Annotated in this window: 54 protein-coding genes and 2 pseudogenes (1 of these 56 running past the window's edge); 53 read left to right on the forward strand and 3 right to left on the reverse strand. The window is 40.9% G+C overall.

All coding sequences use genetic code 11. The features are described from left to right. Window positions 1-379 precede the first annotated feature (379 nt). From ACQCN2_RS03535 to ACQCN2_RS03625, 19 genes and pseudogenes are all read left to right on the forward strand, one after another. Window positions 380-1234 carry a hypothetical protein gene (locus tag ACQCN2_RS03535; RefSeq protein ID WP_426927522.1) on the forward strand — a complete coding sequence of 285 codons (855 nt, stop codon included), beginning with the start codon at window positions 380-382 and terminating at the stop codon, window positions 1232-1234. A gap of 55 nt (window positions 1235-1289) precedes the next feature. Next, complete coding sequence (locus ACQCN2_RS03540; protein WP_426927523.1) at window positions 1290-1481, forward strand: hypothetical protein; 192 nt, start codon at window positions 1290-1292, stop codon at window positions 1479-1481. A gap of 38 nt (window positions 1482-1519) precedes the next feature. Beyond that, window positions 1520-2968 (forward strand): TOTE conflict system archaeo-eukaryotic primase domain-containing protein, encoded by a 1449-nt coding sequence (locus ACQCN2_RS03545; protein WP_426927524.1) that lies wholly within the window; start codon window positions 1520-1522, stop codon window positions 2966-2968. A gap of 208 nt (window positions 2969-3176) precedes the next feature. Next, a complete protein-coding gene (locus ACQCN2_RS03550) occupies window positions 3177-3419 on the forward strand; it encodes a hypothetical protein (RefSeq protein ID WP_426927525.1) in 243 nt (80 codons plus the stop codon). 225 nt (window positions 3420-3644) lie between these two features. Beyond that, window positions 3645-4487, forward strand: a complete 843-nt coding sequence (locus ACQCN2_RS03555; RefSeq protein ID WP_426927526.1) for a hypothetical protein — start codon at window positions 3645-3647, stop codon at window positions 4485-4487. A 570-nt stretch (window positions 4488-5057) separates the two neighbouring features. Then, window positions 5058-5606 (forward strand): hypothetical protein, encoded by a 549-nt coding sequence (locus tag ACQCN2_RS03560; RefSeq protein WP_426927527.1) that lies wholly within the window; start codon window positions 5058-5060, stop codon window positions 5604-5606. A 306-nt stretch (window positions 5607-5912) separates the two neighbouring features. Then, the gene (locus ACQCN2_RS03565) at window positions 5913-6236 is read left to right on the forward strand and encodes a hypothetical protein (protein WP_426927528.1); all 324 of its coding nucleotides are present in this window, start codon (window positions 5913-5915) and stop codon (window positions 6234-6236) included. 44 nt (window positions 6237-6280) lie between these two features. Next, window positions 6281-7054, forward strand: coding sequence for a CPBP family intramembrane glutamic endopeptidase (locus ACQCN2_RS03570; protein ID WP_426927529.1), 774 nt, complete (start codon window positions 6281-6283; stop codon window positions 7052-7054). Between the two features lie 24 nt (window positions 7055-7078). After that, complete coding sequence (locus ACQCN2_RS03575) at window positions 7079-7660, forward strand: hypothetical protein (protein ID WP_426927530.1); 582 nt, start codon at window positions 7079-7081, stop codon at window positions 7658-7660. 976 nt (window positions 7661-8636) lie between these two features. Then, entirely contained in the window at window positions 8637-9266 is a 630-nt protein-coding gene (locus tag ACQCN2_RS03580) for a recombinase family protein (protein WP_426927531.1), read from the forward strand. Window positions 9267-9513: 247 nt separating this feature from the next. Next, a complete protein-coding gene (locus ACQCN2_RS03585; RefSeq protein ID WP_426927532.1) occupies window positions 9514-10245 on the forward strand; it encodes a zinc-ribbon domain-containing protein in 732 nt (243 codons plus the stop codon). Between the two features lie 139 nt (window positions 10246-10384). Beyond that, the gene (locus ACQCN2_RS03590) at window positions 10385-11209 is read left to right on the forward strand and encodes a hypothetical protein (RefSeq protein WP_426927533.1); all 825 of its coding nucleotides are present in this window, start codon (window positions 10385-10387) and stop codon (window positions 11207-11209) included. Window positions 11210-11277: 68 nt separating this feature from the next. Next, window positions 11278-11445 carry a hypothetical protein gene (locus ACQCN2_RS03595; protein WP_426927534.1) on the forward strand — a complete coding sequence of 56 codons (168 nt, stop codon included), beginning with the start codon at window positions 11278-11280 and terminating at the stop codon, window positions 11443-11445. Window positions 11446-12255: 810 nt separating this feature from the next. After that, a pseudogene (locus ACQCN2_RS03600) lies at window positions 12256-12357 on the forward strand (sporulation initiation factor Spo0A C-terminal domain-containing protein); the annotation flags it as partial. Between the two features lie 230 nt (window positions 12358-12587). Beyond that, window positions 12588-12881 (forward strand): hypothetical protein, encoded by a 294-nt coding sequence (locus ACQCN2_RS03605; RefSeq protein WP_426927535.1) that lies wholly within the window; start codon window positions 12588-12590, stop codon window positions 12879-12881. Window positions 12882-13327: 446 nt separating this feature from the next. Further along, on the forward strand, window positions 13328-13519 hold the full coding sequence (locus tag ACQCN2_RS03610) for a transcription initiation factor TFIIIB (protein WP_426927536.1): 192 nt from the start codon (window positions 13328-13330) through the stop codon (window positions 13517-13519). A gap of 191 nt (window positions 13520-13710) precedes the next feature. Next, on the forward strand, window positions 13711-14124 hold the full coding sequence (locus tag ACQCN2_RS03615; RefSeq protein WP_426927537.1) for a GNAT family N-acetyltransferase: 414 nt from the start codon (window positions 13711-13713) through the stop codon (window positions 14122-14124). A 452-nt stretch (window positions 14125-14576) separates the two neighbouring features. Then, a complete protein-coding gene (gene corA / locus ACQCN2_RS03620; RefSeq protein WP_426927538.1) occupies window positions 14577-15545 on the forward strand; it encodes a magnesium/cobalt transporter CorA in 969 nt (322 codons plus the stop codon). A 252-nt stretch (window positions 15546-15797) separates the two neighbouring features. After that, window positions 15798-16145 (forward strand): annotated as a pseudogene (locus ACQCN2_RS03625) (DinB family protein); the annotation flags it as partial. 242 nt (window positions 16146-16387) lie between these two features. On the opposite strand, the gene ACQCN2_RS03630 reads toward ACQCN2_RS03625, so the two are convergent. After that, on the reverse strand, window positions 16388-17341 hold the full coding sequence (locus ACQCN2_RS03630) for a LysR family transcriptional regulator (protein WP_426927539.1): 954 nt from the start codon (window positions 17339-17341) through the stop codon (window positions 16388-16390). 351 nt (window positions 17342-17692) lie between these two features. Here ACQCN2_RS03630 and ACQCN2_RS03635 point away from each other — a divergent pair, with 351 nt between their 5' ends. The 6 genes from ACQCN2_RS03635 (at window position 17693) to ACQCN2_RS03660 (ending at window position 22675) form a co-directional block, all read left to right on the forward strand. After that, a complete protein-coding gene (locus ACQCN2_RS03635; protein ID WP_426927540.1) occupies window positions 17693-18907 on the forward strand; it encodes a pyridoxal phosphate-dependent aminotransferase in 1215 nt (404 codons plus the stop codon). Beyond that, window positions 18904-19386, forward strand: coding sequence for a RidA family protein (locus tag ACQCN2_RS03640; RefSeq protein ID WP_426927541.1), 483 nt, complete (start codon window positions 18904-18906; stop codon window positions 19384-19386). Before ACQCN2_RS03635 ends, ACQCN2_RS03640 begins: the two co-directional genes overlap by 4 nt. A gap of 23 nt (window positions 19387-19409) precedes the next feature. After that, a complete protein-coding gene (locus ACQCN2_RS03645; RefSeq protein WP_426927542.1) occupies window positions 19410-20363 on the forward strand; it encodes a D-2-hydroxyacid dehydrogenase in 954 nt (317 codons plus the stop codon). Between the two features lie 44 nt (window positions 20364-20407). Next, the gene (locus tag ACQCN2_RS03650) at window positions 20408-20806 is read left to right on the forward strand and encodes a GNAT family N-acetyltransferase (RefSeq protein ID WP_426927543.1); all 399 of its coding nucleotides are present in this window, start codon (window positions 20408-20410) and stop codon (window positions 20804-20806) included. A gap of 605 nt (window positions 20807-21411) precedes the next feature. Next, complete coding sequence (locus tag ACQCN2_RS03655) at window positions 21412-21615, forward strand: hypothetical protein (RefSeq protein ID WP_426927544.1); 204 nt, start codon at window positions 21412-21414, stop codon at window positions 21613-21615. A gap of 181 nt (window positions 21616-21796) precedes the next feature. After that, window positions 21797-22675 (forward strand): PhzF family phenazine biosynthesis protein, encoded by an 879-nt coding sequence (locus ACQCN2_RS03660; protein ID WP_317957021.1) that lies wholly within the window; start codon window positions 21797-21799, stop codon window positions 22673-22675. A 680-nt stretch (window positions 22676-23355) separates the two neighbouring features. Here the strand turns inward: ACQCN2_RS03660 and ACQCN2_RS03665 are convergent. Beyond that, complete coding sequence (locus tag ACQCN2_RS03665; RefSeq protein WP_426927545.1) at window positions 23356-24432, reverse strand: DUF3829 domain-containing protein; 1077 nt, start codon at window positions 24430-24432, stop codon at window positions 23356-23358. A 168-nt stretch (window positions 24433-24600) separates the two neighbouring features. On the opposite strand from ACQCN2_RS03665, the gene ACQCN2_RS03670 reads away from it, so the two are divergent. The 18 genes from ACQCN2_RS03670 (at window position 24601) to ACQCN2_RS03755 (ending at window position 42806) form a co-directional block, all read left to right on the forward strand. Then, complete coding sequence (locus ACQCN2_RS03670; RefSeq protein ID WP_426927546.1) at window positions 24601-26301, forward strand: molecular chaperone HscC; 1701 nt, start codon at window positions 24601-24603, stop codon at window positions 26299-26301. Next, a complete protein-coding gene (locus ACQCN2_RS03675; protein ID WP_426927547.1) occupies window positions 26301-28208 on the forward strand; it encodes a J domain-containing protein in 1908 nt (635 codons plus the stop codon). Before ACQCN2_RS03670 ends, ACQCN2_RS03675 begins: the two co-directional genes overlap by 1 nt. A gap of 25 nt (window positions 28209-28233) precedes the next feature. After that, a complete protein-coding gene (locus ACQCN2_RS03680) occupies window positions 28234-28896 on the forward strand; it encodes a DUF1266 domain-containing protein (RefSeq protein ID WP_426927548.1) in 663 nt (220 codons plus the stop codon). A 256-nt stretch (window positions 28897-29152) separates the two neighbouring features. Then, window positions 29153-29893, forward strand: coding sequence for a hypothetical protein (locus tag ACQCN2_RS03685; RefSeq protein WP_426927549.1), 741 nt, complete (start codon window positions 29153-29155; stop codon window positions 29891-29893). 79 nt (window positions 29894-29972) lie between these two features. Next, window positions 29973-31268, forward strand: coding sequence for a GGDEF domain-containing protein (locus ACQCN2_RS03690; protein WP_426927550.1), 1296 nt, complete (start codon window positions 29973-29975; stop codon window positions 31266-31268). Between the two features lie 73 nt (window positions 31269-31341). Continuing rightward, a complete protein-coding gene (locus ACQCN2_RS03695; RefSeq protein WP_426927551.1) occupies window positions 31342-32334 on the forward strand; it encodes an Ig-like domain-containing domain in 993 nt (330 codons plus the stop codon). Between the two features lie 214 nt (window positions 32335-32548). Beyond that, complete coding sequence (locus ACQCN2_RS03700) at window positions 32549-34180, forward strand: formate--tetrahydrofolate ligase (RefSeq protein ID WP_426927552.1); 1632 nt, start codon at window positions 32549-32551, stop codon at window positions 34178-34180. A gap of 151 nt (window positions 34181-34331) precedes the next feature. Next, window positions 34332-35123, forward strand: coding sequence for a metallophosphoesterase (locus tag ACQCN2_RS03705; RefSeq protein ID WP_426927553.1), 792 nt, complete (start codon window positions 34332-34334; stop codon window positions 35121-35123). Further along, window positions 35120-35419 (forward strand): hypothetical protein, encoded by a 300-nt coding sequence (locus ACQCN2_RS03710; protein WP_426927554.1) that lies wholly within the window; start codon window positions 35120-35122, stop codon window positions 35417-35419. The genes ACQCN2_RS03705 and ACQCN2_RS03710 overlap by 4 nt, the downstream gene beginning before the upstream one ends. Window positions 35420-35475: 56 nt before the next feature. Next, window positions 35476-36180 carry a Type 1 glutamine amidotransferase-like domain-containing protein gene (locus ACQCN2_RS03715; RefSeq protein WP_426927555.1) on the forward strand — a complete coding sequence of 235 codons (705 nt, stop codon included), beginning with the start codon at window positions 35476-35478 and terminating at the stop codon, window positions 36178-36180. Window positions 36181-36350: 170 nt separating this feature from the next. Further along, window positions 36351-37376: an NADH:flavin oxidoreductase/NADH oxidase gene (locus ACQCN2_RS03720; protein ID WP_426927556.1), complete on the forward strand. Its 1026-nt coding sequence runs from the start codon at window positions 36351-36353 to the stop codon at window positions 37374-37376. A gap of 263 nt (window positions 37377-37639) precedes the next feature. After that, the gene (locus tag ACQCN2_RS03725) at window positions 37640-38281 is read left to right on the forward strand and encodes a CBS domain-containing protein (RefSeq protein WP_426927557.1); all 642 of its coding nucleotides are present in this window, start codon (window positions 37640-37642) and stop codon (window positions 38279-38281) included. Between the two features lie 185 nt (window positions 38282-38466). Beyond that, complete coding sequence (locus tag ACQCN2_RS03730; RefSeq protein ID WP_426927558.1) at window positions 38467-39036, forward strand: beta-class carbonic anhydrase; 570 nt, start codon at window positions 38467-38469, stop codon at window positions 39034-39036. Between the two features lie 182 nt (window positions 39037-39218). Beyond that, entirely contained in the window at window positions 39219-39389 is a 171-nt protein-coding gene (locus tag ACQCN2_RS03735) for a DUF2759 family protein (protein ID WP_426927559.1), read from the forward strand. 126 nt (window positions 39390-39515) lie between these two features. Further along, window positions 39516-40691: a putative cytokinetic ring protein SteA gene (gene steA, locus ACQCN2_RS03740; protein ID WP_426927560.1), complete on the forward strand. Its 1176-nt coding sequence runs from the start codon at window positions 39516-39518 to the stop codon at window positions 40689-40691. Between the two features lie 12 nt (window positions 40692-40703). Further along, window positions 40704-41270 (forward strand): copper transporter, encoded by a 567-nt coding sequence (locus ACQCN2_RS03745; protein ID WP_426927561.1) that lies wholly within the window; start codon window positions 40704-40706, stop codon window positions 41268-41270. Continuing rightward, a complete protein-coding gene (locus tag ACQCN2_RS03750) occupies window positions 41257-41940 on the forward strand; it encodes a glycosyltransferase family 2 protein (protein WP_426927562.1) in 684 nt (227 codons plus the stop codon). The genes ACQCN2_RS03745 and ACQCN2_RS03750 overlap by 14 nt, the downstream gene beginning before the upstream one ends. Further along, window positions 41928-42806 carry a hypothetical protein gene (locus ACQCN2_RS03755; RefSeq protein ID WP_426927563.1) on the forward strand — a complete coding sequence of 293 codons (879 nt, stop codon included), beginning with the start codon at window positions 41928-41930 and terminating at the stop codon, window positions 42804-42806. The genes ACQCN2_RS03750 and ACQCN2_RS03755 overlap by 13 nt, the downstream gene beginning before the upstream one ends. Before the next feature lie 8 nt (window positions 42807-42814). On the opposite strand, the gene ACQCN2_RS03760 is transcribed toward ACQCN2_RS03755, so the two are convergent. Continuing rightward, complete coding sequence (locus ACQCN2_RS03760) at window positions 42815-43075, reverse strand: DUF2627 domain-containing protein (RefSeq protein ID WP_426928159.1); 261 nt, start codon at window positions 43073-43075, stop codon at window positions 42815-42817. 146 nt (window positions 43076-43221) lie between these two features. Here ACQCN2_RS03760 and ACQCN2_RS03765 point away from each other — a divergent pair, with 146 nt between their 5' ends. The 10 genes from ACQCN2_RS03765 to ACQCN2_RS03810 form a co-directional block, all read left to right on the forward strand. Next, window positions 43222-45285, forward strand: coding sequence for a sigma 54-interacting transcriptional regulator (locus ACQCN2_RS03765; RefSeq protein WP_426927564.1), 2064 nt, complete (start codon window positions 43222-43224; stop codon window positions 45283-45285). Window positions 45286-45538: 253 nt separating this feature from the next. Continuing rightward, window positions 45539-46630 carry a Glu/Leu/Phe/Val family dehydrogenase gene (locus ACQCN2_RS03770; RefSeq protein ID WP_426927565.1) on the forward strand — a complete coding sequence of 364 codons (1092 nt, stop codon included), beginning with the start codon at window positions 45539-45541 and terminating at the stop codon, window positions 46628-46630. A 189-nt stretch (window positions 46631-46819) separates the two neighbouring features. Next, window positions 46820-48241: a dihydrolipoyl dehydrogenase gene (gene lpdA / locus ACQCN2_RS03775; protein ID WP_426927566.1), complete on the forward strand. Its 1422-nt coding sequence runs from the start codon at window positions 46820-46822 to the stop codon at window positions 48239-48241. A gap of 73 nt (window positions 48242-48314) precedes the next feature. Continuing rightward, window positions 48315-49313: a thiamine pyrophosphate-dependent dehydrogenase E1 component subunit alpha gene (locus tag ACQCN2_RS03780; protein WP_426927567.1), complete on the forward strand. Its 999-nt coding sequence runs from the start codon at window positions 48315-48317 to the stop codon at window positions 49311-49313. A gap of 12 nt (window positions 49314-49325) precedes the next feature. Beyond that, window positions 49326-50309 (forward strand): alpha-ketoacid dehydrogenase subunit beta, encoded by a 984-nt coding sequence (locus ACQCN2_RS03785; RefSeq protein WP_426927568.1) that lies wholly within the window; start codon window positions 49326-49328, stop codon window positions 50307-50309. A 19-nt stretch (window positions 50310-50328) separates the two neighbouring features. Next, window positions 50329-51696 carry a dihydrolipoamide acetyltransferase family protein gene (locus tag ACQCN2_RS03790; protein ID WP_426927569.1) on the forward strand — a complete coding sequence of 456 codons (1368 nt, stop codon included), beginning with the start codon at window positions 50329-50331 and terminating at the stop codon, window positions 51694-51696. Between the two features lie 298 nt (window positions 51697-51994). Then, complete coding sequence (locus ACQCN2_RS03795; RefSeq protein ID WP_426927570.1) at window positions 51995-54142, forward strand: stalk domain-containing protein; 2148 nt, start codon at window positions 51995-51997, stop codon at window positions 54140-54142. Between the two features lie 353 nt (window positions 54143-54495). After that, on the forward strand, window positions 54496-56148 hold the full coding sequence (locus ACQCN2_RS03800; RefSeq protein WP_426927571.1) for an acyl-CoA mutase large subunit family protein: 1653 nt from the start codon (window positions 54496-54498) through the stop codon (window positions 56146-56148). A gap of 20 nt (window positions 56149-56168) precedes the next feature. Continuing rightward, complete coding sequence (gene mce, locus ACQCN2_RS03805) at window positions 56169-56996, forward strand: methylmalonyl-CoA epimerase (protein ID WP_426927572.1); 828 nt, start codon at window positions 56169-56171, stop codon at window positions 56994-56996. A 4-nt stretch (window positions 56997-57000) separates the two neighbouring features. Further along, window positions 57001-57671, forward strand: partial view of an acyl-CoA carboxylase subunit beta gene (locus ACQCN2_RS03810; RefSeq protein WP_426927573.1) — the 5' end (the start) only. Its footprint extends 886 nt past the window's final position; only the first 671 of its 1557 coding nucleotides appear in the window; it begins with the start codon at window positions 57001-57003; its stop codon lies off the right edge, out of view.

A 57671-nucleotide genomic window follows, 5' to 3' on the forward strand; every position in this document is an offset into this window, starting at 1 on the left:
CGGGTGACCTTGAACATACCCATCCAAGCGGAACAAAATATATATTTGGCAAAGAGTTTACAATTATTAACGCTGACGGTTCTCGCTATACATTAGGTAAAAATTTCGTTGCAGCGCCATCGGGAAATGCAAAAATTACTGGTCAGCGAATCGACCTGAATTAGAAAAGTAAACAAAAACAAATGGAGGTGTAAGGTGTGAGAGGTAAAACGTGATAATTGCCTAGTGTGTACTTATTAACAGGACATGCTAGGCGTATTTGGGAGGAAATGTTTTAGCGATTCGGTAGTCCAACGATTTAAAAATGTCAAAGAGCAATTTGCATAATAGATAGAGAAAAATAATCGTAGTACACATGGCAATTAGTGTCTTTCATGCCATGTTTATGAAGCAAGAATTCAAACAATTGTTTCCGCAATGGATACATTCAGTTTCAAGCAATGATAAACTCATCCTTACAAATGATATAGACTCTCTTTTCTCATGCGCTATCCTCAAAGCCCTTTTCGGCTGTGAGGTTGGGGCATTTTTTGATTTTAAAACCCTTTATAACTTTGGTACAGCATACAAGGGAGATCAATTGATTGGCGTTGATTGTGCGGTAGAATATAAAGATTTACGAACATTCTGCAACCATCAAACCCGCTTCAATGCTAACGACAGAGTTAATCCTAATTCAGCCAATCCAAACAGCGTACAGACTTATAAAAAGTATTACGCCAAATATGGAATGTCAACACTCATGCTTATTTTATCGCTTTACGATGCGTGGGATTTACTTTTGATTCCTGGTCACGAAGAACTAACGTATGAGCAAAAGGTTTTTCTCTGGGCAGTTGATTCGTCATATAAAGGATACACATCATATCCAACACATACAGACGTTTATAAGAGCCATATTTGGTATCAAGAGATGTTAGGGTTAGATCATATTGTAGATGTGCTAGTACGCCATACAGAGCCATATACAAGCGTACAGAAGACATATGGATTAAGTGATCATATTAATGTGATAGATGGCAAATTACATACAGATATTGAGATAGAGATGATACAAGCGTTGTTTCCAAGGTTGGATTTATCTTTACCAAAAGAAGAGGTTATAGAGAAGTGTAGATTTGATACATTCGGAGGCACGTTTAGCTACATGAATAAGAACAGCATAAATGATTTATTCAGTTTGGCTATCACAAGCCCGAATTATTATGTCTGCTCAAAATTAATTACAGCTTAAATTACAGGGGGATTGCCTTAGGGCAGTCTCCTTTTAATGAAGGAGAGATTTGAAAATGAAAAAATACTTTTTTTGCTATAACGGATCAGTGGCAAGTTACCTAAAGCATATTAAAGGAATCCCATTCATCACAAACGCTATCAATCCAAAGGATGGACGACATTTTTGGTTATTTCCTCAGACGGAAGAGTTGTCACAAGGTTTAAACGATTACAGAGAAATGAGAGAACAGCAAAAAAGAGCGTAGTTGAATGATTACGCTTATTTCTTTCAAGACCTAGGGAGATGATACTTATTGAAACAAAAACTTTAATTAAACAATTGAGCGATCTATATATTATCCAACGAAAAAAATACTTAATTCAATATCCAAAGCAATACATAACATGCCAAGCTGGACATGCCAGTAAAGAAGGAAAGAAAACGAAACCTTTAACCGATTGGCATTTAGAGCAGCATTTAGAGGCTAAATTTACTATAGGAACATTTGGGGGAGTAATCAAAAGTAAGTTCATTACATTTGACGTGGATTTTCATAATAAGCAAATGGCTAGATGGATCACATATAAGATTGCGAACACTCTTTCCGATTTTGGATTGAGTGATTTTTACATAAGTTATAGTGGCAACAAAGGGTATCATATAGACTTATTTTTTGATGATTTGATTTCAATAGATCACGGTCAAAAATTCTATAATTTTATTATTGATGAAGCGGATATTCGCCAATACTTTTATGATGGCAATAAGGTAGAATTTAGACCGACTGACAAGCAAGGAATAAAATTACCTTTGGGTAAACACCAGAAGTCAAAGAAGTATTGCGGATTTTGTTTAGTTGAAACTGGATTAAAAGTAATGACCAAGAAACAAAGCGGAAAATATCTAATGACCATTAAGAAAATTAATTCTTATGCTGTCTTAGATATTATTAATGAGAATAAGAGAGATAACATTGACAGAGAAACATTTGTCAAAACAGAGGACGCAATCGCACAACATAAGCCATTGCCACAATATGAACAGACCGAAGAATATAGCGCAAGTATGGCAATTGATTACTTACAAAATGGATTGAAGGGAAAAGGGAGTAGAAACAAAGCAACCTGTTTAATTGCGACTTATCTAAAAGAAACTGGCCTAGAACCTTACGAATGTAAACAAATTATGTATGTTTGGATGCAAAAACAGGACACTAAAACATATGATTCAACATTGAAGGATTGCCTCGATAATATAGATGAAGTTATCTATTATGCCTTTAAGAATGATTATAAACTTTCTTCAGTAAAAAGGGATTTGACAGTTTCATTTGCTGAAATTGACTCTATCATACATAGCTGTCCAGATAAAAATCAGAAATTACTTGCCTATACATTATTGATACATAGCAAACGCCACTCAAACGAGAAAGGCGTATTTTTTATGACCTTTGAAATGATGGAAAAAGCAACTGGATTAGTTAGAAAAACTTTACATACACAGATTGGTAAACTTGCAGAACTTGAAGTGATTGAAATTGTTGAACGTGATCGAAAAGTAAAAGGTGGTAATCATAAGCCAAATTTATACCGGATGACATTGAAAAATGAATCTGAAAATGTTGAAACTAATCAAATGTTAATGTATGAAACTTTACCATTATCAAATGTACTCAGATATTTTTATGATGATAGTCAATTGAAGAAGTTAATGCCACGTAGACAATTCAATCAATTGGTGAATGTTGGTTAAATAGGTTTAATAGTTGTATGTTTAGTATTTATTTATATATGAATGTTAAGAAGTATATAGTTAAACCTTAGCGTCTATTAACTGTCCTCTGTTTTACGAGTTAATAATAATACTTATTGTGTGTAAAAACGTACACACTGAATTAATATCTGATAGGAATACTTGGAAATGGAATTACCTAAAACTATTAAAACTGGAGGCTATACTTATGAAAAATGAATTACGGGAAGCGATCAAAAGTATTGAACAAATAAACATTGAATTGAGAGAAAACAATATCCGCCTTAGAAAATTAGGAGAGGAAATGGGCGTTGTATTTGATGAGCATAAAGAAATCAAAACAGATTTACAAATTATCATTGAAAAACTGGTTCACAATGAAGAAAGATTAGATTCCATGTTACAGCGATATGAAGAAAAAGATTTTCTGGCATTAAAGGCGGTGCAGTAATGAATATTTATGACGCTCTTGAACAAGTGAAGAACATCAGGTGCTAAAGCAGCATACGCTAATGTTCAACATGAACTAGAGGAAGAGGATGACGATTTGGAAATTTAACACTCGTTTTCTGAATCGAAGTGACATTTACTTATTGTCCTAAGAAAAATATGTCCATCTTAATAGGGGGAAATTCATAAAAATTTGTTATAATTCCTAATACATAGGAGGTGAGTTATGGACTTGCTAGGGGATTTAAAAGAAGTTTTAATTGATATTTTCAAGCAATATGAGATAAATATCCCAAGAGACCAAGAAGTAGACAATTTATTGACTTGCTATTTAAACTTAAAGTCAAAATTGGTAGTACCATTTCCTAGAAAAGTTAAAATTTCTCACGACCTTAATATTAAAAATTTACCTATACCTTTTAAGCAAGCATATGATTTCATTAAACATAAATTTGAGACTGGTCAAGAGGTTAATCCACATCTAAGTAAAGGTATCTTTAATATTGAAAAATCTGATGGTCTATTAGTAGATTGGGGTATACACCATTTACATCTAGAAACTCAAAAAGATAATGAAAAAAGTTATTTTTATAACAGATCTGACTATCTATTATTTTTCATGCTATCAGGTAGGGAAGTGTATTTTATACAAGTATTACCACATAAGCAGAAACATTTATGGGGTTATAAAGAGTTACTGAGAATAGTAAAGAGAAACTGGTCGTTTCTGCTTGAACCATATAGACTTCCTGAAGTAAAGTCGATAAGACCAATTTTGTCTGAAAAAGAAATAATTGATGCACGAAATAGTGGAAGTTTAACATTGACTGAGATTGATGGCGATGTTTACTTTCCAATAAATGGTGGACTTACTACAGCAAAAATAGGGATTCAACAAGTGCGAAAGGCAGACACATTAATAACAAACTTAAGAAACTTTGAAGAAAGATTGAGGCATCAATTTAAAGGATTAACTCCAAAAAAGCGACCAAAGATTAAGTTAATTAGAGATGAAACTCTGCTGTGTATCATTAAAGAGAGAACAGGCGAAATAATAGCCTATTTATAAGATTTAATCAAATACGCACTGTATAAAGGTGATCATTGAATTGGTCGCCTTTTTTAGTATTGTCTGAAAGGATGTGAAACGATGGCAGTATTAACTAAAAAACAAAAACTTGAAAAGATAATGGGTTCATTTGAATTGGTAACTAAGAATTTCAATCTAATTATCGATAATAGATCCTTTAGTTATGAGTAAGTAACAAATCTAGAACGTGTCGGCGAGTGAATTATTAATAAATTATGTAATACAGGCAATTAAATTGTGTTTTTATTCGGAATTTAATAAGGTGCGGTAAATTTGACGCAGGTAGTACCAAATTTCGTCTTACCTTTTTAGTTACTCAGTGGAAAACTTCGTTGAGTGTGTTTTTTTTTTTTTATGAAAAATAGAAATACTGAAAACGCATTATTTCGTTTTCAGAAGGATTGTAATGAAGCGGGATAACATTCACTTCTCATTATATTTAGAATTCTTGTCTAGGTTCTAGATAATCTAATGTATAATATTGGATAAGGTATCGTTTATAAATTTTGAAATATGTAGGTAGAATGTTTTGAGGAAAGGAGAATTTGAATGGTAGAGAATGTTTCATCGGAGATTTACTCTATAATTCACTCGATAGTTAAAGATATCTGGATAAATGACATTAGAGATGACTACAAAAAGGATAGATTAAGACTTGAAGGTTCATTTCAATGCAGCATGTATTATCATTTGAGAAGAAAAATTGGGGAGCAGTTTTTGGAAGAAAATAATCTGTCCATCTATGCGGAATATAGTTATTTAGGTAAAAAAGTTGACTTGGCAATTGTCTTTAACAACAGAGGAACCAGTGAACCAGTAGCGCTATTTGAGCTTAAATACAAAAATTCTACAATTGATACCACGTTTCAAAAAGATGTTAAAAAAGTATTCCGTTACATAGAGCAAGAACCAAAAGGTGCTAAATGGAAACATTATCTCTGCTTTATTCAAGAAGCTGAATTTGAGGAAATGACAGATGATTTCTCATGGATAAGTAAAGAACTCGTTAGTCTCACAAAGGGAAGAACTGTTGAGTTAACTGGAGGTCTTTATAAGGCATCTGAAGAAAAGGATTATTGGATTATCGTTGAACATTAAAGTTCGTTTTAGATGAAAGAAGATATTTAAGAGACTTTTAAAACTGTGAGGGAATTTTGTGAAGCAATACCATGTAGTATTTTACCTGTCAATCCATGAAACTAATGTGGCTGTTAATACAACCGTACAGATCAATGAAGATATTAGCTTACTATCTAGAGATGACTTACTAGAGAAGATCTATGAATTAGCACAAGACAATCTGCAAAAAGTCGGAATAAAAATCGATAACTACTATGTTGATGATATTTCGATAACAACTGATTTTTAGATATAAGATGGTTTTCATCAGACAGGAGTTGAATTATGAAGTATGTAATATCTGCAATTACAGGTTTGTTTGAGGAATACATTGATGCGGATGAAGCTGATTATGTAAATCCACCAAATTTAGAACTAACTCAAGAATTGTATTCTCCTGAATTAATAATGAACCACGTTAAGAATCATCTTAAAAGGGAAAATCATCTCATTAATTTCTTTTATCAATTGAGTGTACTTGATAAAGATGGTAATAGAGTGAATTTTGAGGCTCTATCTTACCACAATGATTTAACGTTACTTTCACGTACAATTCATAACCCAATTACAGAAGAGATTGTTAGTGAATACCAATATCCAATGAATTGAAGATTTAAAACAATAGAATCAATGATAATCAGAAAGGAAGTAAGATGATAAGGTTTCTTTGTGAATTAATCGCCAGATGTTTCTTGTTTTTTGTTGGTATGTGGTTATTCTCCTGGTTTGGAATGAATTTAGGTGAGTATAGTACACCAATATTTTTGATTTTAGCAAGCATGGTTATCTTTAACCTGACTGATCGGAAACATTGGTCATTAGGTTTAAAACACGATGCACTGATATTTGACTTGCTAAAAGGTATTTTTTCAGGTTCTATTTCCATAGCGTTTGTATTTACAATCGTCTATCTCATTGGTGGACATAAGATTGTAGGTATCATTTTTGATAAAGGGGCACTATATGAATGGACATTATTTTGTGTATTAGGTGCACTTGGAGAAGAAATATTTGTAAGAGGGTATCTTTATGGATTTATTAAGCACCATTTTGGGGTAGCTACTTCTTATATTGTTAGCTCTGGACTATTTGCTTCATTCCACTTTATAAGATTGGGCATCAACGTGTATTCAATATCTACATTGTTCTTAGCTGGATTTTTATATGCTTACATGAGAGAAAAAACTGGAGCAATTTGGCTATCATTCGGTTTTCATTTTGCATGGAATTTTATCTCGGGTGTATTAGGAATATGGAGAGATAAAACAATCTTGTTCAAAACGGTGTTTGCTCAAGACCCTTTGATAAATGGAGGAGTATACGGGATTGAAGGCAGCGTAATTACCGTATCATTCTTTCTGCTTCTTGTAATAGTTCTATTCATTAAAGATCAAAAGCGTAGTAACATCAGTTTTCAATTAAATTGAGTAGGTAATTTGAGGGGGTATATCATGCAATCATCAATAAAAGTTGATTGGGCTAACATATTAAAGTTATGGGAAATTTATGAAGGTATCCTTCCTACGATAGTCGAAAAAAAGGTTGATAAAAGCGTTTTTTTATTTGATGACTGTACAATTATTGATTGGTGGGAAAAGAATACAATAGATTATCGGGTAAAAGAAATCGAAAAAAAAGGGTTCAGAAGAGATGCTTTCAATGGTACTGGAATTGGGTTACTAAATACTGGTAAATTACTAATGTCTTATCCAGATGAGGAAAGCCAGATATTAATTTGGATCTATGCATCTATTTTTCAAATGATTAAAAACTTTCCAGAAGAATGGCGTGGGGAGACTTATGAATTTTTAATAAGTGTTGATTTAATGCTACGTAAAGAATTGATTAATCGTAATATTGGAAGTTTGAGCCAAAATACCAAATACACTTTGCCAATACAGATTACGACACATATCTTTACTGATGGCATTATCAAACCCCCAAAGAATGTAAATGGACTTATAAAAATTGTAGTACTGGAGTCACATGTAATTAATTCAACTTGGAATTTGGTCAACTTATTTCCTGAATAGTCATTAAACAATTTTCAAGTACATAAGAGAGTCAGAGATTTGAGCTAATTAACAACTATTCAAACATATAATTAGTGACCTCATATTATTTTAATAAATTAAAGCATTAAATCACATCTATCCAATTAATAATGTTATTTCACGATACGATTTTTGAATTATTATAGCATGTAATAATCCTTGATTTTGCTAGATTTTTAAAGAGTGTCTCTTTTCTGTCATTTTGTATTAAATGGCTGTAAGCCTTGATATATAAGGGTTTTCACGATAACTGCCACGATAACATTTTCGATACCTAAATATGGGTGTGGTTTCATACTTATGTAACTATGAAACCTTGATACCTAAGGGCTTGTACGATGTGAGAATGAAGAGTAGAATCGTTACAGCATGAAATTTAGACGATGGTGCAAGATGAACCTGTGCTGCTGCTTCTCAAGAATATACTCTGCACTTTGATAACAGATTGAAATCCACTGAACGGAATTTTCCGTTGAGTATCTAACCATAAAAGGAATACTGGTTCAATTGCTATACACTATTGATTTTTTCCTACTCACCAATTGATGCTTTTAATAACCATCTATAGATTGTTCTACAAAACCATACAATACCTTTATACGTGCCATAGATGACCATCAATATGCCCTTGAAAATTAGTTCAATAAAGATATACCCAAAGAACTCTAACAAGGACGTGATTATCCATTCAAACATCTCATCCCCCAACTTCCCATTATTAAATACTGGAGTTAAGTATAGGGTGTTTTGTAGGTATCGTCATTGGAAATTATTCCATCCAAAATGAATGACTCATAGTTTATAAAGGTATACTTTTAGGACGTATATGAATCTACCATTAAATCACGTTTATAAAAGTTAAGAAAACATATTACAAACGTTTATAAAATATCATTTACCTTTACAAACACTTTTAATATAATAGTGGTATTAAATGGTAAGGGTGAAGCGGATTATGGCTAATATCGGTTATGTACGTGTATCAAGTATCGGACAGAACATAGAACGACAGTTACATAAGATGAATGAGTTAGGCATTGACGACAGATTCATATTCATTGATAAGCAATCAGGTAAGGACTTTGACAGACCACAATACAACGCTATGAAATGCGTCATACGTGAAGGTGATTTAATCTACATTGATGCTCTTGACCGTCTTGGAAGGGATTATGACGGTATCATTAGAGAATGGAAGCATATCACAAGGGATTTAAACGCTGATATTGTAGTGTTGGAGAACGAAACGTTATTCGATAGTCGTAAGTTCAAAAGTATGGGTGACATGGGTAAATTGATGGAAGATCAATTCTTATCGTTACTCTCATATGTAGCTGACCAGGAACGCCAGAAGATTAGGCAGCGACAAGCGGAAGGTATAGCAATAGCCAAGAAAGAAGGAAAGCATTTAGGTAGACCACAGATGAACCTAGACGCATTGAGTAAAGAACAGACGAGTATATTAGAAAAATTATATCCAGCGTGGAAAAATGATGAAATTACTGCAGTTGAGTTTATGGGGAAACTTTATTTAAAGAAGAATACATTCTATAAAATTGTCAAGGAGTATGAGTCCATTGTCTAGTTCAATGGGCTTTTTGTTTGCATGAATTGAATGGAGAGGTCGGGGGATATTTACATCCCTGAGAGGAATGTACATTCTTATAGGGTGGAGAACACATCTAGGCTTCTAGGTAGGTTATTGAGAGAGACGATATAGAATGTACACACCCGTGGTAAAAACCATACTACAATTTGGGGTTTCTCCAAAATTATACAAATAGTTCTGGTGGTATGGTAAAATCGTCCTATAAAAGTATAGGAGGATTTTTATGATTTGTAGAAATTGCGGAAACAGTTTACCAGATGATAGTCAATTTTGTAATAAGTGTGGATGCCAGATTGAGACTGATAATGAAGTGAATGAAAGTCAGAATAAATTCCTAAATGATATGAGTATTAGTAACCAAAAAATCTTATCGGATGCAGAAACTGAAAAACCTAAAAGAAATATGAAAAAGTTAATTGTAATGTGTTCCATACTAATTGTAATTTTAATCTGTAGTGGTGGCGTTTGGTATTATCAATACACTCAAACACAAGAGACGCTAAAATTAGAGGAAGCTAAACAAAAGTACGCATCTGACTTAAAAGCAGTTGTTTCTCGAATTATGGATATCTCTGCTAGAGCAGAAGACGTTAATAATAAATATTCAGATGTATGGAGCGAAGTCATTGATCGAGGTGTAATTACAATAGGTGGAAATTTGGCTTTCGATTTTAATAAAGCGATACAATTACAACAGGAGGAATTTAGTAATAAAATAAAATACATTACAAGTAATAAAGAGTTAATTGCAAAGGAATTGAATAAGTTAAATCACCCACCCAATGAATATAAAATAGCTTATGATATTACTGTTGAGCTATTTGGAGTATTTACTGAATTCACATCTCTTGCAGAGTCGCCAAAAGGTTCATTAACATCATTTAATCAAACAACTGATAAATTATCCTCTGAAATATCAAAAAAATACCAGGAATTTAAGGTAAGGATACCATGACTGCCCTTTGAGGCAGTTTTTTCTTTGTTAGAGGGGAATGATCTCACGACCACATGTTACATAATTCGCTAAAATCATACAAATAGATAGAATGATATGGTAAAATTCTCCTGTAAATCAATAAAGGGGGGATATTTAAGTGATTAAAAAATTTTTATTCTTTTGTTTTTATTCTTTTGTTATAACTTCTGTGTTAGGTTGTTCAAGCCTTGATAAAAGTGGGTTGGAGAGATTTAGGTCAGCATTTATGAATAGTGACATTATTAAACCATATCTAAGTGGTGATATAGAAATTGTAGACACTGGCACTAGCAACATGAAAGAATATACATTTCATTATTTCACTGTTGTGGTAAATGCAAATAGTAAATTTGAGGAACTATCGAAAGATGATAAATATTATGCATTATTAAGTGGCATAAAAATATTAAAGAAAGAGAGTAATTCATTAGGTGGAGGTGATTTTTTCTGTGGAGAAAAACAAATATGTTCTTTTAAAGGTGTATCATTTAAAAACGGTAACAACACATATTCAATGTTAAATTTTGATTCTACAAGAACAAATGATTATGTTTATGAGATGGAAATTCCAAATGAAGAACCTTACAGACCTTCAGCGGAACAACTAAGACTAGATGAATCTGTTAAAAAAATATTAAGTGAATCGGATAGTAAAACAAAAAGTGATTCATATTCAGTTGAACCCAGTGAAGATAATAAGGCATTTGCATGGACTGCCTCTATAGAAGCGGTGAAAGATAAACTTAAAACGCCTTCAACTGCTGATTTTCCATTTAGTTATTTAAACGAGGACATTAAAGAGGTAGGAATAAATACCTTTGTTGTTAAATCTTATGTCGATGCTGAAAATTCATTTGGTGCAAAAATACGTTCTAATTTTACAGTGAAAATAAAGAAAACAGGAGACAATTCTTATACCGTTGAAGATATTTCTATTAATTAAATAAATTATCTGTTAAATCTACTCTTCATGGGGTAGGTTTTTTTTGTGAAATAAAGGAGGAATCACAAATGACCAATCAAGAACGCATACTGATTAAAATTAAGTCAATCAATCCATCACCTAATGAAGTTTCCGTTTACTCAGCGGAAAGTGGACTAAATGCCAATGATACATATAATCCATCGGAAAAAGCACAGACATGTCAGGGACAAAAGAAGGTTAGTGACCACTTGTGACCCTCCTTCAAGATGCAGGAGCGTCCAAATTTATACTGTCCTCCAAAATGTAGGAGTCTGCAATTTTGCTGAATCGTGTAATGCGGCAAAGGGAGTAACGTTTTGTTCACCCCCTTCTGACATGGACTAACAAATAGTTAGGGGGACGTGAAACACGAAGTAATCACTTAGTGGGATCGGCAAATCACCCCAAATTCAAATTTGAATCGGAGTTAGAAAATGGAAAATTATGTTCACAGGGCCGAAAGTTTAGCCGTGAAAATTCAAATATGGTGATTCGCCATGTCTGGCGAAAAACACGACACAAGGTTATAGGTCTGCTAAAAGATTAGCTTACCTTCGAATAAAGTAACGAAACGTGAGGTCATTGGACAATTGCCCATTATCTTATATAACGACAAAGGGTCGGCAAATCACCGAGTCCTTCCTGTATAGGGAGTAGGAAAAACCGATACCCATTACTCAAAAATTAGAAAAAGAACTGGAGTTGATTTTTAATGGATTATACATATCCTTTGCTCAGAGCACTTGGATTCATTTGGTGAGTTGTACTGTAAGGAGTAAGGAGTTTCGTTTTGAACGAGAAACAGAGGTTCAAGATAAACCTGAGTTTAAATGCGTATCCAAGCCTGTCGGATCGAAACCTGATGTTTTTTTTACATTTGCCCCCATTTTTATATATGGTATAATTTAGTAGTCACAACGAATTAGCCAACTAATATCCAAAAGGGAAACCGATAAATATCTTTCAGAAATCAGTTGAAGGAATAATTCTGACAATTTTATAACCCTTGATAGTACTGAATTTGTCTGTTTGGTTACACCATATCCAACTCCAAGGCGAAGCCAACGAACTCCGAGTTTATTGCGATGGTAGCGGACAAGCTTCGGATTGAGGCGAAGATTAGTTAAATGTTGTGTTATCAAGGGTTGAAGATTCATTAAAAAATCTATGCAACTGGTTTTCAAATTTATTGATTTCCTCCATTAAGGACTGAATGGGGGATTTTTTTTTGATGATATCGAAGTAACGCTGCAGCTATAAAAGAGGATGTTATATAGAGTAAAAAATGTAGTGAATTGTATTTAAAGGAAAAATTCACTTATGCCGAAAGTTTAATAAATAGGAGGGGGTGTAAATAGTGTCGGAGTATATCAATTCAGTTGCGCGAATGGTTAGTAGAATTGCCGGGTTAACTTTATTTTGTAGTTTTATTGCCGGAATAATATACGGTAATGTTGAGATACCAGCTACGTATTCTACAGTTTCAGATTCGAAATTTGTTTGGACGATTGTTTTGACATGGTGGGTAGAAGGAATTATTGCTTTTGGCTTTCTTTTAGGATTTGCTCAGATCATTGAATTGCTGGATAGGATTAATAACAAACTGAATGATGTTGAAGTAATTAAAGAGCGTTTAAACAAAGTTTCCTAAGTCACTCCATTGAGTGGCTTTTTATGTAATATCGTCAATACAAAAATCCATTCTAGATTTTAAATGAATTAATGTATAATTTTGGATGAGATTGAATATGAATTTCTCCCATATATCGATATCAAAGGGAAGAAGTATTTTAGCAAAAAAGAAATCGTTAAGTGGATTCAATATAGCATGGAGAACAAAGGTATGTATTTAGAACAAAAATTGCGATAAAATAATCGTTTTGAATTGGAAAGGGATAGTGAGAGACATTGACTTGTTATTCGGAATACTAATTATCGTTGGGATTATAACGATTTATGTCGCTATAAGAAAACTCAATCAGAACATTATCACTGAAATTGACTAAATGATAAGATTATTAACTGATTGAATGAAGAATAAGTATACCAAATTGGGATTTAATTACGATGAAAATACTATTTGAAGGTGGCATAAAGATGAATACGGAGATTCAATGTCCTAAGTGCGGTGGCAATGAGATAGGCAAGGGAAAGCAGGCTGGGGATGCAGCAGTAACACCTATAAATAAGTTCTATTTAATTGGATCACCCATCATTCATAACATTTGCTTAAATTGTGGCTATGTTGTTGGGAGTTATGTAGAAAATCCATCTAAATTTAAAAGGTAATTTAGATGTTAGTTGATGAAATGCAAATACAAGGTGCTAGCTATTTTCTCAAGTATGGCGGTCATGATCACGATCATCTAGTTATATTGACTGATAAGAATCAAGGCCTTTATAGATTTCTATGACAAGTTTTTATGGGATAAACAAGCGGTGAAAGAATAAAATGGGAATTAATTGAACAGGGGCTAATGATGAAAATAACATTCGCAGATCCATTTCTATCCGATGATGTCGCTTTCTTCTTTAAGGACAACATTCAAGAGAATAATGACGGCATTTCTAACATGGAATTTTACTGTCCTGACGGAGCAAGAGCTGCTGTCCGTAGAAGACAAGTGATTGTTGCTATAGATCATAATCAAATTGTCGGTGCATTGCGCTTTTATCCTCGAAAGTCCGATCAAACTATCTCACTATATCAGTTTGCAATTCGCCCTAGTCATCGAAAACAGCAGGTAATGGATAGGATGCTTCAGATTTTGGGGGATTATCCGATACAGGTGTCATGTCCAATTCATTCAACAATGAATGAGTATTATAAGAAAAGTGGTTGGAGATTAAGAGAGCAAAAGAAGGACATTAACATTTGGGAATGGATCCATTGATATTTTGATCGTTAAGGGGGGACGAGTATGAAACAATTTCCTTTTATCATTCTTTTAATAATGTTAATTGTCACAATACTAACAGTTAGGTTTCCGAAGTATCGCAGCTTAAGTCTTATCGGATCAGGTGCTTTACCTTGTGTTATGTAAATGTCTTCCCCTGAGCTGTGGGTGCTCGAACTATTAGCGTTTGTGGTAGCATATGCTACTGAATTCTGGAGGATTAGGAGATCTAAAACATAGCAAGGGATAAAGATGCCATTCAAAGGTAATCATCCCATAACGTTAATTCATATTTAAATGAATTGTTTTCCCTCATTCCTATGAAATGAGGTTTTTTTATGAGCACATTTTACATCACATACATATTTCCACCGCAATAATTAGATAGAATAATAAAACGTTGAAAAATGTTACTAAGTAAAGCCGAATACAGATAAGGTGGAATTAATATGATCCAAATTCTAGCTATGACCATTGATGGGGAAATCATCAACGGTCTTTCCATATCAGACGTACCTCATGAAAAGTTCAATTGGTATTGGGTTGATTTAGATAGACCGACTGATGATGAAATAAAACTTCTGTCCGAAAAGTTTTCGTTTCACAAATTAGCGGTAGAGGATTGTCAACATCACGTAACGAGACCTAAAGTTGATTTTTATGGGAAATACAACTTCTTCGTACTCCATTCGCTTAAAGGTGATAATTTGGAGCCAGAAGAAGTTGATATGTTTCTCTCAACCGAATTTATCGTTACGTTTCACAAGGAGAAAAACGAGACGATTACAAGAGCAATGAACAAGCTGGTTGATCGGCATAATACGACCACGAGTACCATGTACATTGCTTATCTGATTATCGATTCGATGGTGGATGACTTATTTCCGCCTCTCTTAAAGATTGAAGATAGACTTGGCGAGATTGAGAACATGTCCGTGAAAAATGCCTCCAGCCACATCATTGATGCAGTTTATGACATTCGTTCTGATATCCTCAAAATGAGACGTGTAGTGAATCCAATGCGTGATCTTCTGTACCGAATTGTGAATTCAGAACGCCTTGAACTGAATGACGAAAAAAAACTTCACTTCATGGTGGTCTATGATCATCTGTTAAAACTCTCCGAAAAACTTGCAGATGACCGTGACACATCAGCAGATATTCTTGAAAATGTGAATTCCATTCTGAACCAAAAAACAAACGAACTAACATTGAAAACAAATGATACCGTACTACTTCTTACCGTTATTTCAATCATTTTTATGCCATTGACCTTTATCGTCGGCGTATATGGAATGAATTTCGAATACATTCCTGAACTTCATTGGAAATATGGGTATTTTATTGCCTGGGGCGTTATGATTTTACTTGTGATCATTATGATCGGTATTTTCAAGAAAAAGGGTTTGCTAAAATAATCAAGGGGTACCGCTAGCAAACTGCTTATCGATTAATCGATTCACTAGGATGCATTTATAGAAATACCTAAAGGAAAAAATGGTTGATGCTGGAGTGAGAAGGCATGCCGTTATTCAGCTCTCAGGCAGAATAACGCAATATCATAGTCGGTTAACCAAAGAGTTTTCCACTCTACTGGAATTAATTGTATGATAAATCATAAGGAGGAGAGGAAATTATGGTCAAACAACTGATCGTTGGCGACGCAATGCATGAACTGGCAAATTGCTATTTTTCAGTACCCGGAAATCGATCTCTCGACCGTGCCGCTGTGGCGGGAGGCTTTGGAAAGACGAGCTGACGTTCTGGCGGAGTTCGACTCGAATGTCGGCAAGTTTGAAAGGTTGCTCGCTGAATGCGACGAGAAAACGCTCGGTGAGGAATGGACGCTGCGCCACGGCGACCATATCATTTTCCGCGAACCGCGTGCGATCGCACTACGTACCTTCGGATTAAGCCACATGGTCCATCACCGGGCGCAGCTCGGGGTATACTTGCGGCTTCTTGATATTCCGATGCCGGGCATCTACGGTCCCTCGGCCGATGAGGAAGCCCAATGAACTAGGTTTCTCATTCTAATATGCGCCAAAAAGTAGAATGTCTGGTATTTGAAGAAATAAAAAAGAATGGGTGACGTTACAGTGAATACTGTAGAGTCACCCATAATGATTAGTTAAGTTAAACGCGGAAAACATATGCGAAGAGCCATCCCTGTATTAAACCCCTATCCTGCAATTGACGTAGTTGGGAAAAGAGTAACGAATACAAATAGAATTTGAAAGCTTACGAGTATCCCGTAGACTTAAATAACAACGGGCTTTTTTTTATTCAAAAAATTAATAAAATCCAAACCGACTTTCGAAAGTGGGTGCGACTTTTTATAATACAGCATAATATTTCGATATGAATTTTCATCATCAATTTTGTAAAAGAACAATTTATCTGTTGCTTCTAAGTAACGAGTAACTCCAGAACGCACGAAAGTAATGCCTTTTCCATTGGAAGCAATATAATAGGCGGTCAGCAACTGATCAAGATACATGGATATTTTGGGAGTAAAGCCTGCCTTTCTGCACATTTTTAAGCCTCTCTGGTACAAATCATTTCCTTTTTTCAATAATAGAAAATTTTCATTTTCAAATTCTTTCAGATTCACCTTAGGAACCTTTTGATTCAAATATTGTCCACTACCCACATCCTCAAAAGTCAAACGAAACTTTTCTAACTTATTGTTCACTTCATAAGCTGTCGGAACCGCTAGTACAATCTCTTCTTCTGCCCACACAAAAGAATCAAAGATTTTTGCATCTCTTTTTTCAACATCCAAAATAATATCAACAATTCCAGACCGTAGACATTTCACCAAATCATCTGCATTTGCCTCAAGGATATTTACCGTATTATCTGGATACTCCGTCTTAAACTCTTGCACTATTGTTGGCAGAATATAAGCACAAAAGAAGGAAGCACCCCCAACATTTATCGTTCCCCGGTTATTTCCAAGAAAACTATTGAAATGTGTTCTCATTTCATTTTCTATTTTCATTATTTTCTCAACTGATTCAATATAGTATTCGCCTGCTGGTGTTAATTGTATTGGGTTACTACTCCTATCAAAAATAGGAAGTCCAATTTCGTCTTCTATCTTTTTTATTGCTGCACTAAGTGCTGGTTGGGAAATATATAGTTCCTCAGCCGCCTTAGAAAAACTTTTATTCAAATGAACCGCATAAACATAACCCATATTTTTTAGCATAAAAGTCGCCCCTCGTATTTGCTAGCGATTTATCATAATGTTTATATTAAATAGACTATAAATTTCTAGATAAAGGATTGTGAGAGGAAAACCAAAACCCAAAATGTTTAAGCAAATGCGTACCAATGTTGGATACTAAGTATTTTTATATACAATTCTCCATTTGCTTTCATCAGTATAAAGAAAATTATATATCATTATAAACTTTTTGATATTTGAGTTAAAGCGTAAGAAGCACTTATCATTGAGCTATGGAGAAATCATTAAATAACAAGGATTGGAATCGGAATAAAAAGAGTTGTCTATTGAATACAATTCTAATTGTCTTGGGAGAGGAAAGAGGAACTGCAAATGAATTTACTGGAAGGAAAATTTTTAAAACTTGGTTCTGAATTTGCACCTGGACAAGAAGTTCGCCAAAACACAAATGAAGTGAGTCTGCGCGGTGAGAAAATTTCGGGCACGCCGGTTGACTTTTCACACGGGGATGTTGACGCTTTTAAGCCAACTCCAGGCTCTTTAGATGTCTTCGTCGAAGGGGTTCATCTCGGAGGAAAGCAGGCCTATACCGAGTATCGTGGAAGTCAAAACATCCGGGAGGACGCCGCCCAAAAGCTTGCTAATTTCACGGGTTCAACGATTAACGCAGACCAGAATTTGATCATCTCTCCAGGAACACAAGGGGCACTTTTCCTGGCTATGGGATCTACGATTTCCAGAGGTGACAAGGTTGCCATTGTAGCGCCAGACTATTTTGCCAATCGAAAATTAGTCGAATTCTTTGAGGGCGTTGTCGTTCCAATCCAGATGGAATATTTCAACACACACATTTGCGCAGGGTTGGATTTAACTCAGCTGGAGGATGCTTTTAAAGTCGGTGTTAAAGTCTTTTTGTTCTCTAATCCCAATAATCCTACGGGCGTAATCTATTCACCTGATGAAATACGAGGGATTGCACAACTTGCCCAACAGTACGGAGTCACAGTCATCGTCGATCAACTTTACTCCCGTCAGATTTTTGAGGGACGGACTTATACGCACTTATGTGCACAGAATATTGTAGATCCCGAAAATGTAATGACCATCATGGGGCCATCAAAAACAGAGTCGCTTAGTGGGTACCGGCTAGGTGTAGCGTTTGGATCCGCAAAAATTATTGAACGTATGGAAAAGCTGCAGGCAATTGTGTCTCTCCGTGCAGGGGGATATAGCCAAGCTGTATTGAGATCCTGGTTTGCCGAACCAGAAGGATGGATGACTGAACGGATAGCGAAGCACCAAGCAATCCGTGATGATTTGCTTGCAAAGTTGCGCGCTGTTGAGGGCTTTGAAGTGCGACCTACAGAGGCAGGTAGCTATCTATTCCCAAGAATTCCTGAATTAGATGTTACATTAGAAGAATTTGTGAAAATTCTTCGCCTACAAGCCGATGTGACAGTAACACCTGGTATAGAATTTGGTACACAGTTTACTGATAGTTTTCGAATCAACTTTTCACAAGATCATGCAGCTGCAGTTGCTGCAATTGACCGTGTCACTAAAGTAGTGGAGCTGTATCGAAAATGAGCACATCAAGAGAAAAAAATAATCTTATTCCGCAGGGGAAGTATGTTCCTGCCTCACGGGTTGGAAACATGATTTATACTGCGGGAATGACACCTAGGACAAATGGCGTTCTGATTCAAAGTGGAAAAGTTAGTGCTGAAAAGCCGGTTGATACCTATAAACAAGCAAGTATTCAAGCGGTTACCAATGCACTTACTGCTGCTAGGAATTTACTTACTGAACACGAAAAGCTGGAACAGATCGTTTCGCTTACCGTTTACATTAATGCGGAAGAGACATTTGAGGCACATTCTAGCCTAGCAGATTTCGCATCTGAGTACCTATACGAAGAATTAGGTAGTGCTGGTGTAGGGAGCCGAGCCGCAATAGGTGTTGCATCATTGCCAGGCAATTCATCTGTTGAGATTCAACTTATTGCTTCCGTATCTTTTAAGGGTACGGATTATGAAGTTCTGGGATTTTCCAATAGCAGGAGTTAATATATATATAAAGGAGAAAAGCTATGACTGAGCCTAACATTCTCGTCTTTAATCCAGATTATTCAAAAGCTGAAGCTTATACTAAATCTATAAACAGTTACGGGTTTAAATCTGTACAAGCAGCTTCTACATTAGAAGAGGCAATAAAGCTTTTGCCAGGTACGGAAGTTGTTTTGGGATGGAGGTTCCCTCTGGAGCTACTCCATCAGCCTCTTGCCTCCTCTGTTCGCTGGTTTCAGTCGCAGGGAGCTGGTGTCGATGACTTGGTCTCAGACGGTTCCATCCCTCAGGACATTATCCTTACCCGAATTGTCAATCAGTTCGGAACGTATATATCTGAATATGTTTTTATGTTCCTGTTGGATATAGTGAAGAACGGATCTCGTATGAGGCAATCACAGATCAAAAGGCAATGGGACCCATTCATTTCTGAAACTCTGGCGGGTAAAACGATGGGAGTGGCTGGTCTTGGATCCATCGGGTCTGAGATTGTTCGTAAAGCTCGAGCCTTTGACATGAATGTGCATGGGCTAAGTTTTAGTGGCACAAATGCTTCGTTAGTGGATTGCCACTTTAGCTCAGATCAGTGGAATGAATTTGTGAAAGATCTCGACTATTTGGTGCTTACCCTTCCCTTGACAGATACTACGCGTCATATCATTAACAAGGAACTTCTTATAGCCATGAAACCGAATGCTTGCTTGATAAATGTGGGCCGCGGAGCATTGATTAACGAAGATGATTTAACAGATGTCATGCAATCAGGGCACCTTCAAGCGGCCGTTCTTGATGTATTTGAGAAAGAACCGCTGTCAAAGGAACACGCTTTTTGGTCGATTCCGAATGTGTATGTAACTTCTCACTTGTCGGGACCGAGTACAATTGATAGCGTAAGTCACTTTTTTGTAGAGAATCTAAAATGCTATAGTGAAGGGAAGTCATTGAATGGGGTAGTAAACCGGGAACGAGGATATTAATTTGTATAGGATTGGATAACGTAATTAACACAGGAGGTGCGCTTATGACAATAGAGTACAGAATTAATACTTCAATTCTTGCCAAAGATGTTTCGGACGTTTATAAAAGCTCTGGAATTAAACGTCCTGTGGATGATCTTGATCGCATTCAAAGAATGATTGATAATGCCGATATCAACATTTCTGCTTGGGATGATGATAAATTAATAGGCATTGCAAGAGCGATTACCGACTTTTCATACTGTTGTTATCTATCTGATTTAGCAATATGTAAGGAGTATCAAAGGGCTGGTATTGGGACAGAACTAATCAAGCGTTTGCGAGAATACTTAGGTGAAGAGGTTTCCCTACTTTTACTCTCTGCACCTACCGCGATGGAATATTACCCACGTATTGGCTTTGAGAAATCAGAAAAAGCATTCCTGATACCGAGAGTAAAGTAATGAGCGACTGAACAAACGGGTAAGGTTAGTTAAAACCTGGAACTACCTCACCTTAGAATCATTGCATCCGCTGAACCAGGGATAGCATAAAAGCCGGTTACACCTATAAAGTGGTGAAAACCGGCTATTTTTGTATTCAGAATTCCTTAACGTTGTAAATTTCCGATTATCTTAACTTCAATGTGACAATCACTGTTAAATCAATGGTTGTCACATTGTTTACATGTATTTAAAGTAGTTTTATATTTGGTCTAGTTATCTTATAAGGCTATTCGGATTTTGTGGTGGAAATGTAAAAACCTAGTGAGTTTAATTGTTCCTCTGTTAAGGTGACTGTCCAAAGATAATAATGATTTAGACTGATTAATAAAGTATTAGACTGGATAATAAAGTTCTAGACTGTGGCCACGTTAAACTAACAGGCAGAGTAGTTCTAAATATAGTTGCCTTATTTATCTTTATTAATGGTACAATTTGCTGTACCTACAGATTTTCCGGCAGGATAGATACGAATTGTGTGGAATGGGAGGGTATTCAAATTAAACGTAAGGAAACGGGATGCAAGCGAGACCGGTTCCGATTCAAAGAGCAAGAGAGTCCGGTCTGTGCGGATGTTGACGGCCGGTATAGCTGTCCGTGGTATAATGGACCCTTGGCCCATGCTGATCAACCTTGATGCGCAGCATCCGGCATTGGCAGGGCTTTCCTGGAAGGCGGATCTAATTGTCGTCCAGACCTGTGTTGCTTGCAGTTGTAACGGTACGGTGTATATGGAGACTGATAGGGCAGGGAGAGCCCGTCTGGAGTGAACATAATGCAATGTCGAAAGGAGCGGGAGAGATTGACTTAAAGAATCGTTATCATTCGTATGTTATGTAAACGGAACGATTCTAAATTGCGCGGGAGCCCCGACATCCGTTTCATGGCAGCGAGTGGGACGTGCGGTTGCGCACATCGGTTTTTCGAAGATAAGGAGAGGACGAGCGGAACATGAATGTGGAAGTGTATACGTTAAATGCGTTTGCGAAAGGGGAGCGTGGCGGTAATCCAGCAGGCGTTGTCTTGGAGGGTGGCCTTTCACTGTATGCTGCCGAAATGCAGCTTATAGCGAAGGAATTGGGCTTTTCGGAGACGGCCTTTATGGAAAAATCCCTGCTTGCGGATTACAAAATCCGCTATTTCACCCCCGCCAGCGAAGTTGATCTGTGCGGACATGCCACGATTGCTGCATTTGGACTAATGCATTCGCTGGGTTTGGCAAAGGAAGGGACCTCCTATAAGATAGAAACCAAGGCAGGGATTTTGGATGTCGATATTAGCTCTGAGGGTCTTGTTTATTTGTCACAAGCCTTACCACAATTTCTTGAAAGGATATCCTGTGAGGAAATCGCCCCATCTTTGGGGATGGATGCCGAGGATCTGGAAACCGGGTTGCCCATCCAGATTGTTTCGACGGGGCTGCGGGACATTTTGATCCCGATCCGCAGCAGGAAGCTCTTGAATGAAGTTCAGCCAAATTTTGACGCCATAACCGCCATCAGCGAAAAATATGATGTGGTTGGATATCATCTGTTCACGATGGATACTCCAGACGATGCTGCTGCGGAATGTCGGAATTTTGCGCCGCTGTACGATATTCCCGAGGAGAGCGCGACAGGAACATCCAACGGTGCCCTGCTCAGCTATTTGTACCAACATGGCCAACTATCTTTGCGGGAAGTGGAGCACGTCATGTTCAGGCAAGGGTATTCGATGGATTGTCCTTCTGAAATTAAGGTAGGATTGCGCCTGAGCGAGAGCGGTGAAATCAACCAGGTTCGGGTTGGAGGTGCAGTAGTTGGCATTGAACGAAGACATATCACGATATAAGTGAAATCAAACAGACTGCTTGTAGCTAATGTACCTTACGGGGCAACGGGCTTATTCTGCTACTGGCGAGGCTAGATAGCGGAGGATGCTTGCGTGAGCAGACGGGTTAACATTTCTTCATCCAATCTGTCGTTTCCCTTGATTTTGATCGTTTTGCGTTCCTGAGGGCCATCGAACAAGCCCTCCGGCAATTCTAGGCCGCTTGCGTTGAAGATCGCGAACGACCCGTAGTTGCATTGAACTAACGGATACGATAGTTCAATGAGTCATTCTAAAACTTTATTATTCAGTAAAGAGCCATGGATTGCTTAATTCAAATGTTGAGTCTAAAACTAATTTTCAAATACCACGTGATTTTGAAGACCGGGACTCCTTGTACTATAAGGGCTTCTGGTCTAAAACTTTATTATCACTGAACAGTGACTTCTTCATCTTTTAAGGTGGATATTTTATCTTTCGTGAAACGACCATTTAATGTTGCATAATAATCAAAATCCGAGATAGAACTGTACTATGAATACTATAAAATTAATATAGATATCTAGTATTTGATGAAATAAAAAGAATGGGCAACTCTACATTGAATACTGTAAAGTCACCCATTAAGGCTAGTTAAGTTAACTGCGTTTTGAAGGCGGTACTCCAACGAAGGGAAGGAGATTTAATATGACTACAACTCATTATTTACGAAGCAAGAGATTATAAGCAACCACAGCATCCTTTACCTTCATTTTATAATTTTCAGGCATTCCTTTTTCTTGCTTGGTAAAAAACTTACTTTCCAGAACATAGCTTTCTACTGCTTTCTTCTTATTAACTCTTTCAATAAGGGAAGCTGCTGCGATCTTAACATCCTTGGCAGTGTCAGCATAACGTTTTAACGAATACGGATCGTATCCTGCTTTCCTCGCTTCTTCTGGTTTATCCACTAGCATTAGCAAATGATCAAGGTCTTCCGCTACCTGGTCATATTTCGGTTTGAATGTGGCCATATTTAGTGCAAGCATATTTTGGGCAGTAATTCCTTGTTTGCTAAGTTCATCGGATAAGCTCTCCACATCCATCAAAAATTTTAAAGCATAGTATGGAGCATTTGAACCTGCATCTTTGAACTTTTGCAATTGGAGTGAATGAAACTCATTCTCTACTTTTTTGAATTCTTTAAAATAACTCCTTGATAATTCCTCATATACTTCAATGGATTGAATCAATTCGCTATGGTATTGCTTGCACTTGGCAAATTGATCATCTAGATAACCTTTCGTTTCATAATAGGTATGGGCTTTGTTGATGACACTTGTAAGATTATTCACAACTGGTTGCATTTGTTCGATCGTAGCGTCAACTGATTGATAGGCGGGGGTGGCATGAGCATAGGCAAACCCGACTTTCAGGTTATCGAGATCATTATCTGAAATTGAAGCGAAGGTAAAGCTAAAATGATTATCGATACGAGGTTGTCTATTCTTCCCGAATTCATCCACATATTTCTCTAGTTGAACATTCATATTGCTTAAAGCATTGCTAAACTCTACATACGCATTAAATTTGTCCAGCCTTTTAGCTTCGACGATGGCTGGAGTTGTTTCAGTAGCCATCTCTTCTTGAGGCAACGAATCCGAATATCTCGGGCTCGATACTTGCTGATTCGTGGTTGCTGTCGATTTGGTATCGCTAAAAGGTAATGCATGCCAGGATATTTTTACAATCATAGAAAAAATAACGAGTATGGGAAAGATCCAAAGTCTTTTATTCAAAAAAGACAGCCTCCTTTTTCCTTGAATCGACATGAATTCAAATGAATCGCTCATTGATTTTTGTAAAAAAATGGCTTAGTATAATTCCGACAACTTACCCAGCATATTACAAATGAACAGTGAAATAAAGGTTTTGTGGAAAAATCACACAAGGAAAGAGGCCGAATTATGACAACAATCGGCATTGATTTAGGAACGACGAATAGTTTGGTCGCTTATTGGACAGAAAATGGACCAGCTATTATTCCGAATGTTCTTGGGGAGAATCTTACCCCATCCGTTGTAAGTGTTGATGAGAGCGGTGAAATACTGGTTGGCCAAATAGCCAAGGAACGATTGATCACCCATCCGGAGGCAACCGTAGCCGCTTTTAAACGCTACATGGGCACAGAAAAGAAGTACAACCTAGGCAAGTATACATTCACACCAGAGGAGCTTTCCTCCTTCATCGTGAGGAGGTTGAAAGAAGACGCGGAAGCATTTTTCGGCTACCCGGTGACGGAAGCGGTCATCAGCGTTCCTGCTTACTTCAATGATGCACAGCGTAAGTCTACGAAACGAGGGGCCGAAATGGCCGGATTGAAAGTAGAACGCTTGATCAGCGAGCCTACCGCAGCGGCGATTTGCTATGGTCTGCATCAACAAGAGTCCGAGACGAAGTTTCTTGTCTTTGATTTAGGGGGAGGCACATTTGACGTTTCAATTTTGGAAATGTTCGAAGGTGTGCTTGAAGTGAAATCGATTGCGGGTGACAACTTCCTCGGTGGTGAAGATTTTACCGAACTGCTCGCATCCTATTTTATCGATAATCAAAAACTTCCGGTGGATGATCTCGACAGCAAGGCCCGTTCGGCTATTTTCAAGCAAGCGGAAATGTGCAAATGTAGGTTATTTAATGAGAACAGCGCGACAATGCGCCTTACATGGAAAGAGCAAACCTATGAAGTTAGCATGGATCGGATTGGATTTGAAAAGCTTGTTCATCCCCTTATTCAACGCTTGCGTCAACCAATTGAACGCGCATTAAGAGATGCGGGGCTTACTTCGGCAGATTTGGACGCGATTGTACTAATTGGTGGAGCAACCCGTATGCCCGTTATCAAATCGGTCATTAGCAAAATGTTTGGTCGACTGCCTTTTTCACACATTAATCCGGACGAGACGGTTGCTTTAGGTGCAGCGATTCAGGCCGCTTTGAAAGATCGCAATGAAGCGTTAAGCGAGGTCGTTTTGACGGACGTTTGCCCATATACCCTAGGAGTTGAAACGACGAAGAGGATGGGGAATCATTGCTTCGAGAGTGGTTATTTTTCAACAATTATCGAACGCAATACCCCAATCCCTGTAAGTAGGGTGGAAAGGTACTGTACGATTGAGGACAATCAGACTGAGATTAATGTCGTTATCTTTCAAGGGGAGAGCAGACGCACTCAGAACAATATTAAACTTGGCGAACTTCAAATTCCCGTTTCACCAGTACGAGCGGGCGATCAAGTAATTGATGTGCGATTCACCTATGACATTAACGGCATATTAGAGGTTGAAGTTACTGCGCTGCAAACTAGCATTAAGAAAAAAATGATCATCGAGCAAAGTCAGGGGACCCTTACGATGGAGGAAATCGAGAAGCGGTTTGAAGAGCTCAAAGACATTAAAGTTCATCCTCGTGATCGAACAGCCAATCGGTTGTTGCTTGCCAGAGGAGAACGTTTATACGAGGAATCACTAGGGGATAAACGCGAAGAGATCGCTTTCATTCTGCAAAGATTTGAACAAGTCCTTGCAACTCAGAATGAAATGGCAATTAACAAAGCCGCCCTTCAATTGCAAAAAGAACTTGAAAGCATGGAGAGGTGGCACAATTTTTAATGAGTATCTGGGAAATAATCGGGATTGAACCAACGGATGATGTCGCTGCTATTAAGCGGGCGTATGCCAAAAAACTAAAAGTTCATCATCCAGAAGATGATCCTGAAGGCTATCAAAGACTAAGGGAAGCGTACGATTGGGCAATCAAGCAGGCAGGCAAGAAGCGGATTCAAGAGCGGGAATCGGAAATTGTCATCACAAGCCAAAGTGAAGACAGCAACCAAAGCGATCAGGATGATTCGGATGAGATTGACGATTCCGAACTGGATATAAAGACTCCTCCTTGGATTCATTTCTTCGAGGGACATAAGGAGGACCCGATTTATCATTCGGACAAAATTTCCGAATTTATGCAGCAGGTGGAAGATTTATACGATAATTTTTTTGCTAGAATCGATCGGGAGAAATGGGAACAATTGCTTCGTTCGGATGTACTGTGGGATATCGATTTGAAGCAAACCATTAGTGAGCAGATGCTGGAGTTTCTGGAAGATCACAGGCATCTGCCGCGTGAGATTTGGCTTTTGCTCGACAACGAATTCCAATGGCGTAATCAAGAAAGACAGATCTATTACGAATACTCGGAATCCTTTGCGAACTATCTGATAGGCGCAATCAGAAATCCATGGGAACTACGGTATACATTTTTTCCAAAAGAAGCAGAAGTCGACTTTGATCGCTTCGTCGGATGGCGTGAGCATGCTTTCTTTGCTCTGATGAACAATGATATGCAACGAGCAAAGGAGTTTCTCGCCAACGCTTATGAGTTGTATCAGGACGATCCGGATTTGCTTCGATTGCAAGGGGAATACCATTTGCGGATGGGTGAACCTGATCAGGCGCTTGCAGCGTTCAACCATGCGATCTCAATTAATGGTAATGAGTGGGATTGTTATTTGTCCCGAGCCCGTGTCTTTTTTGACAAGGAACAGTTTTCAGCTGCTATCGAGGATTGCGAATATTTCCTGTCACATCATCCCGACCATCTGGATGCGCTAAGCCTGAAAGCGAAATGTCACTATCAACTGCATGAGATGGAGAAGGCGTATCAATCTTATTTGGGTATGGGACCAAACGCCAAATGGGATAGCGATCTGTATTTTAATATGCACGTTGCAAAATTCTATATAAAACCAGATGATCAAAGAAAATGGTATCAGTACCTCGCACACTATATTTTCAGCTTTTTTATTTTTATTTCAATTTTGTTAAGGAGAAGCGGCAGAACCATTGTGATTCTACTTGTACTTCAGATGGCGCTTCCTTTTCCGAGTATTACCAATCTACAAGAACAACCTTCCGTACATGCGATACAGCCTGAGGATCATATGGTTATTCACAATGTGGAGGATTTAAAAAAGGTTCATTCAGATTCTACAACGATAAAGGCAACGATCAGTAAATTAGAATTCATTGAGTTGTTCTATGTGGTTGATCCAATTCCCAAAATGATCACAGCGAATAAGCTTAATCAGTTACGTTCACCTGCAATGGATAAAAAAGCCGTGTGTCTTGGTTGGGTTGATCAAGAGCCCGTCACTATCGTGATGAATTTGAAGGATTTGAACGAAGTCTATGAAAATAATGGATTGAAGAACGGTAAAACAGTAGAAATCTATGGACGTGTTCAAGCTTTATCAACAAAGGATTGGTTGACGATCAAAGGTGGTATCGACAAGATGAAATCAGTAAGCCATGATTTAAAAATTGAAATGGCAGGAAAATATGTCGGCTACCAATTTATCGAAAGCGAAGATCGAGTTGACTCAATTGAAAAAGCATCGGTTAAAAAGAAGTCTTCCTCCAAATCTAATCAATTCATGGATGCGCTATTGAAAAACATCTTGTTGCTGTATTTCTACCTCCAACTAGCGATGGGATTGTGGAGAGCGTATCGAGCGGTTTAAAATTAACGGAAAAGGAAACTGTATAATGAATATGTTTCGAAAATGGAGATTGAACCACCTGCAGAGGCGATATATACGTGGGCTCTCATTTGTATGTATGAATGGTACGATTGCTTATTATTTCGCCTTATTTGGATTCAAAAGGATTGCAGACATCTTATACGCCAAGAGACACCTGAAACGATGGGGAATCCATAACGATTACCAATTGCACCTGAGATTGAAATGGCTGTTGGAGGAAGGGAATCGGCAAAAATATAACGAAGTCAAACATTTTCTATCGGTTCTATCAGAAACGGAGCGATCCGCGTATTTACAATCCATTTCAAATGACAAGGAAAAGTACGTTAAGGCAAGAATCGTGAACGAATATTTGAGAAGATTCCCGGAAGCGGGTGTTATTGCCTATGATTACGCAATCTATTTATATTTGTGTCAGTTAGGGATTGCCTCAAGGTATTTAGACAGGAAAGTGACGGAGAAAAATATGCTCGTGGCAGCAAGGTTAATTCAGCAAACATTCATCGGATGGGACGAGTATTTCACTGCTTACATTGCTGGGGAGAGATTCGAGGGATTAGATGATAGTTGTAAAGTCGTACAGGAAAAAAGTCATTTTTTAGCTCAAATGTACACTAAGAAGAGCAGCCCGGTCCATAGAATCCCATGGAAGCTCGACTTACAATAACCGTTCTCTTTTTTTATTGGACTGTCAAATAGGGCAGTTCTTTTTTTAGTAGATCGGTATTTATATAAAATTCCGATCTACATAAGTGCAACTAAGGCTTCGCCTGCGCCAGAGGCTTGGCGACAGCCAAGGTTTCTAATGATATTATTGACGAATCTATGAATAGGATTCTTCATTTGTGAACGGAGTGATACAATTGTCCTGGCAACATAATTTTGATTGGAAAGTCTATTTTCCTAATAAAAGAATCTACCTTATGCGACAACACAACTGGGCATTCGCGGCATGGGAAATCGAAAAAGCCATAGGCAACCTGAAGACTCAATCCATACTCGTGCATGTAGACGCCCATTTGGATGACACGCCAGATGGCGTTTTTGTTGAAGGACTCTCGGAAGCCAGCAGCGTCGAGGAGATCCTGAAGGTTGCACAGGGACACGATTTCGCGAGTGGTCAGGTATGTCCGCCAAACAAGATGCAGATCGATAATTTTATCTGGGCAGCAGTGGCAAGAGCTACGATCGGGGAGACTATCTTCGTTTCTCATCAAGCGGAGGACGTGCTTTCTCTAGAAGAGATCAGCTACCAAGCGATAGAGAAGCGCAACGAGTATTGTCAAACGATTCTTTCCAGACTGCCAATAGATTGCCGGTACACCCATCAGCGCTTTCATGATTTGGAATCGTTTTGGGCTGATTTTGACCTGCGTCGTTTACAGATGGAACAGACGAAGATTCTTGATATTGACCTTGATTATTTCAATCGCTCGGAAGATGTGTTGAATCCTCGCCTTGAACCAATCCACCAGATTCGGGAATCCTTGGAGAAGTTGAAACGTTTATGTGATTGGAACGTCATCACAGTAGCAATCTCTCCAGAGTATTGCGGAGGGAATGAAGCGGCCAAAGAGCTTGTGGATGCGTTTTTAGCCGTATTTGATCTAAGGCTTGAAGAAGCGGTCTGTTGGGACAAGCAAGAGTTCAAGGAGAGTGAATAAGGGAATAAAGGTTTACAAATAGTTAAATCGGGTATTGATATACACAACTTTCACACTACTATCAAGGGAGCTAACTCACATGTTGTACAGTAATCAATACTTGCTGTTTTCAACAATGGTACTCATCGGTTTTGGGCTTTTACATATGTTCCTGCGTTATCAAGTAAAAGGATGTAGCTTAAGCGATCAGAAAAAAATATTTCGTTATTTACCAATCGGAATACTTGGTGCAACAGTTGCTTTTTTGACCGTTGGCTATATCTTAACCGTTCATGTTGAAGAGAAAGAGCGTGAAGAGTTAACGGAGATCATCACTGGATTCGCCTCAACCTTTAGCAAGGAATTGGAGCAGGAAGGGCATTATCTTCTTACAAGCGATACACCCCAAAATAGCCTGACGTATCAAAATCTAATGAAAAAAACGAAAATGTGGACATTATTCAGTAATAAAATTCAATGTATGTATACTCTCAGAAAATCTACTGACGGTCGTAATTATTTCGTCATCTCTCCTGAGACTGATTATGATCACAACGGCATCATTCGTGGAAAAAGGGAAGCATTAAGCCCAATCGGAAAAATATACGATAACTACATTCCTGAGCTGGAGGACGCCTTCCGTGGAATCACATCTATTGAGCCTACTCCGACGAGAGATGAGTTCAGCTATTCAATTGGGGCCTTCACACCGATTTACCATGACGGGAAGATTGATGCTGTTTTAGGAATTGACTTTGACGGTGAGATCTGGGATAAAACTATGGCTCATGCCCACTTCCTAGTCAAGAGCTATACGCTTGTTCCGATCCTGTTACTCTTTATGGCGTACTGGATGATCGTGTATCAAAGACGAATCTCCGTTATTCTCACTCAGTTGGCGCATTACGATCATTTAACTTCATTACCCAACCGGCTTCTATTTGAAAAAACGATCCAGAATCTGTTATCGATCGGACAGCAGAAGAATCAACCATTTACCGTTATATTATTGGACGTCAATAGGTTTAAAAAGATTAATGATACATATGGGCATTTGGTAGGAGACCAGCTTTTGCAAAAGGTATCCGAACGATTTATTCATTGCTTTGGCAATAAAGAAAATATTTTTCGGCTGAGCGGAGATGAATTTATCATTCTACTTCCCAATCAGAATAATGCAGAGTCCCGCAACATCATTCAGAAAATCGAGGAAATCCTGTCATTCCCGATTCTATTGGATGAACAGGTACTTCAAGTTACGGCAAGTATCGGCGTAAGCGAATATCCCACAGACGGTCAAAACATGGAGGCATTAATCAGGCAGGCAGACATCCGTATGTATAAGAACAAGGCGTTGATTAAAGAAGAGCTAGAATCGATAGAGAAAGAAACTTAGTCCAAGAGAATTAAAGAGAGATTAGAAGAGTTATGGTATAATCTTCCTTGGGAGAAAGATTAGGAGGTCACTAATGAAAAAGATTACACGACTATTGCTCGTACTAACACTACTACTTGGGGTTGGACTTAACACCACTGCGGTACAAGCCGTGACATCTGAGAGTACAGACGCCAGCTTTGCTGCGAATTCTTTTGCCGTTATGTACACAAACCCAATAGTTGAAAGCACGAGTGTGCCGATTAATATTCAACCTGCAGTTACATTTCTGTATCCGATTGAGTGGGTAAACGGTTCTTCGGGAGTAACGCTGCGCAAGGTTGGTGAAAAAGATACTGTAGCAGGTACGGCATCCATCAAAAATAATACGATTACCTTCAAACCAACCAGAAATCTTTCGAGCTCATCCAACTACATCTTGGAAATCCAGGAAAAATCGGTTCAAAGAACGGAAGATGCTTCACAACAGAACACTTATTACTCATATATTTTTAAAACGGGAACCTCGGAAGGACCGATCATTACAAACGTTACCCCCTATGAAATGCAGATGGGAGTAAGCTCCAAGCAATCGATAAAAATCACCTTTGACCGGACGATTAAAGAGGGTAAAGGTTCCATATCGCTCATGGACGTAAACAACCACAAAATTACTGGTAAAACCACCATTTCTAACAGCACCATTACCTTTCAACCGAAATCACCTTTGACGAAAAAAACGATCTTCTATTTGATGGTTCCAGACGGTCTAGTTAAAGACTCCAAAGGAAAGACAAACGTTGTTTACGCTTCAATCTTTCAAACGGACAATTCGGGGCCGGATATCTCAGAACCTAACCGATATTCCGTTTTGGAAGATCAAAGCATTAAACTGTCATTAAGCGGCGGGAAGACACCGTACAAAGCGGTATCAAGCAACACGAGGATCGCAACGGTAAAAATGAACAGCAAAACCTTGGAGATTAAAGGATTAAGAGAAGGTACAGTAACCATCACGATCACGGACGGCAAGAAAAATGAAGTAAAAATTAACGTGGAAGTCAAATCGAATAAGATTGAGTTCTAGAGTGGGAACTAGAAGGCACTAGCGTAAAGCTGGTGCCTTTTTTTAAGATAGAGGTTAAATGGTAGGAAGGTTGGCTGTATTATTCTGGTCGATGTGGTTAGCGGAACAGTAAGATGAAAAATAAATGATTCACACATTTTTTGGAGGATGCTTCTTGCAAGTTGCCACATGATTTGAAAAAATAAATGTATTGAATGAATGATAGGGGGCAACCATGAAACCAATTATCGAAATAGCCAAACAACTACAGATTGCAGAAGAAGACCTGGAGCTTTACGGAAAGTATAAAGCCAAGCTTTCAAATGAACTAGTAGAGAAAGTAAAAGACAATGAGAATGGCAAACTGATTTTGGTGACAGCGATGAACCCCAACCCGGCTGGTGCAGGTAAGACCCTGACAACCATTGGGCTTTCCCAAGCAATGAATCTGATTGGCAAAAAGACGATTGCTGCGCTCCGAGAGCCTTCACTTGGACCATGCATGGGGATCAAAGGGGGAGCGACCGGAAGCGGACGAGCTCAAATCCTTCCTGCTGATGAGATTAACCTTCATTTTACTGGGGATATTCATGCCATTACTGCGGCTCATAACTTGTTGGCAGCAATGATTGACAATCACCTGTTCCATGGAAACACTAGAAGAATCAATCCTTCCAAAATCGTTTGGAAGCGCGCCATGGACATGAATGACCGAGCGCTGCGCAATATCGTGATCGGTTTGGGTGAAGGTAACGGAACAACCCGCGAGGATGGCTTCATGATTACCACAGCCTCCGAAATAATGGCGATTCTTTGTTTGAGCGAAAATATGGAAGACCTGCGGAAGCGCTTAAGCCAGATCATCATTGCCTACGATGAGAATGATCAACCAGTCACAGCATCAGAGGTACAAGCGGTAGATGCGATGTGTGTGTTGTTAAAGGATGCGATCAAACCCAATCTGGTGCAAACAATCGAAGGGACCCCAGTCGTCGTCCACGGAGGGCCATTCGCCAATATCGCGCACGGATGCAGCAGTGTGATTGGAACGAAGCTATCGCTTAAATTAGCGGACTATGTGGTAACCGAAGCGGGCTTTGGAGCTGACCTGGGAGCAGAAAAATTCTTCCATATCAAATGCAGAAAAGCCAATCTTCAACCTGCTGCGGCGGTTGTTGTGATCACGATTAGAGCTTTGAAATACAACAGCGGGGTAGGTATCCCTGACTTATCTATCGAAAATATTCCGGCGGTACAGCAAGGCTTCGCGAATGTCCAGCGTCACGTGGAAAACCTTCGCAAGTTTGGCGTTCCCGTTGTGGTTGCCATTAATCAATTTGCTTCTGACACTTCAGCAGAGATCAACGCATTGCTGGGCTTATGTCATGAGTTTGGCGTGGAAGCCGCTTTGTCTAACGTCTGGGAAGAGGGTGGACAAGGTGGTGTGGAACTAGCTCATAAGGTAGTCCGCTTGGCTGAGAATCAAGAGAATTCCTTTCAGTTTCTCTATGAAGACAGCCTAAGTATTAAAGAAAAGATTGAGACCGTGGTCAAAGAAATCTACCGAGGGGCGGCTGTCGCCTTTGCTCCAGTCGCATTGAAAACCTTACAGAAAGTAGAGGAAATGGGCTTGGCTCACCTGCCTGTCTGCATGGCCAAAACACCATACTCTTTTTCTGACCAACCTAAACTATTGGGGGCACCGACCGGATTTACCATTCAAGTCAGTGAAATAAGAATCTCAGCGGGCGCGGGATTTATTGTGGCTTTAACTGGAAGCATTATGACCATGCCAGGTTTGCCGAAGAAGCCGGCCGCAGAGAATGTCTATTTGGATGATCAAGGTTGTGTCATCGGTTTAGCGTAAGTGAACTTTTCGATCGACTGATATTTTAATTGGTATATTCAGCCCTGTTTAAGCGCAATGACATGCTATTAAACAGGGCTTTTTTTTGTAGATAGGAAAGGCTTGGATATGCCACAGGCGAAGTTTGAAAAAAGAGGTGTCAACCAATTTTATGTTCATTGCGGCAATAGGTACTTCCCTTCTTATTCTTTTCATTTTAGTAAACACGCTTTATGTAAAAAAGAGAACATACCGATTTAAAGCCAATGTCAAGCACCCTTTTCGAATCGTTCATATCTCGGATCTACATGGGCGAATACAGTATTTGAATGGATCTATCAGTTCCTTGGTGAATCATCTCAATCCTGATTTGCTCTGTATAACAGGAGATTTGACGAATAAAGCAACACAATTGCCCAAGGTGGCTCGAGAGCTTGCGAAAATTCAGAGTAGGCATGGTGTGTTTTTTGTGCCTGGCAACTATGAGCGGGAGGAAATGGTTTATTTTCGCAAGCGAGTGATACCCGAAGAACATTCCTACAAGAGAGTGGTAACATACCCAATCACGACACTGGAAAATAGCTGTAAAGAGGTCGTGATTCAAGGGACGAAAGTACTCCTATTCGGATTTGATAATTCTATATATGGCAATGAGAAATATCCTCCAGAAATAAAGGAGATTGAAAATAATTTTAAGCTTGTACTCGCCCACTCACCGAACATCATCCATTATGTGAAGGAGCATCAAGTAAGCTTCGATCTGCTATTGACGGGTCATACTCACGGGGGACAAGTGAGGCTGTTTTCTAGAACCTTTGGCAGTTACCGTCACTTTCATCTTGGGGTCATCCAGACTCTTGGCGGGTACTTTGGCATAACGAGAGGATTGGGAACGGCAAGGTTGCCGATTAGGATCAACTGTTTTCCAGAGATCTGTGTGTATGAAGTGGAGAGAAAATCATGAACAAATTTCTGTACTTCTTGTTAGAAATCGTTCGTGTCTTATTCATTCTATTCTTTGGTCTAGGGTTGCTTTTGGCTTTCGAGAATTGGGCAATCCTTTATTTTCACGTGCGGATGAAAGAAAATGTTTTCCTGCCATTCCTCGCTAATGTTCTTCTGGTGTTTGTCGCCTATCGGAATTGGCTGCAATTTCACGGTTGGTATCCTAGCCAGCAGATGAAGAGGCTGCCAAACGTAGTTACAAGTTCGTTTATCCTGACGGCCATTCTGTTATTCGTGTGCTCTATTCAATTCTAGAGTTTTGAAGTCTTCGAAATGATAAACAGGCCAAGAATCGAAAGGAAAAGATAATCATGAAACCCAGACAAATCATAGCTCTTGGAGGCGGAGGTTTCTCCAGCAATCAGGAGCGTTCTCCACTTGATCGTTATATCCTGAAGCAATCAGGAAAAGCCAATCCCAGAATCTGCTTTATCCCAACCGCAAGCGGAGATTCCGAGGATTATATCCAACGGTTTTATCGATACTACGAGAAACAGAATTGTCAGCCGTCTCATCTTTCTTTATTAAAACCCAATTTCTCGGATCTTGAAGCAATGATTATGGATCAAGATATCCTGTTCGTAGGCGGGGGAAATACAAGAAACCTCCTTGCGCTTTGGGGAGCATGGGGCCTTGACGAGATTATACGAGAGGCGTGGAAGCAAGGTATTGTGTTGGCGGGCATTAGTGCGGGATCGATTTGTTGGTTTGAACAAGGTTTAACCGATTCCGTTCCTGGGCGATTATCAGCGATCAACGCTTTGGGCTTCTTGCCTGGCAGTAACTGCCCACACTATGACAGTGAAGCCTCAAGGAGACTGACCTATCTACAAATGATTGCGCGTGGAGAGCTGCTGGGAGGATATGCGGTAGAAGATCAGGTTGCTCTTCACTTCATCGGTACTCAATTATATAAAGCAGTCACTTCCTCAGACACAGCACGGGCTTATCAAGTACGTCAACAGGGAGATCAGGTGGGAGAAGGGGTGATCATGCCAGAACGTTTAACAGAGTGAACAAACTCTTCCCATCCCTGATCGGAATTGCATTCTGGACACGTTTTTAAGCATTTTGTGGTTTAAAAAGACAAGCAAATAACAATAAATTTTATGCTTTAAAAAGAGAAGTAACAGATTTATAATCAGGATGTACATACACTGGAATTGAGACGAAAGGGAGTAGCGATATGACTAGTTTAATGACACCCTATAAAATAAAGGGATTGGAACTCAAAAATCGAATCGTGATGCCACCGATGTGTCAATATTCTGTCGATGCCAAAGATGGGATCCCGAATGATTGGCACTTTGTCCATTATGTTTCGAGAGCGGTGGGCGGTACCGGGCTCATCATTATGGAAATGACGGATGTGGAGCCGGATGGCCGAATTTCCGATTATGATCTTGGACTTTGGTCTGATGATCATATCCCCGCTTTTCAACGAATCATTCGTGAGGTTCATAAATATGGGGCCAAAATAGGCATTCAGATCGCTCATGCTGGACGTAAAGCGGAAGATGCGGAAGTTCCTGTTGGACCATCCGAGATTCCTGTTAGTAATGAATATAAAAAACCACGAGCACTTACCACAGAGGAAATCAAGGAAATGGTGCAAAAGTTTCAGGATGCTGCTGTTCGAGCGATCAAAGCCGGGGTTGATACCATTGAAATTCACGGTGCTCACGGGTATCTCATTCATCAATTCCACTCTCCATCCATCAATAACAGAGACGATCAATACGGAAAAGATTACTCCTTGTTCGGAGTGGAGGTTATCCGTGCGATCAAGAGTGTTATGCCGCCAGAGATGCCGTTGATCATGCGCATTTCGGCAGTGGAATATATGGACGGCGGTTATGACCTTGAGCACAGTATCCAAATTAGTCGCAAATACCAAGAAGCCGGTGTAGACGTGTTTCATGTGAGCTCAGGTGGAGAAGGACCGGCCGGAAAGCGCAAGCCGGGTAATCATCCTGGCTATCAAGTGCCTTTTGCCCGAGCAATTAAACAAGCCTTGCAAGTACCTGTCATCGCAGTTGGAAACCTGGATGATCCACAGTTGGCTGAAGCAACAATTGCCAACGAGGATGCCGATCTGGTGGCAGTAGGACGAGGCATGCTCAAGGACCCTTACTGGGCACTTCATGCTATCCAAGCGCTATCGGGGCAGGCCAGAGAAGTTGCTCCCAAGCAGTATGAAAGAGCGTTTTAATGTTCAGTAACCAAGACGTAAATCTTTGCTGCATCCTAACAGGGTCCCTTCCATCCAGAAGGGACTTTTATTATTTTTTTGGCAAATAATCTGTTTCGTTCACCGAAAAGTCTAGAACCTTGTTGGGACAGGCTTTTTATTTTCCGAATATCTGGCATGTAAGCCTTGTAAATGGTACAATAAAGACAGATCAAAAATATTTTTTTGGTCAACGTATTATCTATAGCAAGACTCAAACAGATCTTTTGAGAGGGGAACATTGTATGTTTATTCAGGAGTGCTTGACACCTGTAGAGAATTTAACAACCGTATTACCGAATGAAACGATTTCCCATGCTTTAAACCTGATGAGACAACAAAACCTATATAGCCTTCCCGTAGTTGATCAAAGTGGGTCTTTCTATGGCTCTATAAGCAAGAGAAGTATATTCGAACTGTTGGAAACTGGCAAATTTACTGGAGAATTCAATGAATTTATTCAAATGCCTCTAGCTGAAGGTGTGGATAAACAAATTCCGCGGCTTACATTCGAGCATATATATGAAGACTTGCTTCCTATTATTGTTCGCTATCCGTTTGTTCCGATTGTGGATGAGAATAATCATTTCCTGGGAATTATCAAACGAAAAGATATCGAATTGGTACTAGAATCAGTATTTGGAATGACGATCAAAGGCACTCGGATGGTTATTACGCATTATGAAGGCAAAGGGATTATGAAGGAAATTATGACGCTTCTGGCTGACCATCAGGCAAACGTAATTTCTTGTATTTCTTTTGATTCCAAGCATCATGGTGTCCGCCGGATTTTGACCAAATTCAAGTCGGAAGTTCCGACAGACATTATCAAAGAGGATCTGGAAAAACATGGTTATGTAGTTCCTTACGTTCTTGAAAACTCCTAGCCCAAATTCATAAACGGTTTATCTGCTCCCGATTTCTAAGGTCGGGAGTATTTTTTTTAGCGGATTGGAATATGGTATAGGCCAAGTTTTTTAAAAGTGCAGGATAAGGTTCATGTTCCTCTTGAGATTGGATATAATAAGTAAGATAGAACATTCTTAATTGCAAAAAGAAGGGAGTGGCTCGAATGAGTACCCTATTGAAAGAGATTCTAAAGTACAACGATAAGTTTGTGGAGGAACAAAAATATGTTCCCTACCTTACCTCCAAATTCCCTGAACGTAAGCTTGTATTAATCACTTGTATGGACACGCGCTTGATTGAGCTTTTGCCTGCCAGTATGAACTTAAAGAACGGTGACGTAAAAATAATAAAAACAGCGGGAGCAGTTGTTTCACATCCATTTGGCAGTGTGATGCGCAGTATTCTGGTCGCGATCTATGAGTTGAACGCTGAAGAGGTTTTTGTCGTAGGTCATTATGACTGTGGGATGGGAAGTGTGAATCCCCGCGCAATGAAAGAGAAATTCATTAAGCAAGGGATTAAAGAAGAAACAATCAATACCTTGGAGTATTCGGGTATGGATCTGGAACGTTGGCTTCAAGGCTTCGATTGTGTAGCGGATAGTGTGAAAAACAGTGTCTCCATGATCCGTCACCATCCACTCCTTCCCAATAAAGTTCCTGTTCATGGACTTGTCATGGATCCAAGTACCGGCAGGCTTGATGTCATTGATGATGGGTACACGCACATCTAACATTCCACAGCAGTTCCAAAGCAAAAGTAAACGTTCGTTGAAGGTTATTTCCCCTCTAATTGTGAAATCGTATGTCACAAATGCGGTTATGGCTTGTTTCGCCAAATGGGAGACTATATAATGGAAATTGCTATTGTATGGAATGAACGTCTATAATTGTATAATTAAGGAGCTGTGGAATCATGAACTTATTTGACATCTTAATGTTTATCATGACCCTTTTCATTGCAGCTGGTGTTTACCGTTCTGCCAAAGTAAAAAATAAATTTGCTGTCGGATTTGGCCTGGTTTCCTTAGCTATCTTCGTATTTGCTGACGCTTTGATTGTATACTTTGCTACACAGGCTCACTAATCTTACATACGACTGAAGTGAATACGAACGAAGAAGAGACTATACGATGTTATAGTCTCTTTTTTATGCTCTTTTTCTCCTTGTTTCTGCATGAAGCTAGGCAAGAATTGCCATACTACGGGGGAGGTGGGGTACTTGCTTCAGCGAAAACGAACCAACTCCCAAGTCATCGTAGCCACCGTTGTAGTGGATCAGAAGACGAAACAATTATGCATGCGAATTCAACCAGGCCAAATTGCCATTATTGCGCATGAAGATGTGGATGAGGTAGCGGCGGAAGCGTTGATTGAAGCCAATGTACGAGCAGTGATTAATACCAAAAGCTTCATGACAGGAACCTATCCATCGATCGGAGCCAAGCGGCTGCTTGAGTCCAAGATTCCACTGTTTGAAGTTGTTGGGGATAGCCCGATGGAGATTATGTCTCTTCAGGATCAGTCAACCGTCCGTATTACCACTTCACTTCTTCTGCAAGTGCTTCATCATAACGGATGGGCAACCTATGCTCAACTTGCTGTTGTCACACCTGATTCCATTTGGAAAAAGACGCAAATCGCGAATGCACAGCTTGACCGAACGCTTTCGCAATTTATTGATAACACGTTAATGTACGCAAAGTGGGAGAAAGACATCTTTTTGAAACCACTTCCCAAGCTGAGCTTACAGACGCAAATCGCGGGTCGACATGTCATTGTCGTCGTACGTGGCAAGCATTATCGGGAAGATCTGCAAATGCTATCTTCGTACATTAAAGAATGCCGCCCCGTACTAATCGCCGTAGACGGGGGAGCAGATGCTCTGTTGGAGTCAGGCTACCAACCAGACCTCATCATTGGGGATATGGACAGTATCTCCGATGATGCCTTACGATGCGGGGCTGAGATTGTGGTTCATGCCTTTGTCAATGGATACGCACCCGGTCACGAGAGGGTAGAGCGTCTCCAGTTAGTCCATCAGCTTTTGCCAGCACCAGGGACAAGTGAAGATGTGGCGATGCTTTTGGCCTATGAAGAAGATGCGGAGTTAATCGTGACGATTGGCACCCATACAAACATGATTGATTTTTTAGAAAAAGGCCGAAAAGGGATGGCAAGCACCCTTTTGGTCAGGACCAAAATCGGCCCCAAACTAATCGATGCCAAAGGAGTTAGCCAACTGTATCAGCCTCGCGTGACGGCAAATACTTGGGCCTTGTTTATGCTCGCATCGTTGGCTCCGATTATGGCTATTTTGGCGATTAATCCGGTCATACGCAATGTGTTGAATATGTTCGTTCGTCAATGGATGATGCTAACATTTTAGGAGAGCTGCGCGATGATCAATATACGCTATCACTTTATTACGATTGCCTCCATTTTTTTAGCGCTGGCTATTGGCATTTTGTTAGGTGGTACAGCCGGGCAATCCTGGTTTACCGCCAAAGAACGGGAAATCTTTGAATCCATGGAGCAAAAATATAACAAGACGCTAAAAAGCAATAATGAACTAAAGAAACAAGTCAATCAACTGATGATGCAAGTAGAGAAGAGCAACGAAGAAGTGACTCATTTGATGGTTACGAGATATGCCAATGAATTGCAGGGGCAACACGTTTTTATTTGGTATCCTGACTCTTTGAACCCAAGTCTTTACACACGAATTCTGGAATCGGTTGGACTTCATGTCGTTCATTATGATCCTCCCGTAACCTCCAGTAACCCTCAAAAAGAAGCGTTGCTGATTCTGGGCAAGGAAGTTCCCGAGTGGATTCATCGTTTGCCATCAGGGGTAAAGTGGGTTCAGGTTGATACGATGCCGAATACTCCGTCTAAAAAGTGGAAAATGCTAGAGATTGTACAAACTCTTCTAAAGGAGAAGAGGTGGGAGAATGAAAAAAGTTAGTATTGTGGTACCCGCTTACAATGAAGCTTCTCAAATCTTACGGACGCTTCGGGCAATCCGATTGTACATTCCTCATCAGGAATTGATTGTTGTGGATGATGGCAGCAGCGACAATACGATGGAAATTGCCAGTGAGCTGGCGGATTTAGTAATTCGTTTACCCATCAATCGAGGCAAAGGGATCGCGTTGCAGACTGGATGGAAGCAATCCAGAGGGGACATTGTGATGTTGCTTGATGCTGATTTGTGTGAAAGTGCTCGCTTTGGCTTTCGATTAGCAGATCCCATCCTGGAAGGACAGTGTGATATGAGCATCGCTGTGTTGCCGCAACCAATGAAGCGAGTGGGATTGGGAATGGCGAAAGGGCTGGCGCGAACTGGAATTCGTATGCTTACCGGGTTTACCCCAGTCTCGCCACTATCGGGTCAGAGAGCGATTCGCAGAGAAGTGCTTTCCTCCCTTCGCAGCCTGGATAAGGGGTTTGGTGTGGAAGTTGGTCTTACGGTAGATGTTCTTCGAGCAGGCTATCGAGTCAAAGAAATACCGGTTCAATTTACTCATCGGCAAACGAACAATGATTGGCGTGGGTATTATCACCGCGGTCGGGAATTCGTCGCCATCACAAGAACACTAGGCAGGAAAATGGGAGAAGGTCTATGGATCAGATAGCGTTGGAAAACAAACAGTATATTTTGTTGATGATTGCCATCATTACGCCTATCGGATTGTTCTCCTTATGGTATGAGAGAGGACTCGCTTATTTGCGAAAACAGGGAATGGTTCGAAAAAACTATGAAGGTCTGTTCATTCCCACCGCGGGTGGAATTCTCTTATTTGTCAATGTAACCGTTACTTGGATGATTGAGCTTTGGTTAATCCATGTGTTCGCTCTTTACCAAGGGTACATACAGGATATGAGTTTATTTCTTGTGGGTTCATTCGCTGTCCTGATCTTCGGATGGCAAGATGATACTTCCCATGACCATAAAAATAAAGGCCTTCGTGGTCATCTGAGCACTCTTTGGCGTGAACAAAGAATGACCAGTGGACTCTTGAAGGCATTTGGCATTTTGGGAACGGCACTGATTATCAGTATTCCTCTGTCTCAAGGTATCGTGGAAACAGTGGTTCATCTATTACTTTTGACGTTATCCAGCAATTTAATCAACCTGTTTGATGTGAGACCCGCTCGAGCCATTAAGGTGTTCTGGCTACTGTTTGGTATTGTATTCGCGTCGAGTCCGATCTTTTATTCCACGATTGCTTGGATCTTTTTGCTGCCGGTTTTCAGTGGTACACTTTGGTTCTTTTTTCGTGATGCGCAAGGATCGATTATGCTGGGGGATACAGGTGCCAATTATTTAGGTTTTCTATTGGGGATTGAAATGATGATTGCTTTTGCTCTGCCAGTCAAACTTGCCATTGTCTGCTTGTTACTCCTGATTCATGGGCTTGCGGAGCAGAAATCCTTTTCTAAGGTGATCCAATCAAGAGGGTGGCTCAACTGGCTAGATTCGCTGGGACGGAAATCGTGAATGATTGCTTATTCATCATCTTCCTCTGGTGTCATGAAGCGAGGCTGTACACGATTGCGCTTCCGATCGTGATGCAGAATGAAGCCCGCGATAAACGCGACCGGTAACGTAAATAGGATAAAGCCTATACTAAATTGTCCCCATAAGAACGTATGAATGTCAGGATCAAAATATAAGTAACAGACATCTCTCATCAGCTTGATTCCGAAGCCCGCAATGGCAGCAGGAATGACCATAATGAGTAGAGCGACAATCTTCTGGGCAAGCATTCCGTTCACTTCCTTGATTAATTCTTCCAACAAGATTTCTTTTCCATCATATAGCATATAGCATGATCTATTACTTGTCCAACAGACAAAATAAGATACAATGGATAGGGAAATAGACGTCCAGATAGAGAAAAAGGGGGAACCTTATGCTTCAGGTGCTAATTGTAGGGGCTGGCCAAGGCGGTAGTGCGCTGATCAATATGCTGGTCAAAATGGAGCAGGTTCATATTGTGGCCGTAATCGACAAGCGTGAGGACGCGCCTGGTATTCAACTGGCACAGAAATTAGGGATTGAAGTAGGAAGGGGCTATCTTCCTTATCTACATAAGAATGTGGATGTCATATTAGAAGCGACTGGTGATGAACAGGCTTATCAGGAAATCCTGGTGGAGAAACCTAACCAGGTCGTTCTCATCCCCGGTACGTTCACCAGTCTGGTAATGCGGCTGATTGAGGAACGGGAGCAACTGATCGGGCAATTAACGCACAGTCAACGAGAGCACGCCATTATGTTGAACTCCACCCATGACGCGATCATTGCGGTGAACGCTAAAGGAGTCGTGACGATATTTAACCGTGCTGCCGAGAAGTTAATGGGTATTGAAGCTGAGAAGGTGCTGGAGAGTGAGGCAGAGGCTACAATCCCCAACACCAGACTGCACATTGTACTTCAAACGGGGCAACCGGAGCTGAATCAGGAACAGGAGCTCCCCAACAAGACGAGGATTATCACCAATCGAGTGCCTGTCCGGGACGAAAATGGTGCTGTAATGGGAGCGGTGGCTATTTTTCGAGATATAACGGAAGTCATGGCTTTAGCAGAAGAAGTAACGGATTTAAAAGAGCTGAAAAGCATGCTGCAAGCCATTATCAACTCGTCAGATGAAGCCATCTCTGTCGTAGACGCGCAGGGATATGGCATCTTGTTTAATCCCGCCTACACGCGAATCACAGGTCTTGGACATGATGAGGTGATCGGGAAACCTGCATCAGCAGATATCTCAGAAGGCGAGAGTATGCATATGCAAGTGCTTCGAACCAAGAAACCTGTTCGCGGGGTTCCTATGAAACTAGGCCCTAAACGAAAAGATGTCATGGTCAACGTAGCGCCGGTCATTGTTGATGGGGAGCTGAAGGGGAGTGTAGGGGTTGTCCACGATATCTCCGAACTCAAAACATTGACAGAAGAGTTGGAAAAAGCGCGCAGATTAATTCGAACTCTTGAGGCGAAATATACGTTTGATGAAATTATCGGTGAAAGCGAACCAATGAAAGTAGCGATCGAACAAGCCGGCAAAGCCGCCCACACGCCAGCAACAGTCCTCTTGAGAGGGGAATCCGGAACAGGTAAGGAGCTGTTTGCCCATGCGATTCACAATGACAGCCAACGCAAGTACAACCAGTTTATCCGGGTGAACTGTGCGGCTATTTCAGAGTCGCTTTTAGAAAGCGAGTTGTTCGGCTACGAAGAAGGTGCGTTCACGGGTGCCAAGCGCGGAGGCAAGCGTGGTTTGTTTGAAGAAGCGAGTGGCGGAACCATTTTTCTGGATGAAATCGGGGAGTTATCGATTGGAATGCAAGCCAAGCTATTACGTGTCTTGCAAGAAAGGGAGATTGTTCGAGTTGGAGCGACCAAAGCCATTCCGATTGATGTGCGTGTCATTGCGGCTACCCATGTCAACCTGGAGTCAGCCATTTCGAGTGGACGCTTCCGCGAAGACTTGTATTACCGGTTGAATGTAGTGCCGATCCATATACCGCCACTGCGCCAAAGAAAAGAGGATATGAAACCGCTCGTTCGCTTTTTATTACGCAAATATAACTTGGAGTATGGGCGTAATGTTCAAGATATTTCCGATGATGCCATGTCGAGGCTGCTCCATTATCAGTGGCCGGGGAATGTAAGGGAATTAGAGAATGTGTTAGGGCGTGCATTAATTAATATGAAGCTTCATGAGACAATCATCTATGAAGGGCATTTACCGACGCTTGAGCAAAGAAGCTCAAATACCCCTGAACCAAACCCGTCAAAGAATAAACTCACGGACAAGCGCAAGCTGAAAGAAGTACTAGATGATGCGGAGCGAACGCACATTCGACTAGTTCTGGAGCAATGTCAAGGGAATCGAACGGAAGCAGCCAGAGAGTTAGGTGTGTCATTGCGCAATTTATACTACAAATTAGAGAAATTAGGAATCGACCAAGAATGAGAGAGAAAACTTGTGTGCAAAAAAATGCATGCAAGTTTTTGCGCTTTTGTGCAAAATACTGCATGCAATGACAAGTTTCACAAAATGAAATGTGTCGTAATTTCTACAATTAGTAAAGCGCTTTCAAAAAATATTTTTGTTGGCACGCCTCTTGCATATTACATAGGCAGTGTTTTTCCAGTAAACTATATGAGGGGTAACTTACTCCGATGGATGCATGGAATTGAAATTATCAGCACAGGGGGATTTGTTTATGAAAATTTTTGACTACCTTCAACGTTACGATTATGAGCAATTGGTTTTCTGCCAGGATGAGACTTCCGGCTTGAAAGCAATCATTGCGATACACGATACAACACTCGGGCCTGCATTGGGCGGAACTCGTATGTGGACATACAATACTGAAGAAGATGCGATTATTGACGCGCTTCGTCTCGCTCGCGGGATGACCTATAAAAATGCGGTTGCTGGTCTTAACCTTGGTGGCGGTAAAACCGTTATCATCGGCGATCCTAGAAAACATAAGAGTGAAGAATTATTCCGTGCATTCGGTCGTTTCGTACAAGGACTGAACGGACGTTACATTACCGCAGAAGATGTAGGAACAACCGTAGCGGATATGGATTTGATCCATCAAGAAACCGATTATGTTACCGGTGTATCTCCAGCGTTTGGTTCCAGCGGTAATCCATCTCCAGTCACTGCATATGGTGTATATCGTGGGATGAAAGCTGCTGCCAAATTAGCTTACGGTTCAGATAGTTTGTCCGGTAAAGTCATTGCGGTTCAAGGTGTAGGGAATGTTGCTTATAACCTCTGCAGACATCTTCATGAAGAAGGCGCGGATCTGATTGTTACGGATATCAATGAAGAGAATGTAGGGCGTGCTGTTAATGAATTCGGAGCCAAAGCGGTTGGAGTCAATGAAATCTTCGGCGTGGATTGCGATATCTTCTCGCCATGCGCGTTGGGTGCGATCATCAACGACGATACCATTCCACTTCTGAAAGCTAAAGTAATCGCAGGTGCGGCTAACAACCAGTTGAAAGAAGAACGTCACGGGGATCTCATCCATGAGAAGGGTCTTATCTACGCTCCAGATTACGTAATCAACGCAGGTGGAGTTATCAACGTGGCAGACGAGTTGCTTGGTTATAATCGTGAACGCGCGTTGAAAAAAGTAGAAACCGTGTACGACAACATTCTTCGCGTATACGAAATCTCTGAACGCGATGGAATTCCATCCTATAAAGCGGCCGATAGAATGGCAGAAGAGCGTATCGCTAGAGTAGCGAAATCCCGCGGTACATTCTTGAAAGACCCTAAGTCTTTGTTAAGCAAGTAATTCAAGCGTGTAAGGTAATATCGAAACGACTATACTGGAGTAATGAATGGATCAGGCAACGACGGGAATTGGCTTTCATCGGTTAATTTCCGTCGTTGCCTTACGTGAGTCGATAATTTACAGTAATCTTATGCCAGAATGCAATGGGCACTTGTCTAGTAAAACTATTAGAAAAGGAGACCTAACTCTATGTCTCAAGAGTTTGACGTCGTCATTTTAGGTGGGGGTACCGGGGGCTATGTGGCAGCGATTCGTGCTGCACAACTCGGATTGTCAGTTGCGATCGTGGAAAAAGATAAGCTCGGCGGTACATGCTTGCACCGTGGATGCATTCCTTCCAAGGCTCTATTACGCAGTGCGGAAGTTTACGCAACGATGAAGGAAAGCGACAAATACGGGATATTGGCAGAGAATATCGGCTATGACTTCAGCAAAGTGCAAGCGCGCAAACAGTCTATCATTGATCAGTTACATAAAGGGATTCAATACTTAATGAACAAAGGCAAGATCAAAGTGTATGAAGGATTCGGTCGAGTGATGGGCCCTTCTATTTTTTCTCCGCAGGCGGGTGCCGTACGGATTGAGACAGAGGGCGGCGAACAAGAAATCATTGTTCCACGCTTCTTGATTCTCGCGACAGGATCTCGTCCGAGAACACTTCCGGGATTAGAAATCGATGGCGAATACGTCATTACCAGCGATGAAGCATTGGAACTCAAAGAACTGCCAGCTTCCGTCGTGATTGTTGGCGGCGGCGTCATCGGTATTGAATGGGCGTCTTTGCTGAATGATTTTGGGGTTGAGGTAACGGTTGTGGAGTATGCCAATCGGATCTTGCCATTAGAAGATGAAGATATCAGCAAAGAGATGACCCGACTACTCAAGAAACGCAAAATCAAGATAGTGACAAGCGCGAAGGTCTTGGCGGAAACCGTATCCAAAGGAGATGGCAAGGTAACCATTCAAGCGGAAGTGAATGGAACCAACGAGAGCTTCTCTGCGGAAAAACTACTTGTTTCTGTCGGTCGTCAAGCCAACATCGAGAATCTTGGTCTGGAAGCGACCGAGATTAAGGTGGAACGTGGAGCGGTTGTTGTAAACGAGTTTTTCCAAACGGCCGAGTCGCATATCTATGCCATTGGGGATGTAATTGGCGGACTTCAGCTTGCGCACGTTGCCTCTCATGAAGGCATTGTGGCCGTTGAACACTTGGCTGGTCAAGACGCGCACCCACTCGATTACACTAAAATCTCCAAATGCACCTACAGTCGTCCTGAGGTAGCCAATGTCGGCTTAACCGAACAGGAAGCCAAAGAACAAGGCTACGATGTAAAAGTCGGCAAATTCAGCTTTAAAGCGTTAGGCAAGGCGCTTGTCCATGGAGAGAATGACGGGTTCGTGAAACTGGTTGTAGACAAGGCGACTAATGATCTCTTAGGTGTCCATATGATTGGCCCGCATGTAACGGATATGATCTCGGAAGCAGGATTAGCAAGAGTGCTGGATGCGACTCCGTGGGAGATCGGACATACCATCCATCCACACCCAACACTCTCTGAAGCGATTCAAGAGGCAGCTCTTGCGGTAGATGGATTAGCCATTCACGGGTAAAAAAATCACTTGCTGCAAGAATTAGACCCTTTTGCGCGGTGCTCGAACAATGAATGAAGGAGGCATGCAGATTATGACCAACTCGACTCAAAATCGTCATCAGGCGGTCGGTCTTACGGATACACAAGTGTTTGATATGTATTATTACATGCTGCTTGCACGTAAACTGGATGAACGTCAATGGTTGTTAAACCGTGCGGGTAAGGTGCCATTCGTTATCTCTTGTCAAGGACAGGAAGCGGCACAAATAGGAGCTGCCTTCGCTTTTGAAAAAGGAAAAGATTACGCTTGCCCATATTACCGCGATCTTGGCGTTGTCCTCGTAATGGGTCAATCCGCGAGAGATACAATGCTCTCCGCTTTCGCGAAAGCGGAAGATCCGAACAGCGGCGGTCGACAAATGCCTGGTCATTTCGGCGGAAAAAAATTCAATATCCTCTCAGGTTCAAGTCCGGTTACCACGCAGGTTCCTCATGCTGTAGGGATTGCGCTTGCTGGCAAAATGCAAGGAAAAGACCTCGCAGTATTCACTTCCTTTGGAGAAGGCTCCAGCAACCAGGGAGACTTCCACGAGGGAGCGAACTTCGCTGGGGTTCATAAGCTTCCAGTCGTCTTTTTCTGTGAAAACAATAAATACGCGATTTCTGTTCCGCTCAAAAAGCAATTGGCTTGCGCAAGCGTCGCGGATCGTGCCATCGGTTACGGATTCCCGGGCGTAAGCGTTGACGGAAATGATCCAATTGAAGTTTACCGCGTGGTTAAAGAAGCTGTGGATCGTGGACGCAGAGGCGAAGGACCAACCTTGGTTGAAGCCGTGACCTACCGTCTTGTGCCGCACTCCAGTGATGACGACGACCGCGTCTATCGTACACGCGAAGAGGTAGAGGAAGCGAAGAAGAAAGACCCACTCATTCAATTCGCTAACTATCTCAAAGAAGTTGGATTGCTAGATGAAGCAAAAGAACAGGAACTGCTCAAAAAAGTGCAAGCTGAAGTGGACGAAGCGACAGAATATGCAGAAAACGCGCCGTATCCTGCACCTGAGTCTACTCTGACGAACGTTTACGAATAAGGGGGAAGAAGAATGGCAGTCATTTCATTTATTGATGCGATTACCATGGCGATGCGCGAGGAAATGCGTCGTGATCCCAACGTATTCGTATTGGGAGAAGACGTCGGAGTACGTGGTGGAGTATTTCGCGCTACCAATGGATTAATTGATGAGTTTGGTGAAGATCGCGTTATGGACACACCGTTAGCCGAGTCTGCAATCGCAGGGGTAGCCATCGGTGCCGCGGCTTATGGCATGCGTCCGATTGCGGAAATTCAGTTTGCTGATTTTATTATGCCAGCCGTGAACCAAATCGTGAGTGAAGCAGCCAAAATGCGCTATCGTTCCAATGGAGATTGGCATTGCCCAATCACGGTTCGCGCGCCGTTTGGTGGAGGAGTGCACGGAGCGCTTTATCACTCTCAATCAGTTGAAGCAATGTTTAACAGCACACCAGGTCTCAAGATTGTGGCTCCTTCCACCCCGTATGATGCCAAAGGCTTGTTGAAAGCTGCGATTCGCGATAACGATCCGGTCTTGTTCTTTGAACATAAACGCTGCTATCGCCTGATCAAAGGAGAAGTTCCAGACACGGATTATGTACTTCCGATCGGGAAGGCGGATGTAAAACGTGAAGGAACGGACATCACGGTTATTTCATACGGATTGACCTTGCATTTTGCCTTGCAAGCCGCTGAGAAGCTGGCTCAGGAAGGTATTAGTGCTCACGTGCTTGATTTGCGTACGCTCTATCCTTTAGACAAGGAAGCGATTATTGAAGCGGCAACCAAAACAGGTAAAGTTCTGATCATCCATGAGGATAATAAAGAAGGCGGTATCGGCGGTGAAGTAGCAGCGATTATTGCTGAGCATTGCTTGTTTGAACTGGATGCGCCGATCAAACGCCTATGCGGCCCTGATGTGCCTGCTATGCCGTACAGCCCGCCTATGGAAAAATTCTTTATGCTGAATCCCGACAAAGTCCTAGAAGCAATGCGTGAATTGGCGCACTTCTAACATTCAAGGAGGACAGAGCATGGCAACCAAAGTGTTAATGCCCCAATTAGGGGAGAGTGTAACAGAAGGTACCATTTCCAAATGGTTGGTTAAACCTGGAGATGTGGTAAATAAATACGATCCATTAGCGGAAGTGACCACCGATAAAGTAAACGCAGAAGTACCCTCAACAGTTTCTGGCCGAGTGACCGAAATTGTTGTTCCTGAAGGAGAGACAGTTGAGGTCGGTACGCTGATCCTCTACATCGAGGAGAGCGGTGCCGCAGCCGATGCAGTAACGACTACTTCAACAGCAACAGCTCCTACAGCGGTAGCAGAACGAACAGCGGCACCTGTAGCAACCAGCCAGGTAACAGCAACATCTCCTGTTGTTCAGACAGCTCCTGCCGCGCAAGCAACAACCGCTGTGAATGCAGGCAGCAAGCAACGATATTCTCCGGCAGTGATGCGTCTTGCCCAAGAACACAACATTGATCTATCTCGTGTTCATGGAACTGGCGCGGAGGGACGTATTACGCGCAAGGACGTTCAATCAATTATCGACCAAGGCGGTCAAGCAGTAGTAGCACCTGTTGCCACACCGGTTGCGGAGGTTGCAGCTCAAGTAGCACCGATGACAACTACAAGCGCCCCTTCAACAACTGCCGCGGCGTCAGCGAAAGAAGTTACCTACGATATTCCGGTTGCTTCCGGTGACCAGGTGATACCAGTAACGCCTATCCGTAAAACAATTGCTTCCCGGATGGTTCAAAGCAAACATGATGCTCCGCACGCTTGGACTATGGTAGAAGTGGATGTTACGAATCTCGTCAAATTCCGCAACAAGGTAAAAGACGAGTTTAAACAAAAAGAAGGACTCAATCTGACCTTCCTTCCATTCTTCATCAAAGCGGTCGTGGAGTCGCTCAAAGAGTTTCCTATGCTCAACTCTACATGGGCAGGCGACAAGATTATCGTGAAAAAAGACATCAATATTTCGATCGCGGTAGCGACGGACGAGGCATTGTATGTTCCTGTCATTAAAGGTGCGGACCAGAAATCAATTTATGGCATCGCCAAATCCGTTGAGGACCTGGCAAATCGCACAAGAGCGGGCAAATTGACAATGGACGATATGTCTGGCGGTACATTTACCGTGAACAATACCGGTTCATTTGGGTCCGTATTGTCTACGCCGATCATCAATTCACCGCAAGCAGCGATTTTAAGCGTCGAATCCATCGTGAAACGACCAGTTGTCGTGGATGACATGATTGCGATCCGCTCGATGGTTAACCTTTGTCTGTCATTGGACCACCGCGTATTAGACGGTCTGGTATGCGGTCGTTTCCTGCAAAGCGTCAAGCAAAAGCTGGAAGCTATCGGCACTGAAACCAAAATTTATTAATGTCCAAAAACCAAGGAGATACTGCTCCTTGGTTTTTTTAGTTATCGGAAAGCAAGATTTCTAATATGCAGAATATTTATCAAACTTTGTCGATCAAAAAAGATTAGAAAATCATGTAACTTTTTTGACAAATACTACGTCATGATAAGAGAGGGGGCAGGAAGATAACGTCAGTATCTGATAAATAATGATAAAAAGTTGGCTGAACGTTCCCTTAGATAGCTATTTATGGTAAACTTGAATACGTCTATCGGGTCTATTTTCAGAAAATATATTAGTAGATTATGGGAGGACAAATATGAAGAAGAATGTAAGAAAAGGACTGCAGGTTGTTTTGGCGAGTACCCTGATTGCCAGTCCGTTTGTAGCAACTCCGAAAGCATTCGCAATTTCTGATTTTAAAGTAGAAGCTGATGATGATAAGGCGGATGAAGATTCCGAGTATACGATGACCTTCACACCTGAAGAAGATTTGGAGAAAGGTGAGGACATCAAAATTCTATTCCCTAACGGCTATTATCCAAAGGACGACCGTATAAGCAAAAGCACGGTCGAAGTTAACGGTAAAAGCCCGAAATCAGTTTCTGTTGATAGTTCAACTGTAACCATTACCATTAATGAAAACCTTGATAAAAACGATGAAATCGAGATTAAGTTTGATAAAATTCGCAATCCGAAAAGTGCCAAGGACTATGTCTTTAAAGTTAAAACTGATCAGGAAACCTCCTGGGAAAGTTCTGATGACGTGACCATCACCAAAGGAAGTAAAAGCGGAAGCGGAAGCGGAAGTCACAACAGCTCAAGTGATGACTTTAATGTAGATATGGATTCAACCAAAACAGGTGAAGATACGGGTATTGAGCTTGGTGAAATTAGTTTAGATAATAAACTTTCAAAAGGAAATACGATCTACGTAATCTTCCCAACCAAAGACATGCTTCCGAATAGCATTAAAGAAAAGTACGTAGAGGTTAACGGCTACGAGCCAGATGATATTCAAATGGTTAGTGATAACCAAGTAAATATTAAAGTTCCTTCTGGTGCAAATGGTGATAAAGACCTTACCATCAAATTTGATAAAGACGCGGGAATTCAAAACCCATCAAAAGCGGATACCTACAATTTCAATGTGAAATATAGCGGTACCAAATACACTTCTGAGGATGTGAAGATTACCAAAAATGGTTCTTCCTCTTCAAGCTCCAGTTCCAGTTCTTCGAGTGGTACCGTGACACTCTCATCCAGTAGCGCTGGAGAACGCAGCAGCTATACCATTGATCTGGATTTCGGCAGCAAGGATGTTTCTTACGGAGATACAATTGATCTGGAATTCCCGAGCTCTGACATGTTGCCAGGGTATATCGAATCTCAATACGTTACCGTAAACGGTAAAACCGTAAAGAACGGAGTATATCCATCTGGTAAAAACGTATCGATCACTACACCTAGTTCGTTTTCGTCTTCCAACAAAGTAAAGATCGTATTTAGTTACTATTCTACTATTCAAAATCCAAAAACATCAGGTTCTTATCAAATCAAAGCTACTGCAAACAGCAAAACGATTACAACCAAGAGCTTTGATATTACAGGATCCAGTGTGACACCTACGTATCCAACAACACCGACGAATCCAACATATCCAACAGTTCCAACGAATCCAACACCTGTCAACAACACAACAGCAACCGTTGGATTGTCGAAATCTACGTTGAACACGGCAACTGGTCTTACTGTTGGAATTAAGGGCCTAGGCATGCCGTTGGTGAAAAACCGTGACTTCTTGGAACTTTCTTTACCGTCTGGTTTCCGCGTGCCTGCCTACATTAATACGGCAGCAGTGTCCGTGAATGGTTCGATTCCAAGTTATGTCACTACTCGTGGTCAAAACCTGATCATTTATCCATCTCAAGATCTCACGACGAATTCTGCCGTGAATGTGGTGGTAGGTGAAGCTTCCAATATCGTAACACCTGCGTCTGCAAGCAATTACACCATTGGAGTTTACACTTCTGCAGAGAAGAATGCGCTCTTCTCCCGTACCGTAGCGATCGGTGGTGCCGCACCTGCAGCTACTTTGCCTGCTAGCGCTGCACGCTTAAAATTGAACTCTGCTACCTATACCGTAAATGGTAAAGCTCTTCCGCTTAAAGCAGCTCCATATACGTTGAACAACAACACCTTGGTACCGGCTCAGTTCTTTAAAGAAGGACTTGGTCTAACTACTGTGTGGAGCCCAACAGCGGCGAGCGTCACTAGTGGAAGCACGCAAATCAAGTTTACGGTAGGCTCCAATATCGCCAAGGTAAACAATGTCGATGTAAAATTGCCAGTTGCGGTTCAAGTGAAGAACGGAATGCCAATGATCCCGATCACAATGGTATCCAACACCTTGAAATACAAACTTACTTGGGAAGCAAAAACAGAAAGCATCGTAATTTACCGTTAAGGATGAACAAACCCCTCTCAATTAAATGAGAGGGGTTTGTTTTATCTGTCTGCCACTATAATTGGGCAAGCCAATTGATTTTAAGCGATCTAGAAGTCTGATCGATATTATCTTACAATTAAGAACGAAGGAATGATCAAAGAAAGGGCAAGTAAGACCAAAATAATTTTTGCGACTGTAGACCGTTTCATTCCTTTTCACCACCTTGTTCGTAACTTTTTGCGAATATAATGAAAATACAGATGGATTTCTATCATTGCTCCGTTGAAAATGCATTCAGCTATGCTAAAATTAAATGAGAAAATTAAAAAAGTGTTATGTATACCGAATCCTGGGAATGGGGAGGGGCTTTTGTGTCCAAGAACGATTTTACCCAACTCTTTCAAGAGTGGCAACAACAAGTAAACAAGCGACTTGAAAAAAATCCTGAAAGGAAACAACAATTCACTACTTCGTCTAATATCGAAGTAGATCGGGTATATTTGCCAGATGAAATTGATGGCGCTTACATGGATAACATTGGTTTTCCGGGCGAATTTCCTTATACACGAGGAGTCCAACCAACGATGTATCGGGGCCGTTTTTGGACGATGCGCCAATATGCGGGGTTTGGTTCCGCAGAGGAGACCAATAAACGTTTTCGCTATTTACTTGAACAAGGTCAAACGGGTTTAAGTGTCGCGTTTGATTTACCAACTCAAATTGGTTACGACTCGGATGATCCAATGGCTAGAGGAGAGGTTGGGAAAGTCGGTGTGGCAATCGATTCACTCGAAGATATGGAAACTCTTCTAGAAGGTATTCCATTGGATAAAGTAAGTACTTCGATGACGATTAACGCGCCGGCCGCTGTGCTTTTGGCGATGTATATTGCTGTAGGCGAGAAACAGGGAGCCTCATCCAAACAGTTGTCGGGAACTATTCAAAACGATATTTTGAAGGAATATATTGCCCGAGGAACTTACATTTTTCCACCGAAGCCATCTATGCGTCTGATTACGGATATTTTTGCCTACTGTGCTGAACATGTGCCGAAGTGGAATACCATCTCGATTAGTGGGTACCACATTCGGGAGGCTGGTTCAACAGCTGTTCAGGAAGTCTCGTTTACCCTTGCGGACGGTATTGCTTATGTCGAAGCGGCGATTCAAGCTGGTTTGGATATTGATGACTTTGCCCCTCAGCTGTCCTTCTTCTTTAATGGACATAACAATTTCTTCGAGGAGATTGCCAAATTCCGCGCAGCCCGCAGAATTTGGGCGAGACTGATGCGAGAGAAATATGGAGCGAAGAATCCAAAATCATGGCAATTCCGCGTTCATACACAAACAGGTGGTTCAACATTAACCGCGCAACAACCAGACAATAATATTGTGCGTGTGACCATTCAGGCGCTAGCTGCTGTCCTAGGCGGAACACAAAGCTTGCATACGAATTCACGTGACGAAGCGTTAGCTTTGCCTACAGAAGATTCAGCGCGCATCGCTCTTCGTACTCAACAGATTATTGCCCATGAAAGTGGTGTTACAGATACCGTCGATCCATTGGCTGGCTCCTATTATGTCGAGTATCTGACCGACCAAATAGAATCAAAATCGTTAGAATATATGGAAAAGATCGAACGCATGGGTGGAGCGGTATCTGCGGTTGAAGCGGGGTACATGCAGCGTGAAATCCACAAGCAAGCGTATGAAACTCAACGAAAAATAGAAACTGGCGAAGAAAAAGTGATCGGTATGAACAGCTTCAAGCTCGATCATGAACCACAGCCAGAGCTTCTTCGAGTAGACCCATCTCTCGGAGTTAAACAAAAAGAGAAACTGGATGACTTGCGGGCGCGCCGTGATCAAGTTCAAGTTGAGCAAACGCTCAATCGACTTCGCGAAGCTGCTCAAGGCACCAATAATCTTATGCCAATAATTCTTGATTGTGTGAAAAGTTATGCCACCATTGGAGAAATATGTGGTGTACTGCGTGATGTTTTTGGAGAGTATAGAGCGGTTTAGACTGTGTAGGGGGAATATTCATGGAGAGAAAAATACGTGTACTGGTAGCGAAGCCAGGGCTAGATGGGCATGACCGTGGAGCGTTGGTAGTAGCCCAAGCGCTACGTGATGAAGGAATGGAAGTTGTTTATACGGGTTTAAGACAAACACCTGAACAAATTGTCAACGCGGCCATTCAAGAGGACGTCGATGTCATCGGACTTTCCTGCTTGTCTGGAGCACATAATGAACTATTCCCAACAGTCGTTCGATTGCTTCACGAACGACAAGCCGATGATATTTTAGTGGTTGGCGGTGGTGTCATACCGGATGAAGATATCCCGTTTTTGAAATCACAGGGGATTGCAGCTATTTTCACACCAGGTACACCTACCAAGGTAACAGCCGATTTTATTCGAAATTCGGTCGGTGCCAAACAGATGACCTTGCAACAGCCACCAAACAAAATTGCTCATATTGGGATTGCGGTAAAAAATTTAGAAGAAGCTCTACCGTTTTACACAAATCAGCTCGGACTAAAGCTGGTAGGCACAGAAATGGTGGAGAGCGAGCAAGTAAGAGTGGCCTTTTTAAGTATTGGTGAAAGCCGCTTTGAACTGTTGGAGCCTACTTCGCCAGAGAGTCCGATTGCCCAGTTTATTGAAAAGCGTGGCGAAGGAATTCACCACATCGCACTAGATGTTGACAATGTGGAGGAACGTCTCGCGCGGTTAAAAGAAAACGGAGTGAAGCTGATTCACGAAATACCGAAGCAAGGTGCTCATGAAGCGCTAATCGGCTTTATCCATCCGAAGGCAACAGGCGGCGTTCTTTTCGAATTGTGCCAATATCCGAAAAAAGGGGAATAGTTTCATGAGTGACGCAATGTACGAAAAAATTAATGAGCTTTACGATCGGAAGCGAAAGGTTGAGCTTGGCGGCGGGGATGATCGTATTGAAGCTCAACACAACAGGGGAAAACTGACCGCTCGTGAGCGAATTGACATTCTCTTGGATCCTGACACGTTTGTCGAATTGAATCCCTTTATCAAACATCGAGCGACCAACTTTGGTATGGATAAGTTGGAAGCGCCTGGTGAAGGTGTAGTGACAGGCTACGGAAAAATCAATGGACGATTGATCTACGTGTTTGCTCAGGACTTTACGGTATTTGGCGGAGCGCTAGGAGAAATGCACGCCCGTAAGATTGCCACCATCATGGATTTGGCTGCCAAGAATGGCGCTCCTGTGGTTGGTTTGAATGACTCAGGCGGGGCCCGCATTCAAGAAGGGGTTGTATCGCTTGATGGTTATGGCCATATTTTTTACCGTAACTCGATCTACTCGGGTGTCGTCCCGCAAATTTCCGTTATTTTAGGCCCTTGTGCCGGTGGAGCGGTTTATTCGCCAGCGATTACGGATTATGTGTTCATGGTGGAGAAAACCTCACAGATGTTTATCACCGGACCTAAGGTAATCGAAACCGTAACGGGAGAAAAAATCTCCAGTGAAGATTTAGGTGGAGCCAGCGTACATTCGTCGAT

This window comes from Brevibacillus ginsengisoli (assembly GCF_050113715.1).
Lineage (GTDB): Bacteria > Bacillota > Bacilli > Brevibacillales > Brevibacillaceae > Brevibacillus_H > Brevibacillus_H ginsengisoli.

Bases quoted from the DNA above. Each gene is read 5' to 3' on its own strand.
- ACQCN2_RS03690 (WP_426927550.1), top strand. From the start codon at position 29,973: ATGTTGTACAGTAATCAATACTTGCTGTTTTCAACAATGGTACTCATC.
- ACQCN2_RS03685 (WP_426927549.1), top strand. From the start codon at position 29,153: ATGCGACAACACAACTGGGCATTCGCGGCATGGGAAATCGAAAAAGCC.
- ACQCN2_RS03695 (WP_426927551.1), top strand. From the start codon at position 31,342: ATGAAAAAGATTACACGACTATTGCTCGTACTAACACTACTACTTGGG.
- ACQCN2_RS03630 (WP_426927539.1), bottom strand. From the start codon at position 17,341: ATGCTAAAAAATATGGGTTATGTTTATGCGGTTCATTTGAATAAAAGT.
- ACQCN2_RS03615 (WP_426927537.1), top strand. From the start codon at position 13,711: ATGAAAATAACATTCGCAGATCCATTTCTATCCGATGATGTCGCTTTC.
- ACQCN2_RS03730 (WP_426927558.1), top strand. From the start codon at position 38,467: ATGAGTACCCTATTGAAAGAGATTCTAAAGTACAACGATAAGTTTGTG.
- ACQCN2_RS03570 (WP_426927529.1), top strand. From the start codon at position 6,281: ATGATAAGGTTTCTTTGTGAATTAATCGCCAGATGTTTCTTGTTTTTT.
- ACQCN2_RS03725 (WP_426927557.1), top strand. From the start codon at position 37,640: ATGTTTATTCAGGAGTGCTTGACACCTGTAGAGAATTTAACAACCGTA.
- ACQCN2_RS03750 (WP_426927562.1), top strand. From the start codon at position 41,257: ATGAAAAAAGTTAGTATTGTGGTACCCGCTTACAATGAAGCTTCTCAA.
- ACQCN2_RS03670 (WP_426927546.1), top strand. From the start codon at position 24,601: ATGACAACAATCGGCATTGATTTAGGAACGACGAATAGTTTGGTCGCT.
- ACQCN2_RS03560 (WP_426927527.1), top strand. From the start codon at position 5,058: ATGGTAGAGAATGTTTCATCGGAGATTTACTCTATAATTCACTCGATA.
- ACQCN2_RS03675 (WP_426927547.1), top strand. From the start codon at position 26,301: ATGAGTATCTGGGAAATAATCGGGATTGAACCAACGGATGATGTCGCT.
- ACQCN2_RS03535 (WP_426927522.1), top strand. From the start codon at position 380: ATGTTTATGAAGCAAGAATTCAAACAATTGTTTCCGCAATGGATACAT.
- ACQCN2_RS03700 (WP_426927552.1), top strand. From the start codon at position 32,549: ATGAAACCAATTATCGAAATAGCCAAACAACTACAGATTGCAGAAGAA.
- corA (WP_426927538.1), top strand. From the start codon at position 14,577: ATGATCCAAATTCTAGCTATGACCATTGATGGGGAAATCATCAACGGT.
- ACQCN2_RS03610 (WP_426927536.1), top strand. From the start codon at position 13,328: ATGAATACGGAGATTCAATGTCCTAAGTGCGGTGGCAATGAGATAGGC.
- ACQCN2_RS03660 (WP_317957021.1), top strand. From the start codon at position 21,797: ATGAATGTGGAAGTGTATACGTTAAATGCGTTTGCGAAAGGGGAGCGT.
- ACQCN2_RS03785 (WP_426927568.1), top strand. From the start codon at position 49,326: ATGGCAGTCATTTCATTTATTGATGCGATTACCATGGCGATGCGCGAG.
- lpdA (WP_426927566.1), top strand. From the start codon at position 46,820: ATGTCTCAAGAGTTTGACGTCGTCATTTTAGGTGGGGGTACCGGGGGC.
- ACQCN2_RS03540 (WP_426927523.1), top strand. From the start codon at position 1,290: ATGAAAAAATACTTTTTTTGCTATAACGGATCAGTGGCAAGTTACCTA.
- ACQCN2_RS03755 (WP_426927563.1), top strand. From the start codon at position 41,928: ATGGATCAGATAGCGTTGGAAAACAAACAGTATATTTTGTTGATGATT.
- ACQCN2_RS03680 (WP_426927548.1), top strand. From the start codon at position 28,234: ATGAATATGTTTCGAAAATGGAGATTGAACCACCTGCAGAGGCGATAT.
- ACQCN2_RS03765 (WP_426927564.1), top strand. From the start codon at position 43,222: ATGCTTCAGGTGCTAATTGTAGGGGCTGGCCAAGGCGGTAGTGCGCTG.
- ACQCN2_RS03780 (WP_426927567.1), top strand. From the start codon at position 48,315: ATGACCAACTCGACTCAAAATCGTCATCAGGCGGTCGGTCTTACGGAT.
- ACQCN2_RS03760 (WP_426928159.1), bottom strand. From the start codon at position 43,075: ATGCTTGCCCAGAAGATTGTCGCTCTACTCATTATGGTCATTCCTGCT.
- ACQCN2_RS03585 (WP_426927532.1), top strand. From the start codon at position 9,514: ATGATTTGTAGAAATTGCGGAAACAGTTTACCAGATGATAGTCAATTT.
- ACQCN2_RS03550 (WP_426927525.1), top strand. From the start codon at position 3,177: ATGAAAAATGAATTACGGGAAGCGATCAAAAGTATTGAACAAATAAAC.
- ACQCN2_RS03720 (WP_426927556.1), top strand. From the start codon at position 36,351: ATGACTAGTTTAATGACACCCTATAAAATAAAGGGATTGGAACTCAAA.
- ACQCN2_RS03710 (WP_426927554.1), top strand. From the start codon at position 35,120: ATGAACAAATTTCTGTACTTCTTGTTAGAAATCGTTCGTGTCTTATTC.
- ACQCN2_RS03745 (WP_426927561.1), top strand. From the start codon at position 40,704: ATGATCAATATACGCTATCACTTTATTACGATTGCCTCCATTTTTTTA.
- ACQCN2_RS03545 (WP_426927524.1), top strand. From the start codon at position 1,520: ATGATACTTATTGAAACAAAAACTTTAATTAAACAATTGAGCGATCTA.
- ACQCN2_RS03575 (WP_426927530.1), top strand. From the start codon at position 7,079: ATGCAATCATCAATAAAAGTTGATTGGGCTAACATATTAAAGTTATGG.
- ACQCN2_RS03790 (WP_426927569.1), top strand. From the start codon at position 50,329: ATGGCAACCAAAGTGTTAATGCCCCAATTAGGGGAGAGTGTAACAGAA.
- ACQCN2_RS03580 (WP_426927531.1), top strand. From the start codon at position 8,637: ATGGCTAATATCGGTTATGTACGTGTATCAAGTATCGGACAGAACATA.
- ACQCN2_RS03595 (WP_426927534.1), top strand. From the start codon at position 11,278: ATGACCAATCAAGAACGCATACTGATTAAAATTAAGTCAATCAATCCA.
- ACQCN2_RS03795 (WP_426927570.1), top strand. From the start codon at position 51,995: ATGAAGAAGAATGTAAGAAAAGGACTGCAGGTTGTTTTGGCGAGTACC.
- ACQCN2_RS03715 (WP_426927555.1), top strand. From the start codon at position 35,476: ATGAAACCCAGACAAATCATAGCTCTTGGAGGCGGAGGTTTCTCCAGC.
- ACQCN2_RS03640 (WP_426927541.1), top strand. From the start codon at position 18,904: ATGAGCACATCAAGAGAAAAAAATAATCTTATTCCGCAGGGGAAGTAT.
- ACQCN2_RS03565 (WP_426927528.1), top strand. From the start codon at position 5,913: ATGAAGTATGTAATATCTGCAATTACAGGTTTGTTTGAGGAATACATT.
- ACQCN2_RS03705 (WP_426927553.1), top strand. From the start codon at position 34,332: ATGTTCATTGCGGCAATAGGTACTTCCCTTCTTATTCTTTTCATTTTA.
- mce (WP_426927572.1), top strand. From the start codon at position 56,169: ATGGAGAGAAAAATACGTGTACTGGTAGCGAAGCCAGGGCTAGATGGG.
- ACQCN2_RS03645 (WP_426927542.1), top strand. From the start codon at position 19,410: ATGACTGAGCCTAACATTCTCGTCTTTAATCCAGATTATTCAAAAGCT.
- ACQCN2_RS03635 (WP_426927540.1), top strand. From the start codon at position 17,693: ATGAATTTACTGGAAGGAAAATTTTTAAAACTTGGTTCTGAATTTGCA.
- ACQCN2_RS03735 (WP_426927559.1), top strand. From the start codon at position 39,219: ATGAACTTATTTGACATCTTAATGTTTATCATGACCCTTTTCATTGCA.
- ACQCN2_RS03555 (WP_426927526.1), top strand. From the start codon at position 3,645: ATGGACTTGCTAGGGGATTTAAAAGAAGTTTTAATTGATATTTTCAAG.
- ACQCN2_RS03650 (WP_426927543.1), top strand. From the start codon at position 20,408: ATGACAATAGAGTACAGAATTAATACTTCAATTCTTGCCAAAGATGTT.
- ACQCN2_RS03770 (WP_426927565.1), top strand. From the start codon at position 45,539: ATGAAAATTTTTGACTACCTTCAACGTTACGATTATGAGCAATTGGTT.